Source organism: Amycolatopsis sp. NPDC028719, assembly GCF_055565395.1.
The window spans coordinates 298904-354204 of record NZ_JBVHUL010000004.1 but is presented as its reverse complement, the minus strand read 5'-3'; the positions used below and the strand labels follow the sequence as shown (position 1 = coordinate 354204).

Annotated in this window: 55 protein-coding genes (1 of these 55 cut by a window edge); 27 read left to right on the top strand and 28 right to left on the bottom strand. The window is 72.0% G+C overall.

Annotation, left to right across the window (positions count from 1 at the left end; genetic code table 11):
• Positions 1–112: 112 nt before the first annotated feature.
• From ACZ4TR_RS20165 to ACZ4TR_RS20155, 3 genes are all read right to left on the bottom strand, one after another.
• Entirely contained in the window at positions 113–463 is a 351-nt protein-coding gene (locus ACZ4TR_RS20165) for a helix-turn-helix domain-containing protein (RefSeq protein WP_465288465.1), read from the bottom strand.
• A gap of 394 nt (positions 464–857) precedes the next feature.
• The gene (locus tag ACZ4TR_RS20160; RefSeq protein WP_465288464.1) at positions 858–1922 is read right to left on the bottom strand and encodes an aldo/keto reductase; all 1065 of its coding nucleotides are present in this window, start codon (positions 1920–1922) and stop codon (positions 858–860) included.
• A gap of 140 nt (positions 1923–2062) precedes the next feature.
• A complete protein-coding gene (locus ACZ4TR_RS20155; RefSeq protein ID WP_465288463.1) occupies positions 2063–3577 on the bottom strand; it encodes a tannase/feruloyl esterase family alpha/beta hydrolase in 1515 nt (504 codons plus the stop codon).
• Between the two features lie 149 nt (positions 3578–3726).
• On the opposite strand from ACZ4TR_RS20155, the gene ACZ4TR_RS20150 reads away from it, so the two are divergent.
• A complete protein-coding gene (locus tag ACZ4TR_RS20150; RefSeq protein WP_465288462.1) occupies positions 3727–6528 on the top strand; it encodes an AAA family ATPase in 2802 nt (933 codons plus the stop codon).
• 92 nt (positions 6529–6620) lie between these two features.
• Positions 6621–7658 (top strand): alpha/beta fold hydrolase, encoded by a 1038-nt coding sequence (locus ACZ4TR_RS20145; protein ID WP_465288461.1) that lies wholly within the window; start codon positions 6621–6623, stop codon positions 7656–7658.
• 70 nt (positions 7659–7728) lie between these two features.
• Here the strand turns inward: ACZ4TR_RS20145 and ACZ4TR_RS20140 are convergent, their stop codons facing one another.
• The 5 genes from ACZ4TR_RS20140 to ACZ4TR_RS20120 form a co-directional block, all read right to left on the bottom strand.
• Positions 7729–9321: an ABC-F family ATP-binding cassette domain-containing protein gene (locus tag ACZ4TR_RS20140; RefSeq protein ID WP_465288460.1), complete on the bottom strand. Its 1593-nt coding sequence runs from the start codon at positions 9319–9321 to the stop codon at positions 7729–7731.
• A gap of 184 nt (positions 9322–9505) precedes the next feature.
• Positions 9506–9889, bottom strand: a complete 384-nt coding sequence (locus ACZ4TR_RS20135; RefSeq protein WP_465288459.1) for a VOC family protein — start codon at positions 9887–9889, stop codon at positions 9506–9508.
• Positions 9889–10359 carry a DUF4383 domain-containing protein gene (locus ACZ4TR_RS20130; RefSeq protein WP_465288458.1) on the bottom strand — a complete coding sequence of 157 codons (471 nt, stop codon included), beginning with the start codon at positions 10357–10359 and terminating at the stop codon, positions 9889–9891. The genes ACZ4TR_RS20135 and ACZ4TR_RS20130 overlap by 1 nt, the downstream gene beginning before the upstream one ends.
• A 93-nt stretch (positions 10360–10452) precedes the next feature.
• Positions 10453–10722 carry a hypothetical protein gene (locus tag ACZ4TR_RS20125; protein ID WP_364527184.1) on the bottom strand — a complete coding sequence of 90 codons (270 nt, stop codon included), beginning with the start codon at positions 10720–10722 and terminating at the stop codon, positions 10453–10455.
• 297 nt (positions 10723–11019) lie between these two features.
• The gene (locus ACZ4TR_RS20120; protein ID WP_465288457.1) at positions 11020–11979 is read right to left on the bottom strand and encodes an ArsR/SmtB family transcription factor; all 960 of its coding nucleotides are present in this window, start codon (positions 11977–11979) and stop codon (positions 11020–11022) included.
• A 485-nt stretch (positions 11980–12464) separates the two neighbouring features.
• Between ACZ4TR_RS20120 and ACZ4TR_RS20115 the strand changes: the two genes are divergently transcribed.
• From ACZ4TR_RS20115 to ACZ4TR_RS20095, 5 genes are read left to right on the top strand one after another with little or no spacing between them, the layout of a single operon-like run.
• Positions 12465–14690, top strand: coding sequence for a HAMP domain-containing sensor histidine kinase (locus tag ACZ4TR_RS20115; RefSeq protein ID WP_465288456.1), 2226 nt, complete (start codon positions 12465–12467; stop codon positions 14688–14690).
• Positions 14687–15139 carry a roadblock/LC7 domain-containing protein gene (locus ACZ4TR_RS20110; RefSeq protein ID WP_364527175.1) on the top strand — a complete coding sequence of 151 codons (453 nt, stop codon included), beginning with the start codon at positions 14687–14689 and terminating at the stop codon, positions 15137–15139. The genes ACZ4TR_RS20115 and ACZ4TR_RS20110 overlap by 4 nt, the downstream gene beginning before the upstream one ends.
• Positions 15136–15513 (top strand): DUF742 domain-containing protein, encoded by a 378-nt coding sequence (locus ACZ4TR_RS20105; protein WP_364527172.1) that lies wholly within the window; start codon positions 15136–15138, stop codon positions 15511–15513. The genes ACZ4TR_RS20110 and ACZ4TR_RS20105 overlap by 4 nt, the downstream gene beginning before the upstream one ends.
• Positions 15494–16081 carry a GTP-binding protein gene (locus ACZ4TR_RS20100; RefSeq protein ID WP_364527169.1) on the top strand — a complete coding sequence of 196 codons (588 nt, stop codon included), beginning with the start codon at positions 15494–15496 and terminating at the stop codon, positions 16079–16081. Before ACZ4TR_RS20105 ends, ACZ4TR_RS20100 begins: the two co-directional genes overlap by 20 nt.
• A gap of 19 nt (positions 16082–16100) precedes the next feature.
• Positions 16101–16859 carry an MHYT domain-containing protein gene (locus ACZ4TR_RS20095; protein ID WP_465288455.1) on the top strand — a complete coding sequence of 253 codons (759 nt, stop codon included), beginning with the start codon at positions 16101–16103 and terminating at the stop codon, positions 16857–16859.
• A 71-nt stretch (positions 16860–16930) separates the two neighbouring features.
• Here ACZ4TR_RS20095 and ACZ4TR_RS20090 read toward each other — a convergent pair whose 3' ends face one another.
• Positions 16931–17548 (bottom strand): PaaI family thioesterase, encoded by a 618-nt coding sequence (locus tag ACZ4TR_RS20090; RefSeq protein WP_465288454.1) that lies wholly within the window; start codon positions 17546–17548, stop codon positions 16931–16933.
• Between the two features lie 30 nt (positions 17549–17578).
• Positions 17579–18340 carry an SDR family NAD(P)-dependent oxidoreductase gene (locus ACZ4TR_RS20085; protein WP_465288453.1) on the bottom strand — a complete coding sequence of 254 codons (762 nt, stop codon included), beginning with the start codon at positions 18338–18340 and terminating at the stop codon, positions 17579–17581.
• A 66-nt stretch (positions 18341–18406) separates the two neighbouring features.
• Here ACZ4TR_RS20085 and ACZ4TR_RS20080 point away from each other — a divergent pair, with 66 nt between their 5' ends.
• Both ACZ4TR_RS20080 and ACZ4TR_RS20075 read left to right on the top strand, forming a co-directional pair.
• The gene (locus ACZ4TR_RS20080) at positions 18407–18925 is read left to right on the top strand and encodes a hypothetical protein (protein ID WP_465288452.1); all 519 of its coding nucleotides are present in this window, start codon (positions 18407–18409) and stop codon (positions 18923–18925) included.
• Between the two features lie 46 nt (positions 18926–18971).
• Positions 18972–19514: a ferritin gene (locus ACZ4TR_RS20075; RefSeq protein ID WP_465288451.1), complete on the top strand. Its 543-nt coding sequence runs from the start codon at positions 18972–18974 to the stop codon at positions 19512–19514.
• Positions 19515–19611: 97 nt separating this feature from the next.
• Here ACZ4TR_RS20075 and ACZ4TR_RS20070 read toward each other — a convergent pair whose 3' ends face one another.
• A complete protein-coding gene (locus ACZ4TR_RS20070) occupies positions 19612–19794 on the bottom strand; it encodes a hypothetical protein (RefSeq protein WP_465288450.1) in 183 nt (60 codons plus the stop codon).
• 92 nt (positions 19795–19886) lie between these two features.
• Between ACZ4TR_RS20070 and ACZ4TR_RS20065 the strand changes: the two genes are divergently transcribed.
• A complete protein-coding gene (locus ACZ4TR_RS20065; protein ID WP_465288449.1) occupies positions 19887–20351 on the top strand; it encodes a nitroreductase family deazaflavin-dependent oxidoreductase in 465 nt (154 codons plus the stop codon).
• Between the two features lie 52 nt (positions 20352–20403).
• Here the strand turns inward: ACZ4TR_RS20065 and ACZ4TR_RS20060 are convergent, their stop codons facing one another.
• The 5 genes from ACZ4TR_RS20060 to ACZ4TR_RS20040 are packed head-to-tail and all read right to left on the bottom strand — an operon-like array spanning position 20404 to position 25903.
• The gene (locus ACZ4TR_RS20060; protein WP_465288448.1) at positions 20404–22521 is read right to left on the bottom strand and encodes an alpha/beta hydrolase family protein; all 2118 of its coding nucleotides are present in this window, start codon (positions 22519–22521) and stop codon (positions 20404–20406) included.
• Complete coding sequence (locus ACZ4TR_RS20055; RefSeq protein ID WP_465288447.1) at positions 22518–23630, bottom strand: alpha/beta hydrolase family protein; 1113 nt, start codon at positions 23628–23630, stop codon at positions 22518–22520. The genes ACZ4TR_RS20060 and ACZ4TR_RS20055 overlap by 4 nt, the downstream gene beginning before the upstream one ends.
• 19 nt (positions 23631–23649) lie before the next feature.
• The gene (locus ACZ4TR_RS20050) at positions 23650–24633 is read right to left on the bottom strand and encodes an ABC-2 transporter permease (protein ID WP_465288446.1); all 984 of its coding nucleotides are present in this window, start codon (positions 24631–24633) and stop codon (positions 23650–23652) included.
• Positions 24630–25511: an ABC transporter ATP-binding protein gene (locus ACZ4TR_RS20045; RefSeq protein ID WP_465288445.1), complete on the bottom strand. Its 882-nt coding sequence runs from the start codon at positions 25509–25511 to the stop codon at positions 24630–24632. Before ACZ4TR_RS20045 ends, ACZ4TR_RS20050 begins: the two co-directional genes overlap by 4 nt.
• Positions 25508–25903, bottom strand: coding sequence for a GntR family transcriptional regulator (locus ACZ4TR_RS20040; RefSeq protein ID WP_364527133.1), 396 nt, complete (start codon positions 25901–25903; stop codon positions 25508–25510). Before ACZ4TR_RS20040 ends, ACZ4TR_RS20045 begins: the two co-directional genes overlap by 4 nt.
• A gap of 201 nt (positions 25904–26104) precedes the next feature.
• On the opposite strand from ACZ4TR_RS20040, the gene ACZ4TR_RS20035 reads away from it, so the two are divergent.
• The gene (locus ACZ4TR_RS20035; RefSeq protein WP_465288444.1) at positions 26105–27610 is read left to right on the top strand and encodes an alpha/beta fold hydrolase; all 1506 of its coding nucleotides are present in this window, start codon (positions 26105–26107) and stop codon (positions 27608–27610) included.
• Positions 27611–27653: 43 nt separating this feature from the next.
• Here ACZ4TR_RS20035 and ACZ4TR_RS20030 read toward each other — a convergent pair whose 3' ends face one another.
• The gene (locus tag ACZ4TR_RS20030) at positions 27654–28859 is read right to left on the bottom strand and encodes a glycosyltransferase (RefSeq protein WP_465288443.1); all 1206 of its coding nucleotides are present in this window, start codon (positions 28857–28859) and stop codon (positions 27654–27656) included.
• A gap of 88 nt (positions 28860–28947) precedes the next feature.
• Entirely contained in the window at positions 28948–30171 is a 1224-nt protein-coding gene (locus ACZ4TR_RS20025) for an NAD(P)/FAD-dependent oxidoreductase (protein ID WP_465288953.1), read from the bottom strand.
• 338 nt (positions 30172–30509) lie between these two features.
• Here ACZ4TR_RS20025 and ACZ4TR_RS20020 point away from each other — a divergent pair, with 338 nt between their 5' ends.
• The 4 genes from ACZ4TR_RS20020 (at position 30510) to ACZ4TR_RS20005 (ending at position 38534) form a co-directional block, all read left to right on the top strand.
• Positions 30510–31211 carry a hypothetical protein gene (locus ACZ4TR_RS20020; protein WP_465288442.1) on the top strand — a complete coding sequence of 234 codons (702 nt, stop codon included), beginning with the start codon at positions 30510–30512 and terminating at the stop codon, positions 31209–31211.
• 249 nt (positions 31212–31460) lie between these two features.
• Positions 31461–33032 carry a DNA polymerase Y family protein gene (locus ACZ4TR_RS20015; protein WP_465288441.1) on the top strand — a complete coding sequence of 524 codons (1572 nt, stop codon included), beginning with the start codon at positions 31461–31463 and terminating at the stop codon, positions 33030–33032.
• 135 nt (positions 33033–33167) lie between these two features.
• Positions 33168–36476 carry an error-prone DNA polymerase gene (locus ACZ4TR_RS20010; protein WP_465288440.1) on the top strand — a complete coding sequence of 1103 codons (3309 nt, stop codon included), beginning with the start codon at positions 33168–33170 and terminating at the stop codon, positions 36474–36476.
• 81 nt (positions 36477–36557) lie between these two features.
• Positions 36558–38534, top strand: a complete 1977-nt coding sequence (locus ACZ4TR_RS20005) for a cellulose binding domain-containing protein (protein WP_465288439.1) — start codon at positions 36558–36560, stop codon at positions 38532–38534.
• Between the two features lie 69 nt (positions 38535–38603).
• Here ACZ4TR_RS20005 and ACZ4TR_RS20000 read toward each other — a convergent pair whose 3' ends face one another.
• Entirely contained in the window at positions 38604–39020 is a 417-nt protein-coding gene (locus ACZ4TR_RS20000) for a MarR family winged helix-turn-helix transcriptional regulator (RefSeq protein WP_364521710.1), read from the bottom strand.
• A gap of 53 nt (positions 39021–39073) precedes the next feature.
• On the opposite strand from ACZ4TR_RS20000, the gene ACZ4TR_RS19995 reads away from it, so the two are divergent.
• Both ACZ4TR_RS19995 and ACZ4TR_RS19990 read left to right on the top strand, forming a co-directional pair.
• Positions 39074–39478, top strand: a complete 405-nt coding sequence (locus ACZ4TR_RS19995) for an SRPBCC family protein (protein WP_465288438.1) — start codon at positions 39074–39076, stop codon at positions 39476–39478.
• A complete protein-coding gene (locus tag ACZ4TR_RS19990) occupies positions 39475–40161 on the top strand; it encodes a class I SAM-dependent methyltransferase (protein ID WP_465288437.1) in 687 nt (228 codons plus the stop codon). The genes ACZ4TR_RS19995 and ACZ4TR_RS19990 overlap by 4 nt, the downstream gene beginning before the upstream one ends.
• 125 nt (positions 40162–40286) lie before the next feature.
• On the opposite strand, the gene ACZ4TR_RS19985 is transcribed toward ACZ4TR_RS19990, so the two are convergent.
• Together ACZ4TR_RS19985 and ACZ4TR_RS19980 are read right to left on the bottom strand one after the other, a co-directional pair.
• The gene (locus ACZ4TR_RS19985) at positions 40287–41144 is read right to left on the bottom strand and encodes an LLM class flavin-dependent oxidoreductase (RefSeq protein ID WP_465288436.1); all 858 of its coding nucleotides are present in this window, start codon (positions 41142–41144) and stop codon (positions 40287–40289) included.
• Positions 41144–42163 (bottom strand): aldo/keto reductase, encoded by a 1020-nt coding sequence (locus ACZ4TR_RS19980; RefSeq protein WP_465288435.1) that lies wholly within the window; start codon positions 42161–42163, stop codon positions 41144–41146. Before ACZ4TR_RS19980 ends, ACZ4TR_RS19985 begins: the two co-directional genes overlap by 1 nt.
• Before the next feature lie 93 nt (positions 42164–42256).
• Between ACZ4TR_RS19980 and ACZ4TR_RS19975 the strand changes: the two genes are divergently transcribed.
• The 7 genes from ACZ4TR_RS19975 (at position 42257) to ACZ4TR_RS19945 (ending at position 47765) form a co-directional block, all read left to right on the top strand.
• On the top strand, positions 42257–42811 hold the full coding sequence (locus ACZ4TR_RS19975; protein ID WP_465288434.1) for a TetR/AcrR family transcriptional regulator: 555 nt from the start codon (positions 42257–42259) through the stop codon (positions 42809–42811).
• Positions 42808–43914 (top strand): cytochrome P450, encoded by a 1107-nt coding sequence (locus ACZ4TR_RS19970; protein ID WP_465288433.1) that lies wholly within the window; start codon positions 42808–42810, stop codon positions 43912–43914. The genes ACZ4TR_RS19975 and ACZ4TR_RS19970 overlap by 4 nt, the downstream gene beginning before the upstream one ends.
• A 4-nt stretch (positions 43915–43918) precedes the next feature.
• Positions 43919–44350, top strand: a complete 432-nt coding sequence (locus tag ACZ4TR_RS19965) for a pyridoxamine 5'-phosphate oxidase family protein (RefSeq protein WP_465288432.1) — start codon at positions 43919–43921, stop codon at positions 44348–44350.
• Positions 44351–44526: 176 nt separating this feature from the next.
• Complete coding sequence (locus ACZ4TR_RS19960) at positions 44527–45726, top strand: cytochrome P450 (RefSeq protein WP_465288431.1); 1200 nt, start codon at positions 44527–44529, stop codon at positions 45724–45726.
• Positions 45727–45730: 4 nt separating this feature from the next.
• The gene (locus ACZ4TR_RS19955) at positions 45731–46396 is read left to right on the top strand and encodes a TetR/AcrR family transcriptional regulator (RefSeq protein ID WP_465288430.1); all 666 of its coding nucleotides are present in this window, start codon (positions 45731–45733) and stop codon (positions 46394–46396) included.
• Positions 46393–46593, top strand: coding sequence for a ferredoxin (locus tag ACZ4TR_RS19950; protein ID WP_465288429.1), 201 nt, complete (start codon positions 46393–46395; stop codon positions 46591–46593). The genes ACZ4TR_RS19955 and ACZ4TR_RS19950 overlap by 4 nt, the downstream gene beginning before the upstream one ends.
• Complete coding sequence (locus ACZ4TR_RS19945; protein WP_465288428.1) at positions 46590–47765, top strand: NAD(P)/FAD-dependent oxidoreductase; 1176 nt, start codon at positions 46590–46592, stop codon at positions 47763–47765. Before ACZ4TR_RS19950 ends, ACZ4TR_RS19945 begins: the two co-directional genes overlap by 4 nt.
• On the opposite strand, the gene glmS is transcribed toward ACZ4TR_RS19945, so the two are convergent.
• Together glmS and ACZ4TR_RS19935 are read right to left on the bottom strand one after the other, a co-directional pair.
• Positions 47714–49537 (bottom strand): glutamine--fructose-6-phosphate transaminase (isomerizing), encoded by a 1824-nt coding sequence (glmS, locus tag ACZ4TR_RS19940; RefSeq protein ID WP_465288427.1) that lies wholly within the window; start codon positions 49535–49537, stop codon positions 47714–47716. The two genes, ACZ4TR_RS19945 and glmS, sit on opposite strands and share 52 nt — an antisense overlap.
• 38 nt (positions 49538–49575) lie before the next feature.
• Positions 49576–49848, bottom strand: a complete 273-nt coding sequence (locus ACZ4TR_RS19935) for a hypothetical protein (protein ID WP_465288426.1) — start codon at positions 49846–49848, stop codon at positions 49576–49578.
• 93 nt (positions 49849–49941) lie between these two features.
• On the opposite strand from ACZ4TR_RS19935, the gene ACZ4TR_RS19930 reads away from it, so the two are divergent.
• The gene (locus tag ACZ4TR_RS19930; RefSeq protein WP_465288425.1) at positions 49942–50667 is read left to right on the top strand and encodes a class I SAM-dependent DNA methyltransferase; all 726 of its coding nucleotides are present in this window, start codon (positions 49942–49944) and stop codon (positions 50665–50667) included.
• Here the strand turns inward: ACZ4TR_RS19930 and dapA are convergent.
• On the bottom strand, positions 50638–51540 hold the full coding sequence (gene dapA, locus ACZ4TR_RS19925; protein ID WP_465288424.1) for a 4-hydroxy-tetrahydrodipicolinate synthase: 903 nt from the start codon (positions 51538–51540) through the stop codon (positions 50638–50640). The genes ACZ4TR_RS19930 and dapA overlap by 30 nt on opposite strands.
• A gap of 72 nt (positions 51541–51612) precedes the next feature.
• On the opposite strand from dapA, the gene ACZ4TR_RS19920 reads away from it, so the two are divergent.
• Positions 51613–52497 (top strand): LysR family transcriptional regulator, encoded by an 885-nt coding sequence (locus tag ACZ4TR_RS19920; RefSeq protein WP_465288423.1) that lies wholly within the window; start codon positions 51613–51615, stop codon positions 52495–52497.
• A 77-nt stretch (positions 52498–52574) separates the two neighbouring features.
• Entirely contained in the window at positions 52575–52937 is a 363-nt protein-coding gene (locus tag ACZ4TR_RS19915; RefSeq protein WP_465288422.1) for a VOC family protein, read from the top strand.
• Positions 52938–52989: 52 nt separating this feature from the next.
• On the opposite strand, the gene infA is transcribed toward ACZ4TR_RS19915, so the two are convergent.
• The 4 genes in view from infA to ACZ4TR_RS19895 are tightly spaced (at most 49 nt apart) and all read right to left on the bottom strand, a layout consistent with a single transcriptional unit that may run on beyond the window.
• Positions 52990–53211 carry a translation initiation factor IF-1 gene (gene infA / locus ACZ4TR_RS19910; protein WP_364521693.1) on the bottom strand — a complete coding sequence of 74 codons (222 nt, stop codon included), beginning with the start codon at positions 53209–53211 and terminating at the stop codon, positions 52990–52992.
• A complete protein-coding gene (locus ACZ4TR_RS19905) occupies positions 53201–53986 on the bottom strand; it encodes a GNAT family N-acetyltransferase (RefSeq protein ID WP_465288421.1) in 786 nt (261 codons plus the stop codon). Before ACZ4TR_RS19905 ends, infA begins: the two co-directional genes overlap by 11 nt.
• A gap of 49 nt (positions 53987–54035) precedes the next feature.
• Positions 54036–54449, bottom strand: a complete 414-nt coding sequence (locus tag ACZ4TR_RS19900) for a TMEM175 family protein (RefSeq protein WP_465288420.1) — start codon at positions 54447–54449, stop codon at positions 54036–54038.
• A gap of 23 nt (positions 54450–54472) precedes the next feature.
• On the bottom strand, positions 54473–55301 hold the 3' portion of the coding sequence (locus ACZ4TR_RS19895) for a phosphodiester glycosidase family protein (RefSeq protein ID WP_465288419.1). The gene runs 671 nt beyond the window's last position; only the last 829 of its 1500 coding nucleotides appear in the window; its start codon lies beyond the right edge, outside the window; its stop codon occupies positions 54473–54475.

The window sequence follows — 55301 nt, the reverse complement described above, 5'->3', positions numbered from 1 at the left end:
TACCTGTTCGCCGGATGCCGTGGGCGGTAATGTGAAAATCTGCACACCACGGTGTGATTAATCCATTGTGGACTATCACTGTGCGTCGACCGGAATGGTCGGATTTGTTTACTCAGTGCGTTTGCCTTCCCCCACGTGGGCGCATGGGAACGCGATTTTGTTGCAGCAAGCGATAGATCTTCCCGTACGACACTTCGTGAGCATCGGCGATTTCGCGCACGGTTGCGCCGTCGAGGTAGGCAGCCACGACCTCCTCGCTGTCGAGGTCACGTTTGATGCCGCGTCCGACAGTGGGAAGGTCGGCGCCGTTCTGCCGGAGCAATGACCCGGTCCAGTTGAGTGACAGGCCGTACTGTTGCGCGATCTGGGTGATGCTGGCGCCGTTCCGCCAGTCCTCCACCATGCGGCGGTTACGGTCGGTGCGCCGCGCGGCTTCCGGATCAGGTTGTTCCGGCATGTCCATGCGCGTGCTCCCGAGGCGGTCGCTGGCGTCGTGCTCGGACGTTGATTATCTCATCGCGCCCGGCGAACCAGAGAGCGCCGGGCAGGTGAAATCGAAAGTCGTGAGCTTCGTGTGCACCTGCACGATCCGATTGCATGCATCTCAGCGTTGTTGTTCGTGCCGTTGGACGGAAGTCCCTTGATCGAGGTGAGTTGGGGGCCTTCGCTCGGCCATCGTGGGCGGACATGATCCGTATGGTCGGTGCGGAAAACGAGGCCGTGGCGGCGGCTTGTCGCCAACCCGTTTTCGGGAATCTCACAGTGCGGTTCTTGTGGTTCGGTGGACAGCCGGGACCTTCGAAACCCCAACGGGTGAACGGGTTCGCGGCGATTTCCGCTCCGCGAACCCGTTCCGCTCACCAGTTGCGGACCGCGGGGGCATAGCCTTCCGGTTTGTCGCCGATCTTCAGGCCCGGGCTCACGATCCAGTTCTGGTACTGGGCCGTGAACATCCGGTACACCGACGCCGGCGGGACCGCGCTCGCCTCGTCCAGTACCGCCCGCAGCTCGGCCGGGATCTCGAAGTCCAAGGCCGCCATGCTCTTGCCCAGCTGATCCGCGCTGCTCGCGCCGACGATCGCCGACGCGATGCCCGGCTGGGTTGCCACCCAGTTGATCGCCACCTGGGCCATCGTGACGCCCAGCTTGCTCGCGACCTCTTCGAGGGGCTTCAGCAGCTGCCAGTCGCGCTCGGTCCAGGTCTGGCCGTCGCCGAGGCGGCCCGTGCCGCCGTCGCGGTACTTGCCCGTCAGGAAGCCGCCCGCCAGGGGGCTCCACGCCGTGACGCCGAGGCCGAGGTTCTGTCCCATCGGGACGTGCTCGGTCTCGATTTCCCGCTGCACCAGCGAATACGGCAGCTGCAGGTTGACCATCGGCGCCAGCGAGTGCGCTTCGGCGTACGTTTGCGCCTTCGCCGCGTACCACGCCGGTACGTCGGACAGGCCGGGGTAGCGGATCTTGCCCGCGCGGACGAGGTCGTCGAGCGTGCGGACGACCTCCTCGACCGGGGTGAGCCGGTCCCACGTGTGCAGCAGGAAGAGGTCGACGTAGTCCGTGCCCAGCCGGCGCAGCGACGCCTCGAGCGCGCGGATCATGTGCTTGCGGCCGTTGCCGCCCGCGTTGGGGTCGCCGGGGTCGACGCTGTTGGTGAACTTCGTGGTGAGTACGACGCGCTCGCGCACGTTCGCTTCGGCGATGAGCTTGCCGAGGATGGTTTCGCTTTCGCCCGCGGTGTAGAAGTCCGCTGTGTCCACGAAGTTGCCGCCCTCGTCGAGGTACTTGCGGAAGATCGGGCGGACCTCGTCCTCGGTCTTCCCGTAGGCGGCGTGGAAACCGCCGGTGCCGAAGTTCATCGTCCCGAGCGCGAGCCGGCTGACGCGCAGGCCCGAGCGGCCGAGGAGGTAGTACTGATCGAGTGCCATGACTTCAGCGTGCCGACCGGATTTTGGACCCGCAAGTCCAGTCCGCGAGCGCCCCAATGTGGCCTTCGGTGCGTCAGACGCACCGAAGGCCGCCTTGGGTGCGTCAGACGCAACCAAGGCCACATTGGGGCGCTGGGGACTCAGCGACAGTGGTAGCTCGACGCTGTCGCCGGGTCGCCACCCGTGTAGCGCGAGACCGACGGGAGGGGGCACAGGTTCCGGGTCTTGCCGTCCGCGGACGCCGCCGTGAGCGTGGCCGGGGCCTTGCCGCGCTCCACCCAGTCGACCAGCTGCCCGAGCGCGTTCGTCGGCTCGGGACCGCCGCCACCGAAGCAGTGCTCGACGCCCGGCGCCGGGAACAACCGGTAGAAGTCGTTCACCCGCTGCGCGCCTCCCATCGTCCGCTCGACCTGCCGGCGGTAGGACAGCGTGCCGCCCGGCGGGATCAGCTGGTCGTTCGCGCCCACGAACGTGATCAGCTTGCCGCCGGCGCGGCGGAACGCCGACAGGTCCGGGTCGGACGTGCCGATGACGGCGTCGTACTCCCGCACCGACTGGCGGAACAGGTCGGCGAACTGGCCGTACGTCAGCTTCGACGTGTCGAAGCCGGCCTGCTTCTCCAGGAACGACTGCACCCACTTGACGGCCACCGGGAAGCCCGGCGCGACCAGCGTCCCGTCGGGGCCGGGCGTCGTGCCGGCCAGCCAGGTGAAGTCCGCGCCCTTGGGAAGCCCGGCCCACAGCCGGCGGCCGTGCTCGTCGGTCGGCCCGGCCCAGATCTTGCGCATGACCTCGGCGTCCGCCGCCGTCACGGTGAACTCCTGGCCCTCGCAGACCACCTTCGTGCCGACCAGGCTGCGCGGGTCGTAGCTGCACTCGTCCGGCCGGTCGACGATGCCGTTGGTGACGCCGTCACGCGCGTCGCACGCCTGGACCGCGGCCGTCCGGAACGCCGAAAGCACGCAGGTGCTGGGGAAGTCGTGGCTCTGGTTCATGACGATCTGCGGCCACAGCGTCGCGACGGCGAACTGCGTCCAGTCGACGGCCGGGGCGTTGGCCAGGACGCCGTCGAAGTCGTCCGGGTAGTTCTGGGCCTCGGAGTAGCCCTGGCGGCCGCCGGTCGAGCAGCCCGTCCAGTACGAGTACGCCACCGGGCGGTGGTAGTACCGCTGCGTGACGGCCTTGCCGATCAGGGCTTCTTCGTGCACCGAACGGGTGGCGAAGTTGGTCAGGAGCGTCTGGTCGACGTCACCGTCGGCGGTCAGCGCCCACGACGTGTCGAGCCCGTCGAGGGACACGCCCGCGTCGGTCGTCACGCCGGTGTAGCCATCCTTGACGGCTTGGGCGAGCCCGTCGAAGTTGCCGGCGGCGTAGGCGCTGCCGCCGAGGGCCTGGAGCCGCCCGGTCCAGCCGGTGTCGGGCAGGGCCACGGCGACCTTGACGTGGTCCTGGCCGGAGTGCGTCAGCGTCACGGTGAGCTGGCAGTACGTGGTTTTGTGTTCGGCCGTGACCGACTCGATCTTCGCGCCGGCCGGGGCGGGCACCGAGACGGCGGCGCACGCCGGTGTCGCGGCCGAGGCGCTCGGTGCGAGCGGCACCAGGCCGGTCAGCAGGAGCGGCACGGCGGCCGCCAAGAATCGGGGAATGCGTCTCATCGGTTCCTCTGGTCGCTTTCGTCCGATGTGGACAGGACGCTGCCGAGCATGGCGGCCGGCGGGCGGCGGCCGCGCCCGTCGGATGACGCTGTCGATGTACGTCACTCGGCTGTGAGCTGCGGAAACCTGCGTTGGGTAAGGTCGGTTCCATGGCGTTGCACGGGCGGGAAGCCGAGCTGAAGGAGCTGGGCGAGCTCGTCGACGGTCCCGAAGACCGCAGCGGCGTCGTCCTGCGCGGCGAAGCCGGCATCGGGAAGTCGGCGCTGGTGGCCGAGACCGCGGCCGCGGCGTCGGTCGCCGGGCTGCGCGTGCTGCGGACGGCCGGGGCCGAGGCCGAGCGGAACCTCTCGTACGCCGGGCTGCACCGGCTGCTCCACCCCGTCCGGGCGGGGGTGGCGGAGCTGCCGGCGCCGCAGCGGGACGCGCTGCGCACGGCGTTGGGGCTGGCGGACGTCGGCGAGCCCAGCGCATACCTGGTGGGGCTGGCGGCGTTGACGTTGCTGGCCGAGGAGGCGGCCGCGAAGCCGCTGCTGCTGGTGGCGGAGGACGTGCACTGGCTCGACCGCGAGAGCGCGGACGTCCTGGCGTTCGTGGCGCGGCGGATCGAAACCGAGCCGATCGTCCTGGTGGCGACGCTCCGCGAGGGAACTCCTTCGCCGCTGCTGGACGCGGGACTGGCGCCGATGGTGCTCGACCGGCTGGGGGCGGACGAGGCCGCGGATCTGCTGGACGCGGTCGCGCCGCACCTCGCCCCGGCGGTCCGGAGCCGGCTGCTGACCGAGGCGGCGGGGCACCCGCTGGCGTTGACGGAGCTGCCGCTGGGGCTGGCGGACTTCGACGGGCTCGACCCGGTGCTGCCGCTGACGGAAAGGCTGGAGCGCACCTTCACGGCCCGAGTGACGGGGTTGCCGGCGGCGACGCGGATGGCACTGCTGGTGGCGGCGTTGAACGAAACGACATCGCTGGCCGAGACATTGACGGCGACGGGCGCGCTCCTGGCAACGGCCGCGGCCGGGGTGCCGGCTTCGGGCGGCGAAGCCTTGCAGGCTGAACGAGCGTCCGCCGCCGAGGCCACCCTCGCCGATCGCGCCACCGGCCCCTGCCTCCGTGTCGAGCCGGAAATCTTCACCCCCGCCGTCGAAGCGCGGCTGGTCGAACTCTCCGCCGGTGCCGTCACCTTCCGGCACCCCCTCATGCGCTCCGCCATCCCCGCCGCCGCCACGCCGGCCGAGCGGCGGCGGGCCCACCTCGCCCTCGTCGAGGCCCTTCGCGACCAGCCCGATCGGCGCGCCTGGCACCAGGCCGCCGCGACTGCCAGCCCCGATGAGACCGTCGCCGGGGAACTCGATCGCGCCGCCGAACGGGCCCGGTACCGGGGTGGGGCCGGGGCCGCCATCGCCGCTCTCGAACAGGCCGCGCGGCTCAGCGAACAGCCCGGCCACCGGACTGAGCGACTTCTGAAGGCCGCCGAGCTGGCCGTCGAGTCCGGGCGACGGGAGACCGCCGAACGCCTGGTGCGCGCCGCCAACCCCGTCGGCAAGCACCACCGGGCCACCGCGAGCCGGCTGCTCAGCGAGTTCGAAGACGGTGTCCGGGAAGATCCCGCCCGGGTGGCCGAACTCGCCGTCACCGCCGAGGCCGTCGCCGCCGAGGGGGAAACCGCCGCCGCCCTGCGAATCCTCTGGAGTGCCGCCATGCGGTGCTTCTGGACCGAGCCCGGCGGTGCCGCCCGGAAAGCCCTGCTCGACGTCGCCGACCGGCTGCCCGTCCCCGACGACGATCCGCGCGTCGTGGCCGTCACCGCCTATGTCGCGCCGTTCGAACGCGGCGATGTCGTCATACGCCGGCTCAAGAAGCTCGCCGGCGAGACCGGCGCCGACCCCGAAGTCGACCGGTACCTGGGCAGCGCCGCCCTGCAGGTCGGCGCCTTCGACCTCGCCGCGCGGTTCTCCGCGGCCGCCGCGCCGGGGCTGCGGGCCCAGGGCCGGCTCGGGCTGCTGCCGCGGGCGCTGGCCGTTCAGGCGTGGAGCCGCGTCCGGCTCGGCGACCTCGCCGCGGCCGTGCCGGTCGCCGCCGAAGCCGCCCGGCTCGCCCGGGAGACCGGCCAGCCGTTCATGTACGGCCTGGCCACCGCCGTCCAGGCCGAGATCGCCGCCCTGCGCGGCGACCACAAGCAGGCGAAGACCCTCGCCGCCGAGGCCGAACGCGCCGGGCTCGCCGCGGGCGCCCGGCCGGTGCTCGCCACCGTCCAGCTCACCCGCGGGCTCACCAACCTGAGCGAAGGCCGCTTCGACGACGCCTTCGCCGACCTGCGCCGCCTGCTCGACCCGGCCGACCCCGCCTACCAGCTGGCCCTGCGCGCCTACTGCGTCGCCGAGCTCACCGAGGCCGCGGTGCGCTGCGGGCAGACCGACGCGCTGCGCGACATCCTCGCCGAGCTGGAGCCACTGGCGAAGCGCACGCCGTCGCCCGCCCTGCACCTCGGGCTGCGGTACGCGCGAGCCGTGCTCGACCCGTGTGACGAGCGGTTCGCCGAAGCGCTGCGGGCCGACCTGACCGGCTGGCCCGCCGAACGCGGCCGCGTCCACCTGGCCTTCGGCGAGTGGCTGCGGCGGCAGCGGCGCGTCGTCGAATCGCGGACGCACCTGCGCACCGCCCGCGAAACCTTCGACGCCCTGGGCATGACGGCCTGGGCCGAGCGGGCGCGGGCCGAGCTGCGCGGCGCCGGCGAGTCGAGCCCGAACCGCGGTCCGGACGCGCGGGAGAAGCTGACCCCGCACGAGCTGAGCATCGCCCAGCTGGCCGCCGACGGGCTGACGAACCGCGAGATCGGGCAGCGGCTGTACCTTTCGCACCGGACCGTCGGCACGCACCTGCACCGGATCTTCCCCAAGCTGGGCGTGAGCTCCCGCGCCGACCTCGCCGGGACGCTGAAGACCCTCGAAGGGTGACGTACACCGGCTGCGTCACCTGACGGGCGCGAAGGTCACCGAACCGGCTCTAACGTCGTGAAAGTCCCACGGTCTTTCGCACAGGAGTCACGATGATCAGCAGGAGAAGGTTCGGGCAGGCGTTCGCGGCCGGACTGGCGGCGACCTCCTTGGCGGCCTGCTCGTCGAACGCCGCCCCCGCCGCGGCCCCCTCGGCGTCCCCGGCCCCCGACCTGCGGGCCGGCTCCGGCGAGCACACCTCGCTCGGTGAGGTCAAGCACGCCGACGCCGGGGTGCTGAACATGGCGTACTACGAATCCGGGCCGGCGACCGGGCAGCCGGTCGTGCTGCTGCACGGCTGGCCGTACGACCCGTACAGCTGCGTCGACGTCGCGCCGATCCTGGCCGCGGCCGGCCACCGGGTGATCATCCCGTTCCTGCGCGGCTACGGCCCGACGACGTTCAAGTCGGCGCAGACCGTCCGCAACGGGCAGCAGGCGGCGGTCGCGCTCGACGTCGTCGCGCTGATGGACGCACTCAAGATCGACAAGGCCGTTCTCGGCGGCTACGACTGGGGCGCGCGGACGGTCGACATCATCGCGGCGCTCTTCCCGGAACGCTGCGCGGCCGTCGTCGCGGTGAGCGGGTACATCATCACGAACCTCGCAGCGAACCAGAAACCCCTGTCCCCGCAGGCGGAACTCGGCTGGTGGTACCAGTACTACTTCGCGACCGAGCGCGGCCGCGCCGGCTACGCGGCCAACCGCCACGACTTCAACAAGCTGATCTGGAAGACGGCCTCCCCGGCGTGGCACTTCGACGACGCGACCTACGACCGCAGCGCGGCGGCGTTCGACAACCCCGACCACGTCGACATCGTCGTCCACAACTACCGCTGGCGCCTGAGCCTCGCGCCGGGCGAGCCGCAGTACGAGGCGTACGAACGGAAACTCGCGACGGGCCCGGCGATCACGGTCCCGGCGATCACGATCGCCAGCGACTTCGACGGCGCGGCCAAGGACGGCCAGGCCTACCGCGCGAAGTACACCGGCAAGTACGAACACCGGATCCTCGACGGCATCGGGCACAACGTCCCGCAGGAAGCCCCGCGCCCGTTCGCCCAGGCGATCCTCGACGTCGCCCGCGGGTAAGCCGTGAATGTCGCATTGAGGGACTCTGAGTCTCTCAATGCGACATTCACGGCTTTGGGATCAGGCGACGTCACTCATGTACGTCACCGTTCCCCAGCCGCAGCCACCGGCCGACACCGATGCGATCGAGGAACCGTTCGTCGTGGCTCACGACGACGAACGCGCCGCGGAACGCCGTCAGTGCGCTCTCCAGCTGGCCGGTGCTGACGAGGTCGAGGTTGTTCGTCGGCTCGTCGAGCAGCAGCAGCTGCGGTGCCGGTTCGGCGAACAGGACGCAGGCCAGCGTGGCGCGCAGCCGTTCCCCGCCCGAGAGGACACCGACCGGCAGGTGCACCCGTGAGCCGCGGAACAGGAAGCGGGCCAGCAGGTTCATCCGCTGCGCCGGCGGCACCGCGGGGGCGGCCGCGGCCAGGTTCTCGGCCACCGTGCGGTCGTCGTCGAGGAGGTCGAGCCGCTGGGAGAGGAACGCGATCCGGCCGTCGGCCCGCGACACGGCACCGCCGTCGGGCTCGAGGTCGCCGTTGATCAGCCGCAGCAGCGTGGACTTCCCGGCGCCGTTGGGGCCGGTGAGCGCGATCCGCTCCGGCCCGCGGATCGCCAGGTCGACGCCGCCGGGGAACAGCCCGCGCGCCCGCAGGCCCTCGCCGAGGAACAGCGTGCGGCCCGCCGGGACCGCCGTCTGCGGTAGCTCCAGGTTGATCTTCTGCTCGTCGCGCCGCGCGCGTTCGGCCTGGTCGAGCTTGGCCTTGGCCGCGCCGACGCGGGCCGCGTGGGTGCCGTCCACTTTGGCCGCTGACTCCTGGGCGTTGCGTTTCATGGTGCCGGCGAAGATCTTGGGCAGTCCGGCGTTGCCGAGGTTGCGTGACGCGGTGCTCGCGCGGCGGGCGGCGCGTTCGCGGGCTTGCTGCATCTCCCGCTTTTCGCGCTTGACCTCCTGTTCGGCGTTGCGGATGTTCTTCTCGGCGACGTCGCGCGCGGCTTGGACGGCCTCTTCGTAGGAGGTGAAGTTGCCGCCGTGGAACCGGATGTCGCCGCGGTCGAGCTCGGCGATCCGGTCCATCCGGTCGAGCAGTGCGCGGTCGTGGCTGACCACGACGAGGCAGCCGGGCCAGTCGTCGAGCACGGTGTACAGCCGGTGGCGGGCGTCGAGGTCGAGGTTGTTGGTCGGTTCGTCGAGCAGCAGGACGTCCGGTCGTGTGAGCAGCTGCGCGGCGAGTCCGAGCGAGACGATCTGGCCGCCGGACAGCGTGCTCAGCGAGCGGTCGAGTGTGACGTCGAGGCCGAGCCGGTCGAGCTGGGCGCGCGTGCGTTCCTCGATGTCCCAGTCGGTGCCGATGGTGGTGAAGTGCGTTTCGGCGGCGTCACCGGATTCGATGGCGGCGATGGCGTCCAGGATCGGTGCGACACCGAGGACTTCGGCGACGGACGGCTCCCCACTCAACGGCAGGTCCTGGGGCAGGTAGCCGAGGACGCCGTCGGCAGTGACGCTGCCGGACGACGGCCGCAGGACGCCCGCGACAAGCTTCAGCAGGGTGGTCTTGCCGGAGCCGTTGGGTGCGACGAGGCCGGTGCGGCCGGCGGGGAAGGTGGCGGAGAGGTGGTCAAAGACGGGGGTGTCGTCGGGCCAGGAGAAGGACAGGCCGGACAGCACGATTTCGGACATGGTGAAGACCTCGAAGTGGTGCGAAGCGAAAAGGGGACGTCGAAAGCGGCCCGCGCCGGCACTGCCGGGGGCCTGCACACTCCGGAGCTATCCGGAGATGTCGACGTCACCTGCCACGATGGTCTCCTCCACAAGGATCTTCACTTCGACGATAGCACCCGGGGCGATCCACCCGCGAGCAGTCCTATGTGGATGGTGCCTTGCTCAGGTCCACCACGCAGAAGCGGTTGCCGTCCGGGTCGGCGAGGACGACGAAGTCCGGCTGGGCGGGGTAGTGGTCCCAGTCGACTTCGGTGGCGCCCAGGCCGACGAGCCGGGCGACCTCGGCCTCCTGCTCCGCCGTCGTGTCGACGAGCAGGTCGAGGTGCACGCGGGGATACGGCTCGACCGGCGACTCGCTGTACATGAGCCCGAGCGCGTGCCCGGAGCCGTCGGCGTGCTCCAGTGTGCGCCACCGCTCACTGGCCCACTCCTCGCTGACGACGAGGTGCAGCGCCGCCGACCAGAAGGCGGCGGCGCGCGCGACGTCGGCGACGCCGACCACCGGAAACCCGAGGCGGAGCACCATCAGTGCCCCTGGATCTCCGGCTCGGGGTACCGGCCCCGGGCACGGTCGATCGCCGTCGTCGCGATGGCCGCCGCGATCATCGCGACGCCGAGGGCCAGGTGCAGCCAGTCGTCGGCGTTGTCGACCGGGATGAAGTTGGCCGGGCTGTCGTGGTCCATCGCCAGGCCGAACACCCACAGCAGCACGTAAACGCCGCCGCCGATCATCAGGAACGCCCGCGAACCGCCGTTCCCACGCGAAGCGATGAGACCGAGCACCCCGAACACCAGGTGGACCAGGTTGTGCAGCACCGACACCGTGAACACGCCGAACAGGCGCGCCCCCGATTCGTGGCCGGCGAAGTGCAGGTCCGCGTACCCCGCCGTGATCCCGGGCACGAACCCCAGCACCCCCACCACCAGGAACGCCACCCCGAACACCAGGGCCGCGGTCCGCGCCGCGCTTCGCCGTGAACGGACTTCCGTCGTCATGACCACCTCCGCATGTCCCGAGCCGGTCGGCTACCCGGCCCGGGCGCGGACAAACCGGTCAGGATCCGGGCGGAGACCACGGCCGGGACACGCTCAGGCGAGTTCGGCCGAAACGACCGACGGCAGCTCGCGCAGCGCGTCGAGCAGGGGTTCGGTGTCCTCGGCGGCCAGCAGGACGGCGCAGACCATGCTGCTCTCGCGGACGCCGTCCTTGATGTCGACGGACAGCTCGTGGACGAGGTGGCCGCCCAGCGCGCGGACCAGGGCCGGGATCTCGTCGGCGCCGCCGACGAAGTACGTGGCGATGCGGCGGCGCAGCAGCATCGCCGAGCGGGCCGCGGGAAGGGCGAAAGACGTGGACATGGCTGATCTCCCGATGAGAAGAAGGAACGAGATCGGGGCCAGGTCCCGAGAAGACGCGATCGACGACGCTGCGCGCCGGCGACCTGGGTTCAGCCGGCGCGCCGGGTTACGAGTCGCGAGGACGTCATGAGGCGCTGCACGGCGACAGGCTAACACGCGCGCCGCTCACGAGGACCGCCACCCGATCGGGGAGGCCGCTGACCGGGTCGCGGGTAGCGCAGCCGGTCCGGAACGCAGTGAATGACTCATTCCTGGCGTCCGACGCAGTGAATGGGTCATTCACTGCACCGCGCCCGGTCAGCTGGCCCGGATGACGCCCAGCCCCAGCGGGGTGATCTCGTGGATCTGCGACTTCCCCGACCGCGCGCTGGTGATCAGCCCGCTGGCCCGCAGCACCGACGCGTGCTGGCTGGCCGTCGCCAGGGAGACGCCCGTCAGCCCGGCCAGCTCGCTCGTGTTGCAGCTCGTGATCGCGACCGTCACCAGCACCCGCGCCCGGGTCTGGCCGAGCAGCGCCGCCAGCGACGGGCCGGGCTCCGCGTCGCTGTCGAAGCGCGTGTGGCCGATCGAGTAGACCAGCGCCGGCGGGCGGCCCGGGTCCTTGTACGTCGTCGGCATGCCGTGCGCGAAGAACGCCGGGATCAGGCGGAGGCCGCGGCCGGCCAGGTGCAGCTCCTGCTCGATCGGGAAGCGCACCCGCAGCACCGGTGGTGCCCACGTGACGTCCGGGTGGACCGTCGAGAGCAGCAGCTGCGGCCCGCCGCGGTCCAGGCTCGCCTGCAGCCGGCGGCGGTCGCGGGCGACCGCGCGGCGGACCGCCGTCCAGTCCGGGGCCACGCACCGGCGGTAGTAGTCGTGCAGGGCGGTGCCGAGCCGGTGCAGCTCACGGGTCTCGCCGCCGGCCAGCCGGTGCAGCCACGGCGCGACGCGGGTGCCCTGCGCCGCCAGCTCGCCGATGTCGGCGGCCAGGGCCGCCGGGGGTGTCTCGAGCACCGCCGAGATGCCGTCACCGATCGTGGCGTGCCCGGCCGGGGTGAGGAAGTCCGGGCAGTACCCGTACGGCGGCACGGCGGACATCACCAGCCGCCCGGACTCGGGCACCGCGGAGCGTGACCCCTTGCGCCACCGGCCGAAGAACGGCTCCCCCTCCGGACGCCGGATCCGGTAGCTGCTCATGAGCAGCTCCCACATCGGGTCGGCGTCCTCGGCGATGGTCACCTTCGCCAGGTCCGCGTCCGTGAAGTGAATCTTGAGCATCGACGTACCGCCCTTTCCCCGGGGAGGATAGCCGCAGGTGACGCGCGGTTTCGCGGTTGTGTGACCGAGGACGTTTCGACCAGGTGTGAAACCACCTCGGGCCGGTTGACGCCGCTCGGGCGCGACTGGCACCTTCAGGCCCGCACGGCCGCCGACGATGTCGCGTGCCGGGTGCGGACCGGCTGGGGGTCGGTCCGGCCACCGACCCCCTGACCGTCCGAAGTAGACGATGCCGGGCGGCGTGGACGGAAATTCACGGACTCCACGGGGAATCCCGGTGGCTCGCTCACCTTCCGCTCACCCTCCGCGAAGGCGGAATGCCGGTCCGTCGAAGCTCACCCTGTGTAGCTGGTGCGTACGGGGGAAACGTCCGGCGTTCCTTGACAGCACTGCTGCCTCCCGGGTTATGTCTCCGGTCTGAATTCCGTGGAAAACATCGCGGAAATCGTTCTCGGGCCACCGGTACGAATCGAGCCACGCCACCGATGAAAGAAGACGAACCGCTTCGCCGTCGTTCCAGCACGTCGTGGAATCCCGGCAGCTGGCGGCTGCGCACCAAGATCTCCGTCGTGTTGTTGCTGCCCGTCCTGGTCGCGCTGCTGCTGGCCGGCGGGCGCGTGCAGGCCGAGCTCGACCAAGCGGGCGCGCTCAGCGGGGTGCGCGACCAAATGCCGGTCGTGCAAGGGATCGCCGAGCTCACCGGGCTCGTCGACGACGAAATGATCCACGACGGCGGGGCCGCGCAGACCGCCGCGGTCGACGCGAAAGCCGCCGTCATCCGCCACGACGCCGAATTCGCGCAGCTGGAACCGCAGCTTTCCCGGACGCTGGAAGATCAATTGGGGAAATTGGCCGGCCTGCGCCAGCAGGACGGTTCCGCCGGCGCCAAGACCCCCGCTTACCACGACTTCGTCGTCTCGCTGAGTGAAGTGATCCCCCGGATCGTCGCCCAAGCCGGAAATGCCGATCTCGACGCCTCGGCCGATATCACGAAAGCATTGCCGCAGCTGAGGGCGACGCTCGCCGGGCAGGAGGTCCCGGACGGGCGGCCGGCGGACGCGCTCGCCGCCACCGTCGCCGAGGAGTCGGTGCTGACCGGGCAGATCCGCCGCGCCCTGCCCACCGGTGCGGTGGCCGCGCGGTTCGCCGCCGCCACCATCCCCGGCGCCGGCGGGCCCGCGGCCAAGCGCGCGGCGCTGGGCATCATCCTGGCCGACCAGGTGAAAACGCTTTCGGACGCGGTCGGGGCGCGGACCAACGTCACCCGGTCCGACGCGCTGCGCGACGCCGCGCTGGTGCTCGCGTCGCTGCTCGGCGCTCTCGCCATCGCCCTCGCCGTGGCCCGCTCGGTGGTCGCCCCGATCCGGCGGCTGCACGCGGCCGCGGTCGACACCGCGCGCCGCCGGCTGCCCGCCACCATCGAGCGGATCCGGGAGGGCGACGACGTCGACTGGCAGGCGACCGAGCGGCTCCCCGTCGACTCCGAGGAGGAGATCGGCCAGCTGGCCCGCGCCTTCGACGACATGCACCGGCAGGCGGTGCGGCTGGCCGTCGGCGAGCAGGCCGAAATGCGCATCCAGGTCAGCGAGATGTTCATGACGCTGTCGCGGCGCAGCCAGTCGCTGGTGGAGCTGCAGCTGTCGGTGATCGAGGACCTCGAAGCCGACGAGCAGGACCCGCAGCGGCTGGCCGAGCTCTTCCAGATCGACCACATCGCCACCCGGCTGCGGCGCAACGGCGAAAACCTGCAGGTCCTCGCGGGCGGGCGGCCGGTGCGCCGCGACATCGGGCCGGTCGCGACGGTCGAGCTGCTGCGGGCCGCGACGTCGGAGGTCAAGGACTACCAGCGCGTCACGCTCGGCAACGCGCCCCGCGGGTCGGTGCAGTCCGAGGCCGCCGCCGACGTCGTGCACATCCTCGCCGAGCTGCTGGAGAACGCGATCCGGTCGTCCCCGCCGGACCAGCAGGTCGTGCTCACCGCCGACCGCGGCTTCGACGGCGGGGTGCTGATCGAGGTCGTGGACGCCGGCCTCGGCATGACCCGCGAGGACCTCGAAGCGGCGAACGCCCGGCTCGCCGCCGGCGCCTCGGTGAGCCCGGAGACCACCCGCCGGATGGGCCTGTTCGTGGTGAGCAGGCTTGCCGCCTCGCACGGGATCACCGTCCGGCTGCGGTCCACGAGCACACGGACCGCGAGCGCCGGCATCACCGCCAGCGTGCACGTCCCCGGCGTGCTGATCACGGTGGACCTGCCCGTACGGCCCGGGGTGCCGGGGCTGCCCGAGCAGGCCGGCAACGGCGTCGCCCGGCCCGAGCCGGAACCCCGGTGGCCCGTCGAAGAGCCCGCCGCCGTCGTGGCGCCCCCGCCGATGCCGACGCCGATCTTCGACCAGATGCTGTCGCACTGGTTCGCCGACGACCGCGCGAAACCGGCCCGGCCCGGCGAGTGGACGACCCCCGCCGACGACGTCCGGCAGGCCGCCGAAGCGGCGGTCGGCACGCTGGACGACCCCGAGTTCACCGAATCGGGCCTGCCGACCCGCCAGCCCGGCGCGCAGCTCGCCCCGGGCTCGGTCGCCCCGCGCCAGCCGCAGCCGCCCGACTCGTCGTTCCGGGACCCGGCGGCGGTGCGCAACAACCTTTCCCGGCACTACAGCGGCATGCGCGCGGCCCGGCACCGGGTCGCGATCGACCCGAAGGGCCCGTCATGAGCACGAGCACGCGGCAGGAAGGAGCAGATGTGGTCGACCAGTCCCGGAACTGGCTGGTGTCGGCGTTCACGCAGGAGGTCCCCGGAGTCGCGCACGCCGCGCTCGTCTCGGCGGACGGCCTGCTCGTGGCGGCCAACGACTCGATGCCGCGCGACCGGGCGGACCAGCTCTCGGCGATCGCGTCCGGCCTCGCGAGCCTCGCGCTCGGCACGGCCGACCTGTTCACCGCGGGCCGGGTGGTGCAGTCGGTCATCGAGATGGAGCAGGGCTTCCTGCTGCTGATGAACGTCGGTGACGGCTCGAACCTGGTGGTGCTGGCCAATCCCGGCTGCGACATCGGCCTGGTCGGCTACGAGATGACGCTGCTCGTCGACCGGGTCGGGAAGAGGGTCGAGACGCCGGTGCGGCCCGGCCTCGAAGCACCGGCCGCACCGGGGGCGAGCAGGTGACGGAAGGCCGGCGACGCGAGGGCGGGCGGCACGCGGCTTCGCTGGCCCGCCCGTACGCGTGGACCGCCGGTCGCACCCGGCCGAGGGTCGACCTGGCGGTGGAAGCCCTGGTCGAAACGACGGCGGACGGGCGGACGGCTCGCTTCAGCCCGACCGACCCGCTGGCCGCGGTGACCCAGCTGTGCCTGCACCAGCGCTCGGTGGCGGAGGTCGCGGTGCACCTGGGCGTGCCGCTGGGCGTGGCCCGGGTGCTCATCGGCGACCTGCTGGTCGCCGGCCGGGTGTCGATCCGCGACACGCTCACCGCGGACGCCTCCTTCGACGAACGCAACGACCTGCTCGAAAGGGTCCTCAGTGGACTACGTGCACTCTGACAAGCGGATCACCTCGGCCAAGATCGTGGTCGCCGGGGGGTTCGGGGCCGGCAAGACGACCTTCGTCGGCGCCGTCTCGGAGATCGACCCGCTGCGCACCGAAGCGGTGATGACGGCCGCGGCCGCCGACGTCGACCGGACCGAAGCGGTGCCGGGCAAGGTCGCCACGACGGTGGCGATGGACTTCGGCCGGCTCACCCTGGCCGACGACCTGATCCTCTACGTGTTCGGGACGCCGGGCCAGCACCGGTTCTGGTTCATGTGGGACGACCTCGTCTGCGGCGCGGTGGCGGCGATCGTCCTGGTCGACACGCGCCGGCTGGCGGACTGCTTCGCGTCGATCGACTTCTTCGAGTCGCGCGGGCTGCCGTTCCTGGTGGCCGTCAACCAGTTCCAGGACACCCGCCAGCACCCGCCGGAGCAGGTGCGCGAAGCCCTCAAGATCCCGGCGGAGGTCCAGGTGGTCACCTGCGACGCGCGTTCGCCGGAGTCGACGAAAGAGATCCTCATCGCCGCGGCGGAGTACGCGCTGGCCGCGTTGCACGCCCCGCGCCGGCAGCAAGCCTGACAGGAGCACGGAAATGCACATGGACCACGACGACTTCGCGATGGGCCACTGGCTCGTCGTGCTCGCGTACCTGACTTCGGTGGTGGGGTGCGCGCTCGGGCTCGCCTGCACGCTGCAGGCGCGGACCACGGACAACGCGCGGACCCGGCTGACCTGGCTCGCGCTCGCGGCGGTGTCGATCGGCGGGGTCGGCATCTGGGTCATGCACTTCATCGCGATGCTCGGCTTCTCGACGCCCGGGCTGCCGGTGCGGTACGACATCGTGCGCACGGCGCTTTCGGCGCTGCTGTCGGTGTCGGCGGTGTTCTGCGGCCTGCTGGTGTTCGGCGTCCGCAACCGGTTCGCCTGGAAGCGGCTGCTGCTCGGCGGGCTGCTGACCGGGCTCGCCGTGAACGTCATGCACTACACCGGGATGTGGGCGGTCCGGATCAAGGGGACGATCAGCTACGACCCGACGCTGGTCGCACTGTCGGTGGTGATCGCCGTCGTCGCGGCGACGGCGGCGCTGTGGTTCACCGTCGGGCTGGACAAGCTCCTGCCCCGCCTGGTGGCGGGCCTGGTGATGGCGGCGGCGGTGACCGGGATGCACTACACGGGCATGGCGGCGGTCCGCCTCCACCTCGACCCGGCGGCGCCGGACCCGGTCGGCACGGAGGTGTTCTCGTTCCTGTTCCCGGTGTTCGTGCTGGCGGCGCTGGCGATGGCGGTGCCGATCTGCGCGGTCCTGATGGCTTCGTCGAGCTCGGACGCGGCCCGCCACACGACGCTCGTCCCGTGAGGTGATGCAGTGAATGACTCATTCCTGGCGCCGGACGCAAGGAATGAGTCATTCACTGCACCGGCGATCGGTCAGTCCGATGTGGATACCGGGAACCGGTCCGCGCTGAAGTGCACCAGAATCGCCTTCGCGCTGGCGCAAATCTCGTCACCTGCGCGAAGCGTGCCGGTTGCGTGCAGCTTCCGGCCGTCACGACGCTCGAGCCGGCCCTCCGCGACGAGCGGCACCGCGTACGGCGTGCCGCGGTGGTAGTCGATCGTCAGGGACGCCGTCATGCCGGGGTAGCCGGCCGCCGCGGTCGCGCGGCCCAGGACGTGGTCCAGGACCGCCGCCACCCAGCCGCCGTGGACGCGTCCCGGCGGTCCTTCGTGCGCCGCGCCGAGGAGGACTTCGGCCCGGACCTCCGCGGGCCCGATGTGCGTCCACGACAACGGTGGTGCCAACGGGTTCCCGGGTCCTTCGAGGGGGTTGTTGACGCTGAGGTGGCCGCCGCCCTCGAGGGCGGCGAGCAGCAGCGGTGGCGAGCCGCCGGTCGCGCGCAGGGCGGCGGTGACCGCCTCGACCCGGCTCGCGGCGGCGGCGAGGTCGGCGTCGTCGCCCGCGCACACGGAAGCGTCGATCAGCTCGCGGATCCGGGATCCGAGCAGGGCGCGCCCGGGCGGCACGCCGTCGACGATCGGGAAGGTCATCGCGCCCCCAAAACTAGAACGTGTTCCACGCTACCAGGTCGGGCGGGCCGTCACCCCGCCGTCGACGACGAGGTCGTGCCCGGTGATCCAGGAGGCCAGCGGGGACGCCAGGAAGACGCACGCGTTGCCGACGTCGGCCGGGGTGCCCAGCCGGCCCAGCGGGGCGGCGCGGTGCCACCGCTCGACGCCTTCGGGCCAGTCCCGGTCCAGACCCGGACGTGAGATCAGGCCGGGGGACACCGTGTTGACGCGGATCCCGAGCGGCCCGTACTCCAGTGCGGCGCCGCGCGCGTGCATGACCAGGGCCGCCTTGGCCGCGCTGTAGTGGACGTGCCCGGACGCGGGCTGCCGGGCTTCGATCGATGCGATGTGGGTGACGCTGCCGCCCTCGCCCAGCAGCCGTGCGGCCGCCTGCGTGCAGGAGAACGCGCTGGTCAGGGTGCTGTCGAGCATCGCCTGCCAGCGCTGCGCCGTCAGGTCCGCGAGAGGCTCGGCCGGTTGGACGCCGGCGTTGTTCACGAGCGCGTCGAGCCGGCCGCCCCAGTCCGCGACGGCGGCCAGCAGCGCGTGGCAGGCGTCGTCGTCGGTCAGTTCGGCGGAGAACGCGCGGGCCCGCCCGCCCGCGGCCTCGATCGCCGCGACGACGTCGTCGCCCGCGCCGGGACGCCGGTGGTGCACGGCCACCGCGCTGCCCGCTTCGGCGAACCGCAGCGCGATGCCGCGGCCGAGGGTGCCGCTCGCGCCGGTGACGCAGGTGACGGTGCCGGAGAGGTCGGGGAGGTGGCTCGGCACGCGCCGATCGTAGCCCGGGTGCGCCCGGCGGGCGTTTTTCCCGGATTTCGCGGGTATCGTGCCCGCATGATCTCGCCGGTGCGGACCGCACTCACCCTCGTCGCACCGGCGCCCTGGTGGGGCCTTCCGGTGATCGCCGGGGCCTTCCTGCTCGCGGGCGCGCTGCTCGCGTTCCTCGCGATCGCGGTGAGCGACCGCCGGAAGCTGAACCGGGAAGACCGCCGCCGGTGGGACCGGGAGATCCGCGACACCTACCTCGAGATCACCCGGCAGCTCGCCCGGATCACCGCCTTCCGGTACCAGGCGCTCACCGACGAGGACGACCGCCGCCTGCGGTACCAGGCCGGCGCCGACGCGCTCGCGGGCATGCGGGAACAGGTCGCGATGCTGGAGGTGATCGGGACGCCGGCGCTGATCTCCCGGGCGCACGAGCTGGAGGACCGCAGCGGCGCGGTCGTTTCGCTGTGGCACGAGCTGATCAACCCCGGAAAACCCGAGTACCGGGCCCTGAACACGGCTCGCAACGAGTTCCTGGACGCGGTGAAGGACAGTATCCGGGTGGAGCAGTACCAGCCCCGGCCGTGACGCCGGCCCGGTGCGCGGGGCGGCCCGGCGCCGTACCTTGTGGGGCATGGCCGACACCGAGCGTTCGAAGTTCGCCGAGCTCCTGCAGGAGCAGATCCGGCACGAGTTCACCGCCGCGCAGCAGTACGTCGCCCTCGCCGTCTGGTTCGACGGGCGCGATCTGCCGAGGCTGGCGAAACGCTTCTACCGGCAGTCGATCGAGGAGCGCAACCACGCGCTGGCGATGGTGCGGTACCTGCTCGACCGCGGCCAGCCGGTGGCGATCCCGGGCAGCGGCGACGTCCGGAACGACTTCTCGAGCGCGCACGAGGCGATCGAGCTGGCGCTGGAGCAGGAACGGGCCGTGACCGCGGACATCGAGGCGATGGCGAAGGCCGCGCGGCTGGCGGAGGACTACCTCGGCGAGCAGTTCGTGGCTTGGTTCCTCAAGGAGCAGGTGGAGGAGGTGGCCCGGATGTCCACGCTGCTCACGGTCGTCGAGCGCGCCGCCGACAACCTCTTCGAGGTCGAGAACCACCTGTTCCGCGAGGCGGCCGCGGAGACCGGGGACGCGCCGGACATGCCGCCGGTCGCCGGCGGGAAGCTCTGAGGAGCTACGGTGCCGATCCGACCACAGGTCACGGCCGAACGACTTCCGTAGCTACGGTTGCGTGCCGCTCGGAGGCGGCCTGCTTTGGTCGGATCAGCTACATCGCGGCGGTCAGCCACATCGCGAGCCGGAGCGTCTGGCTCAGCACCACCGCCAGCAGGCCGAGCCGGGCGATGCGCTTGCGCCGCTTGACCAGGCCCGCGACGAGCACGAAGAGCCCGAGCAGGAGCGCGGTCAGGGCGGCGAACACCGCGGTGCCCGCGCCCGCGGCGACGACCACCGAGGCGGCGCGGGCGACCTTCCGGCCGGCGGGAGGTTCGGCGACGGTGGTGGGCGGCGGGGCAGGACGCCCATCCCGAAGGAGGTCCGGTCATGGCGGCGGTACGGCCCGGGCGGGTCATGCGAGCGGTCTTCCGCGCGCCGGTGCGCGTGTACGACCGCGGCTTCGGGTGGGTGTTCGGCCGGCGGTTCCTCTGCCTGACGCACGTCGGCCGCCGGTCGGGGCGGACGTACCGCACGGTCCTGGAGGTGGTCGGCGCCGAGGACGGCGAGTACTTCGTGGCGGCCGGGCTGGGCGCGGGCGCGGACTGGTACCGCAACGTCCGCGCGCGGCCGCCGGTCGAGGTGGGCCGGCGCCGGTTCGTGCCCGGGCACCGGGTGCTGGACGAGAACGAGGCGGTCGCGGTGCTCGCCGCGGACGAGCACCGCAACCGCTGGGTGGCGCCGATCCTGCGGCGGGTGCTGAGCAAGCTGCTGGGCCGGCGGTACGACGGAAGCGAAGCCGCCCGGCGGCGGATGGCCGGGCAGCTGCCGATCGTGGGATTGCGCGAAGGCTGATCGAAGCCGGCGGAAGCAGCACACCCCCACGAGGTGCCGCTTCCGCCGATTTTCAGTGGCAGAACGAGACTTCCGGATACGCCGGCGAGTCGAGCACCGGCCGTGCCTCGCCCCGCAGGTGCCGATCGAAGAACGCGTTCACGTACGTCCGCGTGATCTCGTGGGTGCGCAGGGCCGTGGTCGTCGTGCCGACGTCGACGCCCAGCTGGTCACCGAACAGGCCGATGTCGGTGAACGACGCGTGTTTCGTCCCCGCCACCTCGATCCAGCGCCGCCACCCCGCCAGCTGCGCCCAGTCCCGCTCCCACGGCACGTTCGGCGCGCAGGCGGTCGCCGCGAGCTGGTGGCTCAGGAACATGAACGGCCGCGAAAGCGGGGCGGTGAGCGGGACCTGGGTGGTGCCGTCGATGTCGATGCCGGCCGTGACGCGCGGGTCCGCGACCATCGTGGGCAGCGTGCTCGCCCCGCCGGCCGAGTGCCCGGCCATGCCGATCCGGGACGCGTCGATCAGCGACGCCCACTTCGAGTGCGTCAGCGAGTCCAGCACGAACGACACATCGGCGGCCCGGCCCAGCTCCAGCTTCGTCCAGAACGCGGGATCGTGCGGTACTTCGCACGACGCGCACCCCGCGAACCGCCCGTCGGGGAAGCTCGTGCCGGTGTTCTCGTACGTGTGGCCGACGAGCGCGACGGCGTACCCGTGGCTCGCCAGGTCCTCGGCCAGCGCGCTGAGCGTGGCGCGAGGTTTCGTGTAGCCGGGCGAAAGCACCACCAGGGGCAGGTGGGATCCGGCCGGCCGGGCGTCGGCCACCGAGTTGGTCACCAGCCTGGTGAGCAGGTCCGGCGGCACGTCCAGGCCACTGCCGGACAGCAGCGCCGCCGACTCGGCCGCGGTCAGGTACCGCGTCTTCGGCCCGTGCGAAGAAACCGCCGGGTAGAACAGCGACACCATCAGCTCCCGGTAGGGCACCGACGGCACCCACGGGTCCGGCCGCGAGGTGTCCTTCAGGTACACCTGCGTGCTGCCGACCGGCCGGTTCCCGGTCGGCGCGGGCAGGTAGGGCGTCGACGTCATGGCGAAACTGACCTCCGGGTAGCGCGGCGACGGCTGGTCGAGCAGCGGCTGGGCCGGGCCCGCCAGGTGCTGGTCGAAGAACGCCCGGACGTAGGCCGCCGTGATGGCCTGCCCGCGCGCCGCCGGCGTCGTCGCGCCGAAGTCGAGGCCGAGCTGCTCACCGACCAAACCTATGTCGGTGAACGACGGGTGCGCCATGCCCGCGACGACCAGCCAGCGCTTCCACCCCTTCAATTGCGCCCAGTCCCGTTGCCAGGTCCCGGATTCCTCGCCGGTACCGGGCGTGTACGTGTTCGCCCGGCCCAGGAACAGGAACGGCCGGTCGAGCCCCGGCGCGAGCAGCGGGTCGTCCGTCGTGCCGTCGATGTCGATCCCCGCCTTGATCCGCGGGTCCGCGACCATCGTGGGCAGCGTGCTCGCCCCGCCGACCGAGTGCCCGGCCATGCCGATCCGGGACGCGTCGATCAGCGACGCCCACTTCGAGTGCGTCAGCGAGTCCAGCACGAACGACACGTCCGCCGCGCGGCCGCGTTCCAGCTTCCGCCAGAACGCTTCGTCGTAGTTGCCGCACGCCGCACAGCCGGTGACGCGCCCGTCCGGGAACGTCGTGGCGACGTTTTCGTAGGTGTGGTCGACCACGACGACCGCGGTGCCGTGGCTCGCCAGGTCTTCGGCCAGCGACGTCAGCTCGGCGCGCGGCCGCTTGAACCCGGGCGACAGCACGACCAGTGGCAGGCGGTGCCCGGCCGGCCGCGCGTCGACCACGGCGTCGGTGTGCACGGTCGTCATGACCGAGGCGGGAATGCCGGTGATGCCGGCTTCGTCGAAGACCGCCTGCGCTTCCGCCTCGGACATGAACTGTTTCCGCGGCCCCTGCGGGGAAACCACCGGGTAGAACAGCGACACCATCAGCTCGCGGTAGGGCACCGTCGCGACCCACGGGTCCGGCCGCGAGGGGTCCTTCAGGTACAGCGAGGTGGTGCCCACCGGCTGCGCGCCGGTCGGCCGGGCCAGCGACAGCGCCGGAGACGCCGAGGCAGGCGCGGCCGAGCCGAGCGCGAGCACGGCGACGGTCAGCAGGATCGTCTTCTTCATCCGATGAACGTCACTTCCGGGTAGGCGGGCGATGGCGTGGCCAGCAGCGGTTGCGGACGGCAGCGCAGGTTCTCGTCGAAGAAAGCGCTTACGTAGTTCCGCGTGATGGTCAGCGCCCGGTACGCGTCGATCGACGCGCCGATGTCGACCCCCAGCTGGGCGGCGAGCACACCGAGGTCGGTGAACGAGCTGTGCGCCGTGCCGGACACCATGAGCCAGCGCTTCCACCCGGTGAGGTGCGTCCAGTCGGTCTCCCAGTCGTCGTACGGGCCCGGCTCGCCCGGCGTGTACTCGTCCATGCTGCCCAGGAACAGGAACGGCCTCGACAGCCCGGACGCCGGGAGCGGGACGTGGATGCTCCCGTCGATGTCGGCACCGGCGCGGATGCGGGGGTCGGCCAGCATCGCCTGCGTCGTGCTCGCGCCGCCCGCGGAGTGCCCGGTCATGCCGATGCGCCGCGGGTCGATCAGAGTGCCCCACTTCTTCGAGCGCAGCAGCTCGTCGAGCACGAACGACGTGTCCTTCGTCCGCACCTGCGCGACCTTCTCCCAGAACCCGGGCTGGTCGTCGACTTCGCAGGCGGCGCAGCCGGTGACGTGGCCGTCGGGGAACGTGGTGGCGCGGTTCTCGTAGGTGTGGTCGATGGCCGCGACGGCGTAGCCGCGGCTGGCGAGGTCCTCGGCCAGCGCGGTGAGCGTGGCCCGCGGTTGCGTCCAGCCCGGCGACAGCACGACCAGCGGCAGGCCGTGCCACCGCCCGGCCGGTTTCGCGTCGGTGACGGCGTTCGTCCGGACGGTGCTCAGGACGTTCAGGGGCAGCCCCGGGATGTTCTGCCGTTCGAGGTTGCGCTCGGACTCGAGCGGGGTCATGTACTGCTTCTTGGGCCCGTTCGCCGAGGTCGCCGGGTAGAAGACGGAGACCATCAGCTCCCGGTAGGGCACGGCAGGCACCCACGGGTCGGAGCGCGAAGTGTCCTTGAAGGACAGGGCGGTGACGCCGACCGGGTCGTGCCCGGTCGGCTGGGGCAGGTAAGGCGTCGTGGCCGCCGAAGCGGCCGGCGACGCGGCCAGCGTGAGTGTCAAAGCGGTGGCCAGCGCGAGAGTGCGCATGATTCCCCCAGGAATCGGCTCAGGAAAGGTGGCGGACGCGGCGGAAGCAGAACCAGGTGAGCAGGGCGGTCATCGCGAGGAACAGCGCGAGTTCGAGCCACTGCAGCGGCCAGAACCGTGAGCCGGGCTGGTAGGTCAGGCGCTGCTGGTAGCCGTGCGTGCCGAGCTGCGCCATGCACTGCTCGAGGCTGCCGCGTTCCGGCGGGCCGGCGCCCGGCCTCGGCAGGCAGTTCTGCACGAAGTCCGGCAGCGGTTCGGCGACGTTCCCGTTCGGATCGATGGTTTCGTTCGCCAGCACCCACGCGCCGGCCGGGTTCCGCACGCCGATCTCCTGCACCGCGCCGGTCTCGTCGCCGCTGATGTTCGTGATGTCCTCGCCGACGATCGCGACCGTCATCGTCTGCGGCGGCAGCAGGTACGGCCGCACGAAGTTCGGCACCAGGAGCAACACGGCGGCGATGACGACGAGCGTGACGGCCATGGCGGCCACGGTCCGCTTCAGCACCATCCCGACCGCGACGCCGAGCGCGAGCGCGAAGGCCGCGTAGCCGATCGGGACGATGCCGCGCGCGCCGAACACCACCGGCATGATGCGCGAGAGCATCCCGCGATCGGTCTGCTGCGCCGCGAGGGCGTCGATCGGGCTCGCCCACCACGACACCGCCCAGCCGAGCAGGCCGGCCGCGGCCATCGCGGCCAGGAGGCCGACCCCCAGCTTGGTGGTGAGCCACCGCTTGCGCGTGACGGTCTGGTTCCACACCAGGCTGTGCGTGCCGCTCTCCAGCTCACGCGTGATCATCGGGACGCCCCAGAAGACGCCGATCACCGCGGGCAGCAGGTACAGCACGAGGATCGTGCCGGCGAAGAGGACGTCCTGGTCGGAGAAGCTGGTGCGCCCGACCAGCTCCGGCCCGGTGATCGCGAGCACCACGCCGATCACGACCAGCGCGGCGAACACGGACAGCGCCGACACGCGGAACTGGCGCCAGGTCAACCAGGTCATCGGAGGACCTCCAGGGCGGGACGGGCGGCGGCGGGGTTGCTCATGTACTCGAGGACGAGGTCCTCGAGGCCGATCTGCGCGACCGTCCACGCGGGATCGAGGATCGGCGCCTCGGTGCGGACGAGCACGGTGGTCTGGCGATCGGTGTGCTTCGCGGAGATGACGTGCTGGTCCGACGGCAGCGTCTCGACGTCGCGGCGCGGCCCGGAGAGCCGGTGGTGGGAGGCCAGCAGCTCGTCGACGTCGCCGATCACCCGGACCTCGGACGCCACCAGCACGACGAGGTGGTCGCAGACGCGTTCGAGGTCGTTGACCAGGTGCGAGGACATCACGACGGACAGCCCGTGCTCGGCGACCGACTCCATCAGGTCCTGCAGGAACTCCCGGCGCGCCAACGGGTCCAGCGCGGCGACCGGTTCGTCGAGCAGCAGCAGCTCGGGGCGCTTGGCGATGCCGAGGGTGAGCGCGAGCTGCGCGCGCTGGCCACCGGACAGCTTGCCGGCGGGCTGCTTCGGGTCCAGCCCGAGCCGTTCGACGCGCTTGGCGGCGAGCGAGTCGTCCCAGCGCGGGTTGAGGTGCGCGCCGAGCCGCAGGTGCTCTTCGATGGTCAGCCCGGTGTAGACGGGCGTGCTCTGGGCGACGTAGCCGACCTTCGCCAGCTGCTCCGGGCCGCTGCCGGGGGTGCCGCCGCAGACCTCGATCGTGCCGGTGGTCGGCTCCAGCATGCCGGAGGCGATGTTGAGCAGGGTGGACTTGCCGGCGCCGTTGGGGCCGACGAGCCCGGTCACGTGGCCGGCCTCGATCTCGAGCGTGCAGCCGGTCAGCGCCCACTTGCGCTTGTACTTCTTGCCCAGTCCCTGGGCACGCAGGACGGTCACGCTATGTCCTCTCTGGCGGAGTCGCGAAACGTGGACATCAGCAGGGCCTCGATGCTCTCTTCGTCGAGGCCGGCCTGGCGGGCCTTCCCCAGCCAGCGGCGCAGGTCCTGCCGCAGCGGCCCGAGGACGGCGAAGGAAGCCCCGCCGTTCAGCGTCGCGGTCACGAAGGTGCCGACGCCGGGCCGCGCCGAGACGAGGCCGTCGTGCTCCAGTTCGCGGTAGGCCTTGAGCACGGTGTTCGGGTTGATCGCGAGGTCGGCGACCACGTCCTTGACCTTCGGGAGCTGGTCCCCCTTGTCGAGCATGCCCAGCCGCAGCGCGTGCCGCACCTGCTGGACCAGCTGCTGGTAGGGCGACAGGCCCGAACGGGCGTCGAGGTGGAATTCGATCATCGGCAACTCCATTTAACTAGGTGACTAGCACTATAGCTTAGCTAAGGAGTAGAAGTCGGCGCCAGGGGTTCTTCCGGGAACCTTCTCCGGCCGTACCGCGAATGACTCGTGGAACCTCGACGGCCGCCCGGCGTCTGTGGAGGTGATCGTTTCTCTTCGACGAAAGGGTTCTTCGTGCGTCGTTTTCCTGGGGGAGGCATCGTGCGCGGCGTGGTCGTCGCGCTCGGCGTCTCGATGGCCGTCGTGGCGGGACCGGCCGTGGCTTCGGCCTCCGTCGACAGCGTTCCGGCACCGAAACTGAACTGGACCGGCTGCGAGGACGGCTTCCAATGCTCCACCGCCGAGGTGCCGCTGGACTACGACCGGCCGTCCGGCGCGAAGATCGACCTCGCGCTGATCAAGCTGCCGGCCACCGATCCCACGCACAAGATCGGCACGCTCTTCGTGAACTTCGGCGGCCCGGGCGCGTCCGGCCTGCAACGGCTGCGGGAGCGCGGGAAGTGGCCGTGGCTGTTCTCCGACCAGCTGCGCGCGCGGTTCGACGTCGTGTCGTGGGATCCGCGCGGGATCGCGAACAGCACCGCCGTCCGGTGCTTCGGCTCGCTGGCCGAGCAGGAGTCGTTCTTCGGCTCCTTCCCGGAAATGCCCGGTGACCCGAGCGGCAACGCGGCCTTCTACGCCAAGTCGAAGGAACTCGCCGATCGCTGCGCGGCGAACGCCGGCCCGATCCTCGACCACGTTTCGACGGCCGACACCGCGCGGGACCTCGAGCTGCTGCGCCGCGCGGTCGGCGACGCGAAGCTGACCTACCACGGCATTTCCTACGGGACTCAGCTCGGGGCCACGTACGCGAACCTGTTCCCGAACCGCATCCGCGCCATGGTTTTCGACGGCACCATGGACTTCGTGGGCAACGCGACCGGCCACGACGGCAGCGGCAAGAGCGTCCCGCTGGACACCCGGCAGGACGTCGCCACCGGCATCTCGCAGACGTTCGACCAGTTCCTGCGCCTGTGCACGGAAGCCGGTCCGAAGTGCGCGTTCTCCTCGGGCGACCCGAAGGCGAAGTGGGCCGCGATCACCGCGCGGGCCAAGCGGGCGCCGATCACCACCGACGGCGAAACGTGGACCTACTCCGGGATCATCAACGCGGCGGCGGACCTGTCCGACTCGCGGGGCTGGCCGGACATCGCGTCGCTGCTGCAACGCTTGTACGACGCGCCCAGCACGGTTTCCGCGTTCAAGGCGGGGGAGCCGTACACGTCCAACCGCACCGAAGCCTTCAACGCGATCCAGTGCGGCGACAGCGATGTGCCGACGGACCCGGCGATCTACAGCCGGTACGCGGAGTCCGAAGACCAGCGGGTCCCGTACTTCGGCCGGATCGCGGTGCTGGACATGATGAGCTGCGCGTTCTGGAAGGGGCAGGCGGCGGACCGGTACACCGGCCCGTGGAACCGCCCGACGTCGGCGGAGATCCTGGTGCTGAACAACCGCTACGACCCGTCGACGCCGCTGGCCGGGGCCCGCGACGGCGCCGCGGAACTGGCGCGCGCCCGGGTGTTCGTGACCGAGGGGTACGGGCACTCGTCGATGTACGTGCCCAGCACGTGCACCGAGCAGGTGAAGCGGGACTACCTGGTCTCCGGGGCGTTCCCGGCCGCGGGCAAGACCTGTTCGATCGACGCGAGCCCGTTCGCGGGCTGAACCGGGGCGGGCCTCGCCGGGAGATCCGGCGAGGCCCGCACGCTCAGCCGGCCAGCTCGACGAGCTGTTTCGCGGCCACCATCGCGCCGTCGGGCCGGATTTCGCCGGCCACGGCCTTGGCTCGCTCTTCCGAAGCGAGCGCCGTGGCCAGCGCGGCGGACAGGGATTCGACGGTCGGCGACGGGTCGAGGTGGGCCGCGCCGATGCCCAGCTCGGCCACCCGCGCGGCCCAGTGCGGCTGGTCCGCGATCCGGGGGACCACCACCTGGGGCGCGCCGGCCCGGGCCGCCGTCGTCGTGGTGCCCGCACCGCCGTGGTGCACGACGGCCGCCACCCGGCGGAACAGCGCCTGCTGGTTGACCTCGCCGACGGCGAAGCAGTCGGCGGCGTCGTCGATCGGGGACAGGCCGGCCCAGCCGCGGGCGAGGACGACCCGGCGGCCCCGCGCGCGGATCGCTTCGGTCGCGACCCGGGCGATGCCTTCCGGTGCGTACGCGGCCATGCTGCCGAAGCCCACGTACACCGGCGGCTCACCCGCGTCCAGGAACTTCTCCAGCTCGTCCGGGAGCGGCCGGTCGTCGGGCAGGATCCACGCCCCCGTCTGCAGGACGTCGAGGTCCGTCAGGCCCTCCGACGGGCAGAGCAGCGGGTCCGCGGCCAGCCACGGCCGGTCGGTGAAGACCTGGTCGCGGACGTTGTCCACCGGAGGCAGGCCGATCGCCGCCCGGTGGCTGTTGACCGCCGGGCCGTACAGCGCCTGCACGCGCTCGGTGTCCTGCTCCCACAGCACCCGGTTGTCGGTCTCGCCCTCCGGGGACGGCGTGCCCGGGCGCCTCCCCGGCGGGAAGTGCCGCGAGGGCAGACCGAGCAGGTGGAAGCACGCCAGCACGTAGGGCAGCCCCAGCTTCTCGGCCACGTCCGGCGCACCGGCCGGCATCAGGCCGGTCGCCAGCAGCGCGTCACACCCCTCGGCCGCCGCGGTGAGCGTTTCGAACCGCGCGGCGACCAGCCTCGGCGCGAGCTTGAACGCGTCTTCCGCCGTCGGCGGCTTCGGGTTGGCGACCACCGAGTGCACCGACGGCCCCAGCGGCACCAGCGGGACCCCCGTGCGCTCCAGCAGCGTCACGAAATCCTCGTCCGGTGGCGCGCACACCACCGAGTCCACGCCGAGCTCCCGCAGCGCCACCGCCAGCCCCGCCAGCGGTTCGACGTCCCCGCGCGATCCCCACGTCGTCAACAGAACACGCATTCAGCGTTCCCCCCGTTTTCCCTGGTTAAAGCCTTCGGCGGGCCATTGTGGGGGATCACCCCGGCCTTGCCGCAAGCCCCGGGTTCGGCTATACCTTGAAGGGGGCGGGGAGTTCTTCGTTCCACTCCGGACGGTCTCCGCCGCTGACGAACGCGTCGCGCGGGTGCTGCACCGAAGCCAGCGACAGGATGTCCCGCCCGAACAGCGCGGCGGTCAGCCACACCGCGAGCACGCGGATCTTGCGTTCCCAGCTCGGCACGGCCAGCACGTGGTAGCCGCGGTGCATGAGCCACGCGGGCAGCCCCGTGACCACCAGGCGCCGGTACTGGAAGATGCCGCGCCCGAGTCCCAGCGTCGCGATGGCACCGAGGCTGTGGTGGACGTACGGCTTCGGCTTCCGGCCGCGCAGGGTCGCGATGATGTTGCGGGCCAGCAGCTTCCCCTGCCGGTAGGCGTGCTGCGCGTTGGGCACCGTGCGCGCGCCGGGGACCGGCGAGGCGAGGTCGGGCACCGCGGCGTCGTCACCGGCCGCCCAGGCATCGGCCACGCCCTCGACCCGCAGGTCCGGCCGCACGACGACCAGCCCGCGCTCGTCGACCGGGAGGTCGGTGTGCTTGCCGAGGACGGGGTTGGCGCCGTTGCCGGCCGTCCACACGATCAGCTCCGAGTCGAACTCCTCGCCCGTCGAGAGCGTCACGTGCCCGCCGGTCGCCGACGTCACGAGCGTGTCCAGGTGGACGCGCGCGCCGCGCCGTTCCAGCTCGCGCACGACCCAGCGTCCCGGCCGGTCGGTGACCTCGGGCAGGATGCGGCCCGAGGCCTCGACGAGGTGGAACCGCAGCTCGTCGCGGTGCAGTTCGGGGTAGCGCTTGAGCAGCGCCGTCGCCAGCGACAGCAGCTCGCCGAAGCCCTCGACGCCCGAGAAGCCACCGCCGACGAAGGTGACGGTGAGCAGCTTGCGGCGCAGCGGGCCGGCCGGCAGCACCGCGGCGCGGTCGAACGAGGTCAGCAGCCGGTCCCGGATCGCGACGGCCTCTTCGACGTGCTTGAGGCCGATCGCCTCTTCCGCGACACCCGGCACGGGCAGTTTCCGGGTGACGGCCCCGGCGGTGACGACGACGAGGTCGTAGCCGAGTTCGAAGGCGTCGCCGTCGGTGGGCCGCACGGTGACGACGCGGTGCGCGTGGTCGATGGCGGTGACGGTGCCCGCGATGACGCGGGTGCGGCGCAGGTGCCGCCGCAGCGACACGGCGGCGTGCCGTGCTTCGACCGCCCCGGCGACGACTTCGGGCAGGAAGGGCTGGTAGGTCAGGTAGGGCCGCGGGTCGACGAGGGTGACCTCGGCCTCGTGTTCCGGAGTTTCTTTTCCAGCTTCCAGGCGGCGTAGAACCCGGCGTAACCACCGCCGACGATCAGGATCCGGCGCATCTCGTCCTCTTTTCTCGCTTCACCCCTTGGACGAGGTGGTGACGGACGACGTGACAGGGATCCGCGTCACAGCGGCCCTGCCCCGGCGGGGTGACCCTCGGCTTGACAGCGGGGGCGCTCGTCTCGCACTATGCGAACAAGTGTTCGACAACTTCTCCTGGGTTCGCCCGCGGCTTCGCGGGTGTCTCCGGTGCGAGTACGTGGTGCTGGAGGTGAGCGGTGGTGGCGGTGCCGGAGGCGCTGGCCGGGCTCACGGCGATCCCGGGTGTCCGCACGGCGGCGCAGCTGAGTCCGGGGCCGGTTTCGGGTTCGGTTTCGGGGTCGCCCGAGTCGTTGTCGGTGCTGCCGCCGCTGGCGCGGTTGCTGCCGGGCGGCGGGTTGAGGCGCGGCAGCACGGTCGCGGTGGGCGGCGCGGTGTCCCTGGTGCTCGCGCTGCTGGCGGCGGCGACCCGCGACGGTTCCTGGGCGGCGGTGACGGCGCTCCCCGAGCTGGGCCTGGCCGCGGCGGCGGAGCTCGGCGTCGACCTCGAGCGGCTCGCGCTGGTGCCGCACCCCGGCGCGGAGCTGACGGGCGTGCTGTCGGCCCTGGTGGACGGGTTCGACCTGGTGGTGCTCGGGCCGGTCGACGTCCAGCCGCAGCTCGCCCGCCGGCTGGCGGGCCGGGTGCGCAACCGCGGCACGGTGCTGCTGACGGTGGGCCCGTGGCCGGGCGCGGACCTGGAGCTGCGCGTCTCGGGACGTCGCTGGCACGGCCTGACCCCGGACGGCTACGGCCACTTGCGGACCCGCGACGTGGTGGCGACAAGCCGCGGCCGCGGAGCGGCGGCGAGGCCGTTGTCGGTGCGGTTGCAGCTGCCGGGCCCGGGCGGCGCGGTGGCGGAGGGGGAGTCCCCGGAGCGGCGTTTGGCCGGGGTGGCCGGGTGAGCCGGGGTGCGTGGGCTTGCCCGGGCCACGCGATGACCGGCGGATCGCGGTTGTGCCACTCGTTCGCGACGGCCGGAAGTATCGCCGCGGCCGGGCGATGAGCCGGAAGCCGGCCGCGGCTGGACCTTCGTGCGGCTGGTTGTTCTGCCGTGGCCGCGCGGTGATCGACTTGAATCTCGCCGCGCCACGTCGGCGTGCGATGGTGGGCGGGAAGCGAGCCGCCGGCGGATTTTCGCGACCGGCCGCGGGATGAACGGTCCGCCACGCCTGCTCGTGCTGTGGTGCCCGGACTGGCCGGTCGTCGCCGCCGGGGCCGCCGCGGGTACCTCGCCGCTCACTCCCGCCGCCGTTTTCTCCGGCAACCGCGTTGTCGCCTGCTCCGCCGAAGCGCGTCGCGGCGGGGTCGGGCGGGGGATGCGCCGGCGGGATGCCCAGTCGCGGTGCCCGGAACTCGTGGTGCACCAGCACGATCCGGACCGCGATGCCCGGCTCTTCGAACCCGTCGCCGCCGCCGTCGAAGCGCAGGCCGTCGGGGTCGAGGTCGTGCGGCCCGGCATCGTCGCCGTTCCCGTCGCCGGCGCCGCCGGGTACTTCGGCGGCGAAGAAGCCCTCGCCGAACTCCTCATGGACGAGGTCGAAGCCAACGCCGGCGTCGAGTGCCAGGTCGGGATCGCCGACGGCCTCTTCGCCGCGACCCTCGCCGCCCGCCGCTCGGCCCTCGTTCCACCCGGCCGGGCGCCCGAATTCCTGGCGCCCCTGGCGATCACCGAGCTGAACCAGCCCGGCGACGACCGCGGCGAGCTCGTCGACACGCTGCGCCGCCTCGGCCTGCGCACCCTCGGCGCGTTCGCCGCGCTCGCCGAACGCGACGTCGCCGGCCGCTTCGCCAAGGACGCCGTCACCGCCCACCGCCTCGCCCGCGGCCTCGCCGAACGCCCGCCGCTGCGGCGCGCCCTCCCACCGGACCTGACCGTCACCGAAACCTTCGACGACCCCCTCCGCAGGATCGACGAAGCCGCCTTCGTCGCGAAGACCCTCGGCGAACGCTTCTTCGCCGGACTCGCGAACCACGGCCTCGCGTGCACCCGCCTGGCGATCGTCGCCGTCACCGAAGCCGGCGAAGAACGCGTACGCGTCTGGCGCTGCGCCGAGCCCCTGACCGCCCGCGCGACGGCCGACCGCGTGCGCTGGCAGTGCGAAGGCTGGCTGACCACCCGGGACCGGCCGAGCGCCGGGATCGTCCGGCTGCGCCTCGACCCCGAAGAGGTCGTCGGCGGCCAGGCGCTGCAGCTGCAGCTCGGGTCGATGGGCCGCGACGCCGACGCCGCCGAGCGCGCCGGCCGCGCCCTGGTGCGCATCCAGGGCCTGCTCGGACCCGACGCGGTCTTCACCCCGCTGCTCGACGGCGGCCGCGGCCCGGCCGAGCGCGTCCGCCTGGTCCCGTGGGGCGAGCCGCGGCGCCCGGTGACCGAGGACCGGCCGTGGCCGGGCCGCCTGCCCGCGCCGTCGCCGGCCCGGGTGCCGCCCCGGCCGCCGGCGGCCCGGGTGCTCGACGCGGTGGGCGACGCGGTCCGCTGCACCGGCCGCGGCGAGCTCAGCTACCCCCCGGCCACGGTCACCATCGGCGACGGCCCGTCCCGCCGGGTCCTCGGTTCGGCGGGGCCGTGGGTGGTGCACCCGACATTGCCGGCCAAGCGCGGCGCGCGGCCGACGGCCCGGCTGCAGGTGGTCCTGGAAGGCGAGGACGACGACCTCGCACTGCTGCTCGAAGTGGCGGTCGGCAATGATCCACAGTGGACAGTCGAAGGAATTTACGACTAGTCCTTTGTGACCGATGCGACTCCCGAGTTGACACCAGGCGCTCCCCGGCTCAGGATCGATCCACAGTAGTCGTACGTGTGTTCGAACAGTAGTCGCTGGCTTCCCCACAGCGAACTCCTTGTGGGGAGCGGAATCTTGGCGTTCAACAATCCGCGGGTGCCGTGGTCCGAAGTGGAGCGGATCGCCTCCGGGCGGCCGCCCGTGCCGGGTGACGGCAACGACGCCCCGGCGTGGTCGCGCAAACGCGAAGGGTACGCCGGGGCGCCGGAAGACCTCCGGGTCCGCCGACGCCGGGACGACGCCGGCGACCGGATCCGCGCCCCCTACGCCGAGCTGCACGTCCACTCCAACTTCAGCTTCCTCGACGGCGCCAGCCACCCCGAGACGCTCGTCGAGGAGGCCGCGCGGCTCGAGCTCGACGCCCTCGTCCTCACCGACCACGACGGCGTGTACGGCGCCGTCCGGTTCAACGACGCCGCCCGGGAGCTCGGCGTGCGGGTCGGGTTCGGGGCCGAACTGTCGCTCGACCTGCCCGCGCCGCAGGCCGGTGAACCGGACCCGAAAGGGTCGCACCTGCTCGTGCTCGCCCGGCAGCAGGAGGGCTACCACCGGCTGTGCAAGGTCATCTCCCACGCCCAGATCGCGGGCGGGGAGAAGGGCCGGCCCGTCTATGACCTCGAGGAGCTGGTCGACGAGCTGGCCGGGCACGTCGTCGTGCTCACCGGGTGCCGCAAGGGGCCCGTCCGCCGGGCGCTCGCCGCGCACGGGCCGGCCGCCGCGCGGGCCGAGCTGGGCCGGCTCGTGGACTGGTTCGGGTCCCGGCACGTCGCCGTCGAGCTGATCGACCACCGGCTGCCCCTCGACGACGCCGCCAACGACCACCTCGCCGAGCTGGCGAGGGAGCTGCGGCTGCCGACCGTCGTCTCGAACAACGCGCACTACGCCCGGCCGGAGGACGCCGTCGTGGCCGACATGGTCGCCGCCGTCCGGGCGCGGCGGTCGGCCGAGGAGCTCGAAGGCTGGCGGCCGCCGTCGGGGCAGGCGTTCCTGCGGTCCGGGATGGAGCAGCGCCGCCGCTTCGAGCGCCGCTACCCGGGCGCCGTCGGACGCGCCGCCGTCCTCGGCGTCGAGGTCGCGTTCGACCTGAAGCTCGTCGCCCCCGACCTCCCGCCGTTCCCGGTGCCGGCCGGCCACGACGAGATGTCGTTCCTGACCGAGCTGACGTGGCGCGGCGCGGCGAAGCGCTACGGATCGCGGGAGGAGAACCCGAAGGCCTACGCCCAGCTCGATCACGAGCTCGCGGTCATCGGCGACCTCGGTTTCCCCGGCTACTTCCTGGTGGTGTGGGACATCGTCCGCTTCTGCAAAGAAGCCGACATCCTCTGCCAGGGCCGCGGTTCGGCGGCGAACTCCGCCGTCTGCTACGCCCTGGAGATCTGCCACGCGGACCCGGTGAAGTGGAACCTGCTGTTCGAGCGGTTCCTCGCCCCGGAACGCGACGGCCCGCCGGACATCGACATCGACATCGAGTCCGGCCGCCGCGAGGAAGCCATCCAGTACGTCTACGAGAAACACGGCCGGTTCCACGCCGCGCAGGTCGCCAACGTCATCACCTACCGGGCGCCGTCGGCGATCCGCGACGCCGCGAAAGCCCTCGGCCACAGCCCCGGGCAGCAGGACGCCTACAGCAAGCTCGTCGATCGCTGGGGTGGCACCAGGCAGCAGACGGCCGGCGAGATCCCCGCCGACGTCCTCGACCTGGCCGCCCGGATCGAGGACTTCCCGCGCCACCTCGGCATCCACTCCGGCGGCATGGTGATCTCGAAGCAGCCGGTGTCCGAAGTGGTCCCGGTCGAGTGGGCCACCATGGCCAACCGGTCGATCCTGCAGTGGGACAAGGACGACTGCGCCACCGTCGGCCTGGTCAAGTTCGACCTGCTCGGTCTCGGCATGCTGTCCGCGCTGCACTACACGATCGACCTCGTCGCCGAACACCACGGGTCCACTGTGGACCTGGGAAAGCTCGACCTCGCCGACCCGAACGTCTACGACATGCTCTGCGAAGCCGACGCCGTCGGAGTGTTCCAAGTGGAGTCGCGCGCACAGCTGGCGACGCTGCCGCGGTTGCGCCCACGGGAGTTCTACGACCTCGTCGTCGAGGTCGCGCTGATCCGGCCCGGCCCGATCCAGGGCGGCTCGGTGCACCCGTACATCCGGCGCCGCCGCGGGGACGAGAAGTGGCAGCACGCGCACCCGCTGCTGGCGGCCAGCCTGGACCGGACGCTCGGGGTGCCGCTGTTCCAGGAGCAGGTGATGCAGATGGCCGTCGACGTCGCGAGCTTCACCCCGGCCGAGGCCGACCAGCTCCGCCGGGCCATGGGCGCCAAGCGGTCCAGCGCGAAGATGAAGGCGCTGATGGCGCGGTTCTTCGCCGGCTGCGAAGCCAACGGCCTCGACCGCGAGCTCGCGACGCGCATCTTCGAGCAGATCCACGCCTTTTCCGGCTACGGGTTCCCCGAAGCGCACTCGATGTCCTTCGCGCTGCTCGTCTACGCGTCGGCGTGGCTCAAGCGCTACTACCCGGCCGCGTTCTGCGCCGGGCTGCTGCGCGCGCAGCCGATGGGCTTCTACAGCCCGCAGTCCCTGGTCGCCGACGCCCGCCGCCACGGCGTCCGCGTCCGCGAACCCGACCTCAACGCCAGCCTCGCGCACGCCACCCTCGAACCCGACGACGGCAGCACCGGCGGCGTCGCGCTGCGCCTGGGCCTCGCCGGGGTCCGGCACCTCGGTGACGACACGGCCGCGATGATCGTCGCCGAGCGCGACGCGAACGGCCCGTACACGGGGGCCGGTGACCTCACCCGCCGGGTCCGGCTGAAGAAGAACGCCGTCGAAGCCCTGGCCACCGCGGGCGCGTTCGGCGGTGACCGGCGCCAGGACCTCTGGGCCGCCGGTGCCGCGGCGGCCACCCGGCCCGGGCACCTGCCGGGCCTGGCCCCGGGCCTCGACGCACCCGCGCTGCCGGGCATGACGCGGCTGGAGGTCACCGCCGCGGACCTGTGGGCCACCGGCGTCTCCCCGGACAGTCACCCCGTCGAGTACCTGCGCGAGCTGCTCACCGCGCGTGGCGCGCTCAGCGTCGCCGAGCTCATGCGGGCCGAGGACGGGACGCGCGTGTGGGTCGGCGGCGCGGTGACGCACCGGCAGCGCCCGGCCACCGCCGGCGGGATCACGTTCCTCAACCTCGAGGACGAGACGGGCATGGCCAACGTCCTCGTCTCGCCCGGCCTGTGGCAGCGGCAGCGCCTGGTCGCCCGCACCAGTGCCGCGCTGCTGGTGCGCGGGCGGGCGCAGGTCGGCGAGGGCGTCGTCACGCTCGTCGCCGACCGCCTCGAAAGACTCGAACTGCGGGTGAAACCGGGGCCGTCGCGGGACTTTCGTTGACTTCCGGGCCGCGCACTGGTTCTCTGCTCTGAGAGCGCTCTCAGCCATCCGTTCGTGCCCGACGAGAGGATGGACTCTTCGATGACAGCTCGACGTCTGCGCTGGGCAGCGTGGCCGGTGGCCGCCGTGCTCGCGGCGGCCGTGCCGGCGGCGGCCGCGGCGACCCCGCCCGAAGCGACCGTGACGGTCAACGCAAGAGCGGGGCTGGCCACCGTGCCGGACACCGCGGTCGGTGTCAACCACGCGGTGTGGGACAGCCAGCTCGGCACCGATGCCGTGGCCGACCTGTACGGCGCCGCCGGAGTCCGCACGATGCGGTACCCGGGCGGCTCCTACGGCGACATCTACCACTGGAAGGACAACACCGCGCCGGGCGGCTACGTGGCGCCGGGCACCGACTTCGACACGTTCATGGGCGGCGTCCGGCGCGCGGGCGCGCAGCCGATCGTCATCGCCAACTACGGCACCGGGACGCCGCAGGAGGCCGCCGACTGGGTGCGGTACGCGAACGTCACGAAGGGTTACGGCGTCAAGTACTGGGAGATCGGCAACGAGCTGTACGGCAACGGCCACTACGGCGCGAACTGGGAGGCCGACAACCACGAGGACAAGAGCCCGGCCGCCTACGCCGCGGGTGTCGTGGCCTACGCCGACGCGATGAAGGCCGTCGACCCGTCGGTGAAGATCGGCGCGGTGCTCACGACGCCCGCGAACTGGCCGGACGGCATCGTCGCCGAGGGCGACACCGGCACGTGGAACCAGACGGTGCTGTCGATCGCGGGCCCGCACATCGACTTCGCCATCCTGCACTGGTATCCGGGCGGGTCGACGGCCGCGGAAGCGCTGGCCAAGACCGAGCAGGTGAGCGACATGATCTACCTGGCGCGGGACCAGATCACGCGGTACGCGGGCCGGCCGCTCGGCATCGCCCTGACCGAAACGAACACGCCGGTCGGCATGAACACCCAGCCGGGCGCGCTGTTCGCGGCGGAGGCGTACGCGTCCCTGCTGGAGAACGGCGTGTTCACGGTCGACTGGTGGGACACGCACAACGGCGCGACCGCACTGTCCACAGTGGCCGGCTACCCGGACTACGGCGACTTCGGCCTGCTGTCCAGCGCGACTTGTCTCGACGGCGGGTGCGAGCCCGCGCTCAACACGCCGTTCGCGCCGTACTACGGGCTGAAGATGCTGAGCGCGTTCGCGCGTCCCGGCGACCAGTTCGTCCGGGCCGGCGCGGACGACCCGCTGCTCGACGTGCACGCGGTCCGCCGTCCGGACGGGGATCTCGCGGTGCTGCTGGTGAACAAGGATCCTGCGCAGGCCCGGTCGGTGAACCTGAACTACGCGTCGTCTTCTGTAACTGACGTGTTCACCTTCACGAACGGCGCTTCGTCGATCGCGCGCGCGTCTTCGTGGGACGGGACGGTACCGCCGTACTCGCTGACGACGTTGGTGCTGCACTCCGCTGCAGCTCCGGCCCGGGTGAGCGCACCAGGCCGGCCGGCCGCGACGACGACCGACACGACGGCGACGATCAGCTGGCCACCGTCGGCACCCGGCGTGAAGTACGAGGTGTACCGGCAGGCGGGCGTGGTCAGCGAGCAGTGGGGCGAGACGACCGGGACGTCTTTGACAGTCGGGAACTTGGTCCCGGGAACGCGCTACACGGTGAACGTGCTGGCGCGGGACGCGGCGGGGAACGTGTCGTGGTCTTCACCGCCGTTGACGGTGGTGACGGGGGCGCCTGCCTCGAGTAGCTGCACGGTCAGGATGACGGACGTCAACGACTGGGCGAGCGGTTTCGTGGGCGGGATCCACGTGGTTTCCAGCGATCCGACGCCGGACTGGACGCTGACGTTCGACTGGCCGACCGCGCGGCAGCGGATCACGAGCGGCTGGAACGGGACGTGGACCCAGTCCGGGGCGGCGGTGAAGGTGACGTCTTCGGGATCGTTGGCGGGCGGCGTCGATGTCGGGTTCGTCGCGGACTACGGCGGTCCGAACATCCTGCCGACGGCGTTCAGGCTGAACGGAACCCTCTGTTCGGTGAGCTGAAGGGCACCTCGGTCTCGTCTCATGCGCTGAAGGGGCCTTTCCTTGCATCAGATGCAGGGAAGGGCCCCTTCAGTCCGAGTTCGCCAAGTGCGTCAAGGCCGACCGCAGCACCCGCCGCTCCTCCGGGCTCAGCCCAGCCAGCTTCCGCTCCTCCACCGCCCGGATCGCGTCCCGCACGGCCGCGTGCCGCCGGATTCCCGACGGGGTCAGGCGGACGATCCTCGCCCGGCGGTCCGACGGGTCGGGCGAGCGGGTGACCAACCCCTCCGCGACCAGGCCGTCCAGCAGCGCGATCAACCGGGTCTTGTCGTAGTGGATCTGCTGGGCCAGGGCCAGCTGGCTGGACGCCGAGCCGTGGGCGAGGGTCGCCAGCACCACGTACTGCCACATGGAAAGCCCGTGCTCCGCCAGTACCGGCCCCTCCGCCTCGGCCAGCGCGCGGCCCGCCCCGGCGCAGAGGGCCGCCAGGTCGTCGTCCTCCGTCACGCGGGGGATCTTACGCGTGGACAAATCATACGCAGGTGCGTATCGTTTCCGGCATGCCAGCAATCGAGACAGGGCGCGCCGAAACCCGCACGATCACCCTCACCGCGACGCCCGAAAGCGTCGTCGCCTACCTCGCCGACGCCCGCCACCTCCCCGACTGGGCACCGGGCTTCGCCGAGACGATCGAGCACGACCACGACGACGTCTGGCGGATCCCCGGCGAGGGCGGGCCGCGGCGAGTCCGCGTCAAGGTGGCGAAGGACCACGGCGTCGTCGACTTCGTCAGCGCCGACGCCCCGAACCTCGGCCTCTTCGCGCGCGTGGTGCCCAACCTGGCCGGCGCCGAGCTGATCTTCAGCCTCTTCTTCCCCGAGACAACCGAACCGGCGGCGGTCGACGCGCAGATGGCGGTCGTGGACCAGGAACTGAAGACGGTACGAGAGCGCGTCGAAGCGTGAGCCGAGACGTCCGGTCGGTCGAAGACCTCCTGCGGATGCTGGACGGCCTCTTCGAGGAGGACATCGAGTGGGACGGCTTCTACGCGGACCGTGACCGGCCCGTCCCGTTCTTCGCCGACCGGCCCGACGAAAACCTCGACGCCTGGCTTCGCGAAGGGCGGCTGCGAGGTGGTCGCGCGCTGGAGCTGGGCTGCGGGCCGGGGCGCAACGCCTTCCGGCTCAGGACAGCGGGGTACGAGGTGGACGCGGTCGACCGGTCGCCCGCCGCGATCGCCTGGGCCATCGAACGCGGCACCGGCGTCCGCTTCCACCAGGCCGACATCTTCGCGATGGACCTGCCGCACGAGACCTACGACCTGATCTACGACTCGGGCTGCCTGCACCACCTCGCGCCGCATCGGCGGATCAGCTACCTGGCCCTGCTCGACCGCCATCTGAAGCCGGGTGGCCACTTCGGACTCGCGTGCTTCGCCGCCGGCACCGGCGATCCCGGTTCCGGCAGCGAAGTCCCGGACGCGCAGCTCTACCGCGACCGCAGGCTCCACGGCGGCCTCGCGTACACACCGGACGAGCTGCGCCGGCTGTTCGGTGGCTACACCGAAGTCGAACTGCGTCCGATGCGGACGGACACCGGCCTGTTCGGGGTGCCCTTCCTGAACGTCGGGCTGTTCCGGAAGGACTGAGAACCCCCGGCGGCAGCCGCAGTTCCGTCACCTCACCGGAGGCGTCGATCATGACGTCCACGGCAGACCCGGCGGCAAACTCGGTGTTCCTCTCGGGAACGAACTGCCGCACTACATCGTGTAGCTCAGCGGATCAGCTCGTCGGCGACCCACCGCACGACGCCGTCCGGATACGGGTTCGCCAGGCCGAGGACGATGTGCCCGAAGCCGGCGTCGGCGGCTTCCTCGATCTTCTCGCGCGTGGCGGCGGGTTTGTCGTAGTCGACCGGCAGGAAGATCGAGCGCGTGATCTCCGCCGGGTCCCGGCCGATCTCGGCGCAGAAGCGGTCGAGCAGCCTGCTGCGGCCGGCGAGGTCGTCGATGTCGCCCCCGCCGGGGATGTTCCAGAGGTCGGCGTGCTCGGCGACCACGCGCAGCGTCGCGCTCGCCCGCCCGCCGATCATGATCGGCGGGTGCGGCCGCTGCACCGGCTTGGGGTTGCCGAAAGCGCCCTTCAGCTTGACGTGCTCGCCGTCGAAGTCGAACGGTTCGTCCTCTGTCCACAAGCGACGGATGACGGTGCAGGCCTCGGCGAGCGCGGCGACGGCGTCGTCCTGGCTGTGGTAGGGCAGGCCGTGCCCGTCGTACTCCCGGCGGGCCAGGGGATGGCTCGGGCGCGAGCCGGCGCCGATGCCGAAGTCGAGGCGCCCGCCGGACACGATGTCCACTGTGGTCGCGATCTTCGCCAGCACCGCGGGCGGCCGGAAGCGGTTGCTGGTGACGAGCAGGCCGACGCGCATCCGCTCGGTCTGCGCGGCCAGTGCCGAAAGCAGGGTCCAGCCTTCGAAGATCGGGCCGTCCGGGTCGCCGCCGATCGGCATGAGGTGGTCGAACAGCCAGGCGTGCTCGATCTCCGGGATTTCGTCGGCCTCGCGCCAGACGCGGAGGATTTCGTCGTAGCCGACGTTCATGGGGGCGGTCAGGATGCCGAAACGGGGAGTCATCAACGCCTCCGGAGGGACGGGTCGAGCAGGGCGGGCGGGGTGTCGAACTTCTCGTGCGCGGCCAGGTCGACGCCGGGTGCGACGATCGCGTCGATTTCGTCGAGCACGTCGGCGGGCAGCACGGTGTCGGCCGCTTCGAGCTGGGACTTCAGGTGGTCGAGCGTCCGCGGGCCGATGAGCGCGCTGGTCACGCCCGGGTGCGCGGTGACGAAGCCGAGCGACAGCTGAATCAGGGAAAGCGACGCCTGCTCGGCGACCTTGACGAGCTTTTCGACGGCGCCGAGCCGGGCCTGGTTGGCCGGGTCGGTGAGGTCGAAGCGCTGGGGCAGCGCCTTCGACCGGCTGGTCGTGATCTCCTGCCCGGCGCGGACCGCGCCCGACAGCCAGCCCGACGCGAGCGGGCTCCAGGCCAGGACGCCGAGGCCGTACTCCTGCGTCACCGGGAGCACGTGGGCCTCGATGCCGCGTTGCAGGATCGAGTAGCTGGGCTGCTCGGTGACGTACCGGCTCAGGTGGTTTTCCCGGGCGGCCCACTGGGCCTGCACGATCCGGTGGGCCGGGAACGTCGACGAGCCGAAGTAGCGGATCTTGCCCGCGCGCTGGAGGTCGGTCAGCGCGGAAAGCGCTTCCTCGTCGCTCGTGGCCGGGTCCCAGCGGTGCATCTGGTACAGGTCGACGTGGTCGACGTCGAGCCGGCGCAGGCTGTCGTCCAGGGCCTTGAAGATCCAGCGGCGCGAGGTGCCGCGGTGGTTGCGCTCCTCGCCCATCGGCATGGCGGCCTTGGTCGCGAGCACGAGGTCGTCGCGGCGGTTCTTGATCGCCTGGCCGACCATCACCTCCGACTCTCCCTGGCCGTACATGTCGGCGGTGTCGATCAGGTTGATGCCGGCTTCGAGGGCGGCGTCGACTAGGGCGGTGGCCTCGTCCTGGGTGGTGCGCCCGATGGCGCCGAAGTTCATCGCGCCGAGCGCGAGGGTGCTGACCTGGACGCCGGTGCGCCCCAGGGTGCGGTACTGCATTTCGATGGCCTCCGTGACAAGATGGCAAACGGAACGTTGCTCCGCTAACGATACGGAGCAGTGTTCCGTTTCGCAACCCGGGAGGTGTGAATGGTGGGCAAACCCAAGCGCGCCGACGCGCAGCGCAACGAAAAGACGCTGCTCGACGCGGCGGCGGCGGTCTTCGTCGCGTCCGGCGTCGACGCGCCGGTCCGCGACATCGCGGCCAAGGCGGGCGTCGGCATGGGCACGATCTACCGCCACTTCCCGACGCGGGCGGACCTGATCATCGCCGTCTACCGGCACCAGGTGGACGCGTGTGCTTCGGCCGGGCCGGCGTTGCTCGCGGCTTCGGCTTCGCCGTATGCGGCGCTGGCCCAGTGGATCGACCTGTTCGTCGACTTCCTGGTGACGAAGCACGGCCTGGCGGCGGTGATGCAGGCGGACAACGCGGGCTTCTTCGCGCTGCACGAGTACTTCCTCGAGCGGCTGCTGCCGGTGTGTTCGACGCTGCTGGAGGCGGCGGTGGCGGCCGGCGAGATCCGTGGCGACGTGCCTGCCTACGAGCTGATGCGCGGGGTGGGCAACCTGTGCATCGGCGCCGAAAGCGATGCGGACTACGACGCTCGCCGCCTGGTCGGCCTCCTGCTCGCGGGGCTGCGGGCGTGACGATCGAGCAGCTCACGACCGACCCGTACCCGCTGCTGGCCCGGCTCCGCGCGACCGAGCCGGTGGCCTGGCTGCCCGAGTTGACCGGCTGGCTCGTCACGCGGCACGATCTCGCGCTGCGGGTCATGCGCGACGCGGCCACCTTCACCGTGGACGACCCCCGGTTCTCGACGGCCCGGGTCGTCGGCCCGTCGATGCTCTCGCTGGACGCGGCCGAGCACACCCGGCACCGGACGCCGTTCTCCCGGCACTTCCGGCCCCGGGAGATCGAGGACCGGTTCGCCGGGTTCGTCCGCGCCGAATGCGCCCGGCTGGTGGACGGGTTCGCCGCGGCCGGGCAGGCGGAGCTGCGGCGTTCGCTGGCCGGCCCGCTGTCGGTCGCGGTGGTCGCTTACGCGCTCGGCCTGGATGACACCGACACGGCGCGGGTGCTGGCCTGGTACGACGCGATCGTGTCCACAGTGGACGACATCTCGGCGGGCCGGCCGGCGGGTACTCGTGGTGCGGAGGCGTTCGGCGAGCTGCGTGCGCACATCGAGGGTGCGGTCGGCCGGCCCTCGCTGCTCACGGAGGCCGCCTCGGCGTTGGCGTTGCCGGAGGTGGTGTCGAACGCGGCCGTGCTGATGTTCGGCGGCATCGAAACCACCGAGGGCATGATCGCCACCCTGCTGCTGCACCTGCTGCGCGAGCCGGCCCGGCTGGACCGCGCGCTCATCCCGGCGGCCATCGAGGAGTCGCTGCGGCTCGAACCCGCGGCGGCGGTGGTCGACCGGTACGCGACCCGCGACGTCTCGCTCGCGGGCGCGTCGATCGCCCGGGGCGACCTGGTGACGGTCTCGCTGACGGCCGCCAACCGCGACCCCGCGGTGTTCCCCGATCCGGACGTCTTCGACGTGCACCGCCCGAACCTGCGCAAACAGCTGGCGTTCGCGCACGGCCCGCACTTCTGCCTCGGCGCCGACCTCGCCCGGCTGGAGGCGCGGATCGCCGTGGAGACCGTGTTCGACCGGTTGCCGGCCATCACGTTGGCGGAGCCGGCCGCGGCGACGGGGCTGGTGTTCCGCAAACCCGCGGCGGTGCACGCCCGATGGCTGCCATCATGAGCGCATGACGACGTGGCGTGAGTTCGAGGCGGCGGAACCGGAGTTCGCCCGGCGCGTGCGGGAGTTGTTCGACGCGCACAAGCACAAGACGATGGCGACCCTGCGGGCCGACGGGTCCCCGCGGATCTCCGGCATCGAGACGAGGTTCGCCGACGGCGAGCTGACGTTCGGCTCGATGCCCCGGTCGCGCAAGGGCGCGGACCTCAAGAGGGACCCGCGGCTGGCGCTGCACAGCGCGACGGTGGACCCCGTCGACGGCGCCGAGGCGGACTGGCCGGGGGAGGCGAAGATCGCCGGCCGGGCGGTCGAGGCGGGTGAGGGTTTCCGGGTGGACGTGACCGAGGTGGTGCACACCCACCTGAACCCGGAGGCGACGCTGATGGTCGTGGAGTGGTGGACCCCGGAGGGCGGCTTCCGCAAGGTCGAGCGCGAGTAAAGCGCCCCAATGTGGCCTTGGTTGCGTCCGACGCACCCAAGGCGGCCTTCGGTGCGTCTGACGCACCGAAGGCCACATTGGGGCGCTGGAGCCGAGACTTAAGTCAAGCGCTTGACGTAATCGTGGTCCTTGGCCATGCTCGGTGCCAGGGGACATTCACCAACGAGGAGTCCGTCATGACGCCAAGCCACACCGAGCTGCCGCGCTTCCCGTTCGACGCCGACACCGCGCTCGAACCGCCGGCCGAGTGGGCCGAGCTGCGGGCGAAGTGCCCGGTCGCGCACGTGCGGCTGGCCAGCGGGGACGAGGCCGCCCTCGTCACCCGCTACGCCGACGTCAAGAGCGTGCTCTCCGATCCGCGGTGGACGCGGCCCACGCCGGCCGACAACGCCGCGCGGGTCGCCGACACCGAGTCCGGTGGGGTCTTCAACAGCGAGATGGCCACCGTCCTCCCGCAGCACGGCGAAGCCCACCTCACCTGGCGCCGCACCATCGGCAAGTGGTTCACCGCCAAGCGGATGAACGCCCTGCGGCCCGGCATGGCCGCGATGGCCGAGCAGCTCGTCGACGACCTCGTCGCCAAGGGCGCACCCGGGGACCTCAAGGCCGGGCTCGCCTTCCCGCTGCCCGTCTGGGTCATCTGCGACATGCTCGGCGTGCCGGACTCCGACCGCGACCGGTTCGCGCACTGGTCGGACGTCATGCTCAGCATGACCCGCTACACGCAGGCCGAGTTCGACGCCGCGCAGCAGGAGTTCGGCGGGTACATGGGCGGGCTCATCGCCGCCAAGCGCGCCGAACCCGGCGAGGACATCCTCAGCGCGCTGCTGCCCGAGGGCTGGTCCGACGCCATGCTGACCGCCACCGGCATCGGCCTGCTGATTGCCGGCCACGAGACCACCGCCAACATGATCGCCAAGATGGTCGCGATGCTGCTCGCCGACCGGAGCCGGTGGGAGCGGCTGCTGGCCGACCCGGCGCTGGTGCGCACCGCCGTCGAGGAGTCGCTGCGCCTGGACGCCAACGCGGGCGTCGGGATGCTGCGCTACCTCTCCGACGACTTCGAGGTCGCCGGCACCGTCCTGCCCGGCGGGACCACCGCGATGTGCAGCATGGCCGCGGCCAACCGCGACGAGAGCGCGTTCGAGAACGCCGCCGAGATGGACCTGGGCCGCAGCCCGAACCCGCACCTGTCCTTCGGTGCCGGCGCGCACGCGTGCCTCGGGCAGCCGCTGGCCCGCACCGAACTGCAGGTCGTCCTGGAGGTCCTGCTGCGCAAGCTGCCCTCGCTCGAGCTCGCCGTCCCGGCGGACGAGCTGCGCCGGGTCGAGGGGCTCGCCGTCGGCGGACTGCGGGAACTGCCCGTCCGGTGGTGACGGCGTGCCGACGCACGAGGCCGCCGGCCGGGCGCACGCGACGCGGGAGGCGATCCTCACCGCGGCGGAGCGGCTCTACGCCGAGCACGGCGTGCTCGCCGTGTCGAACCGGCAGATCAGCGAAGCCGCCGGGCAGGGCAACAACACCGCCGTCGGCTACCACTTCGGCACCCGCGCCGACCTGGTCCGCGCCATCACCCGCCGGCACTCCGCGGCGGTCGAGGAGCTGCGTGCGCGCATGCTGGCCGGGCTCGGCGCCGGCGCGGACCTGCGCGACTGGGTCCGGTGCCTGGTCCACCCGTCCACCGAGTACCTCACGACGGCGGGCCCGCCCACCTGGTTCGCCCGGTTCACGGCGCAGGTGATGACCGAGCCGTCGCTGCGGGCGGCCGTCGCCGCGGAGACGCTGTCGTCGCCGTCGCTGGCGCGGACCGTCGAGGGACTGAGCCGGTGCCTGCCGGCGCTGCCCGCCGACGTCCGCGCCGAACGCAACGCCATGACCCGCCAGCTGCTGATCCACACGATGGCCGAGCGTGAACGCGCGCTCGCCGAAGGCGGCGACACCCCGCGAGCCGGCTGGCGCGAAGCCGCCACCGGCCTGACCGACGCACTGGTCGGGCTGTGGCTCGCACCCGTGACCCACCCCCGCGAAGGAGAGGAACGACCATGAAGGTCACCGTGGACGAAGGAAAGTGCTGCGGCGCCGGCACCTGCGTGATGCTCGCGCCGGACGTGTTCGACCAGCGCGACGACGACGGCATCGTCGTCCTGCTCGACGAAACCCCCGGCGACCACCTGCACGCGACCGTCCGGGAGGCGGCGAGCGTCTGCCCGGGCGTCGCGATCTCGGTGAGCGAGGACGCGTGACGGTCCTCGTCGTCGGAGCCTCGGCCGCCGGGCTTGCCACGGTGGAGGCGTTGCGGCGCAAGGGTTATCAAGAGCGCGTGACCGTGCTGGGCGCCGAAGCTCACCTGCCGTACGACCGGCCGCCCCTGTCCAAACAGGTCCTCGCCGGGTCCTGGACGCCCGGGCAGGCCGGCCTGCGCACCCCCGACGCACTGTCCGCATTGGACGCCGAGTTCGTGCTCGGCGACCCGGCGACGCGGCTGGACGCCCGCGCGCGGACCGTCCACACGGAGAGCGGGCGCACCCTGGCCGCCGACGCCGTCGTGCTCGCCACCGGGCTGCGGCCGCGCACGCTGCCGGGCCAGGACGGTCTCGCGGGCGTCCACGTCCTGCGCACGCTCGACGACGCTTTGGCCCTGCGCGCGGAGCTGGCGCCGGACAAGCGCGTGGTGGTCGTCGGCGACGGTGTCCTCGGCGCGGAGATCGCGGCGACCGTGTGCGGGCTGGGCGTCCCCGTGACGCTGGCCGGTCCGCAACCCGCGCCGCTCGCGTACCAGTTCGGGCCGCTCGCCGCGGGCCTGCTCGCCGAACTGCACGCCGCCCGCGGTGTCCATTTGAGACTCGGTGCCGCGGTCACCGGACTGTCCGCTAGGGACGGGCGCGTGGCCGGAGTCTGCCTGGAGACCGGCGAAGTGCTGCCCGCCGACGTCGTCGTGGTGGCGTTCGGCGCCGCCCCGGCGACGGACTGGCTGGCGGGCAGCGGGGTGCTGTGCGACAACGGCGTCGTGTGCGACTCCCGGTGCCGGGCGGCGGAGGGGATCTACGCGGCGGGCGACGTCGCCCGCTGGCACCACGAAGGCCTCGACGTGCTGCTGCGGCTGGAGAACCGGACCAACGCGACCGAGCAGGCGGTCGTCGTCGCGGGGAACATCCTCGGCGAGGACCGCCCCTACGCGCCGGTGCCGTACTTCTGGACGAACCAGTTCGACGCGCGGATCCACGTGTACGGCACGCTCTCCGCGGATGCCGAGATGTCCATTGTGGAGGGGTCACCGGCCGCCGGCCGGTTCGTGGCCGAGTACCGCGAGGAGGGGCGCGTGACCGGGGTGCTCGGGTGGAACATGCCCAAGCAGGCCCGGGTTCACTCCACCGTGACCGACTTGGCGAGGTTGCGCGGCTTGTCGATGTCGTAGCCCAGGGTGAGCGCGGCGTGGTAGGCGAGCAGCTGCAACGGGATCGTCAGCAGGATCGGGTCGAGCTCCGGCTCGGTGCGGGGCACGACCATCCGCGGGACGTCGAGCTCGCCGAAGTCGACGGCGTCGTGCGTCACGGCCAGGACCGCCCCGCCGCGGGCCCGGATCTGCTGGATGGCGGCCAGGTTGCGGTCGGCCAGTTCGTCGGCGGGCACGATCGCGACCGTCGGGAGCGACTCGTCGATCAGCGCGAGCGGGCCGTGCTTCAGCTCGGACGTCTGGTACGCCTCGGCGTGGCGGTAGGAGATCTCCTTGAACTTCTGCGCGCCTTCCCGCGCCACCGGGAACCCGCGGACGCGGCCGATGAAGAACAGGCTGTTCGCGGCCGCCGCGGTCTTGGCGTGCTCGGCGATCTCCGCTTCCGCGGCCAGGACCGTCCGGATCTGGTCCGGCAGCGCGCGGATCGCGGCGATGATCCGCTGTCCGTCCGCATTGGACAGATCGCGCACGCGGCCGAGGGACAGCGCGATCAGCGCGAACCCGACGGCCATGTTGGTCAGCGCCTTGGTCGAGGCGACCGCGATCTCCGGGCCGGCGTGCAGGTAGACGCCGCCGTCGCAAGCCCGGGCGATGGTCGAGCCGACGACGTTGACCAGGCCCACGACCCGGCCGCCCTTGCGCTTGATCTCCTCGACGGCGAAGGCGGTGTCGATCGTCTCACCGGACTGGCTGACCGCGATGTAGAGCGTGTCGGCTTCGATGATCGGGTTGCGGTAGCGGAACTCGGACGCGGCTTCGGCGTCGGCCGGGATCCGGGCCAGTTCCTCGATCATCGTCGCGCCGACCTGCCCGGCGTAGTACGCGGAGCCGCAGCCGAGGATCTTCACGCGGCTGAACCCGCGCAGCTCGCGGGGTGTCAGGTTGAGGCCGTCGAGGCGGGCGACGCCGAACCGGTGGTCGAGGCGGCCGCGGATCATCCGCTCCACGGACTCGGGCTGCTCCTGGATCTCCTTGGCCATGTAGTGCGGGAAGCCGCCGAGGTCGAGGTCTTCGGCGGCGATGTCGATCTCGGTGGCCGGCTTGGTGGTGTCGCTCTCGTCGACGGTGAAGGTCCGGTAGCCGGTCGCGAAGACCGTCGCGAACTCGCCGTCGTCGAGGTGCGCGACCTGCGAGGTGTGCCGGACCAGGGCGGCGAGGTCGCTGGCGACGAACATCTCGCGCTCGCCGACGCCGATGATCAGCGGCGACCCGTTGCGCGCGATGACGAGGCGGTCCGGGTGCGCGGAGTCGGTGACGGCGATCGCGTACGTGCCGGTGATCCGCGAGACCGCCTCGACGACGGCGTCTTCGAGGGTGTCGGCGCTCGCGCGCGCGATCAGGTGGGCGAGGACCTCGGTGTCGGTCTCGGAGGTGAGCTTGACGCCGGCGTCGGCGAGCTGGGCGCGCAGCGTGTCGGCGTTGTCGATGATGCCGTTGTGGACGACGCAGATCCGGCCGTCTTCCGAGCTGTGCGGGTGGGCGTTCTCCTCCGACGCGGGCCCGTGCGTGGCCCACCGCGTGTGGCCGATGCCGACCTTCCCGGCGAGGCGCTTGGGCAGCGCGGCGGCGAGGTTGCGGACCCGGCCGACGACGCGGTGGACCTGCGCGGTGTCCTTGGGGCCGAGGACGGCGATGCCCGCGGAGTCGTAACCGCGGTACTCGAGCCGGGTCAGGCCCTCGAGGAGGATGGGGGCGGCGTTCTGGCCGCCGATGTAGCCGACGATCCCGCACATGGCGAACCTCTTCTTTCAGGGGGCTGAGTCGGGCTGTTTCAGCCGTAGACGATGCGACGCAGCTGGCGCTCGGACAGGTCGGGCGCGGCGACGAGCCGGCCCCGGAGCTCGGCGGCGATCAGCGGGAAGATCTGGGGGTTCTTCCGGCCCTCGGCCTGCAGCTCGGCGTGCCTGCGGCGGACGTACTGCTCGGTGGGTGTCCGGTAGAAGGCGAGGACGTCGTCGACGACGCGGGCGGCGACGCCCGGCGGCAGGCCGGTGGACGCGGCCACGCGCTCGACGATGTCGGTGTCTTCCACGCCGGTCATCATGCACTGCGCCGGAGCGAAACCCAAATTCTTGCCCGAAATCGGGCAAGTTCAAATCGTTGGACAGTTTCAGGGGTTGCGTCGAAGGTGGTCGGCGTGCGCCAGGAAGACATTTGGGACGTCGAAACCGCCGAACGTTACGACACCCCGGGCCGCGGCGTGTTCGCGCCCGAGGTCGTGGAGCCGGTCGTGGACCGCCTCGCCGCGCTGGCCGGCGGCGGGCGCGTGCTGGAGTTCGCCATCGGGACCGGCCGCATCGCCGTCCCGCTGGCCGCGCGCGGAGTGTCCGTCACCGGCATCGAGCTGTCGGAGCCGATGCTGGGGCAGCTGCGGAAGAAGGCCGACCTGCCGGTGGTCGTCGGCGACATGGCGACGGCCACGGCCCCGGGGCGCTTTTCGCTGGTCTACCTGGTCTTCAACACGATCGGGAACCTGCTCACCCAGGACGAGCAGATCGAGTGCTTCCGCAACGCGGCCCGTCACCTGGATCCCGGCGGCCGGTTCGTGATCGAGCTGGGCGTCCCGGAACTGCGGCGGCTCCCGCCGGGGCAGGACGCGCTGGTCTTCACCGCCGAGCAGGGGTACGTCGGGGTCGATACGTACGACACGGTGCGCCAGCACCTGGTGTCCCACCACTTCAGGTTCGGCTCGGGCCGCGAGGCGCGGCTGGGCCGGTGCCCGCAGCGCTACATCTGGCCGGCCGAGCTGGACCTGATGGGCCGGCTGGCCGGGTTCGAGCTGGAGTCCCGGCACGCGGACTGGACCGGCGGGGAGTTCACGACGGAGTCCTCGTCACACGTGTCGGTCTACCGCCGGTCGTGAGTGTCCAGAGCGGTTCTGACCGTCCTGGACACTCACGACGGCCGGGGCGGACTCCACCAGCGGGAGGCGGACCGTCGCGTGCGGGATGACCCCGAGTTCGACCAGCGCTGCCTTCGCCGCCGTCGTCCCGGGGCCGGTCCGCATGATGGCCTCCACCAGCGGAATGACCGACTGGTTGATCGTCCGCGCCGCCTCGAGGTCGCCGCGGCGGACGGCGGCGATGAGGGCGGCCGTGCGATCCGCCGCCACGTTGGCCACGACGCTCACCACGCCCGCCGCGCCGCACGCGAGGTAGGGCAGGTTCAGCTCGTCGATGCCGCAGTAGTACGCCAGTGACGTGCGGGTCATCACCGTCATCGCCTCGAACAGGTCGCCCTTGGCGTCCTTGACCGCCCGGATCCGGGGGTGGGCGGCGAGCTCGGCCAGGGTCTCCGGCGTCATCGCGATGCCGGCCCGCGCGGGCACGTCGTAGAGCATCACCGGCAGCCCGGCCGCGTCGGCCACCGCCAGGCAGTGGGCCACCACCCCGGCCTGCGTCGGCCGGGAGTAGTAGGGGCAGACGAGCAGCAGCCCGTCCGCGCCGGCGGCTTCGGCTTCGCGAGCCCGGCGGACGCTCGCGGCCGTGTCGTAGGTGCCGATGCCCGCGATCACCCGGGCCCCGCCCCCGGTCCGCGCGACCACGCTCCGGACGAGCCCGGCGGCTTCGGACTCGGTCAAGGTCGGCGACTCGCCGGTGGTCCCGCCGACGACGAGGCCGTCGCAGCCGGTGGCCAGCAGGTGGTCGACGAGGTTCGCGAGGCCGGGTTCGCTGAGCGTCCCGCCGGGCTGCATGGGGGTCACCATCGCGACGAGGTTGGTGCCGAAGTCGGTCATGGCTCGACCTTGCCCGGCGCGACTGGTGCGGTCCAGCGATGCTTTCTTGCCGGTATTGCGTAATCTTGCTTGATGATCGAGCTGGGCGCGCTCCGGGCGCTGCGGTCGGTGGCGGCGCTCGGGACGCTGGCGCGGGCGGCCGACGAGCTGGGGTTCACGGCGTCCGCGGTGTCGCAGCAGCTCAAACGGCTGGAGCGCCAGGTCGGCGTGCCGGTGCTCGCGCCGGCGGGGCGCGGGGTCGTGCTGACGCCGGCCGGGCAGGCCATCGCCGACTCGGCGCCGGAGGTGTTCCAGGCGCTGGAGCGGTGCGCCGAAGCGGCCCAGTCGGTCTCGGAGGGCGCGCCGCGCGGGACGCTGCGCGTGGTGGCGTTCTCGACCGCGATCCGCGGCCTGCTCGCGCCGGTGCTGCGCGGACTGTCGGTGCGCTGTCCCGAATTGCGCGTCGAGATCACCGAGCAGGACCCCGGCGAAGCACTGCACAGCGTCGACGCCGGGACGGCCGACCTCGCCCTCGTCCACGACGCCGACGGGCTGCCCGCCGCCCAGCCGCCGTCGCTGACGCAGCGGCTGGTGCACACCGACATAGGTGACGTGGTGATGAGCCGGTCGCACCCGCTCGCGTCGGTCACCGGACCGCTCGGTGCCGAGGTCTTCGGCCACGCGTGGGTGACCAGCCCGCCGGGAACGGTGTGCCACCAGTGGTTCCGGCGCCTGTTCGCCGACGCGCCGGCGGAACCGGACGTCCGTCACCTGGTCGACGACTTCGCGACGCAGCTGTCGTTGGTGGCCGCCGGCGAGGTGCTGGCGCTGATCCCGCGCCTGGCCCGGCCGCCGCTGGGGGAGGACCTGGTGGCGCGTTCCTTGCGACGTCAGCCGAAGCGAGAGGTCCACGCCGCTTGGCGGCGGAGTGCCGACGCGAGCCCGGCGATCCGGGCGGTGCTGGCGGAGCTCGGCTAAGCTGGCCGGCGAGCGGGTGCAGCGTCGGAACGCCCGCCCGGCACTCCCGTTGGCGCACTGAGCCGAAGGAGTGCGCCTTGATCACGTTCGCCGGGATGAGCCTGCCCGTCACCGACTTGGGCCGTTCGGTCCCCTTCTACGAGTCCCTCGGATTCACCACCGAGGTCCGCAACGGCCGGTTCGTGTTGCTGCGGCTGGACTCCGCCACGCTCGGCCTGCTGGAACTCGGCGCCGTCGTCGAGCGGGAAGCGGATCGGCTGCGCCAGTTCGTCCAGGTCGAGCTGCTGGCCGACGACCTCGACGAGCTGTACGCGGACTTCGTCGCCCGCGGGGTGCCGGTCCCCGGCCCGCCGCGCGATCGCGGCTTCGAGCGGCAGCTGCAGCTGCGGGACCCGGACGGCTTCACGGTCGAGTTCGCGGACCGGAGCCCCCGCGGCTGAGCCGGCTCGAGCGCGGTCCGGGCACCCGCGGGTTCCCGGACCGCGCCCCGGGCTAGTTCCGGTAGCGGAACAGGATCCGGCCCCGGCTCAGGTCGTACGGGCTCAGCTCCACCAGCACCCGGTCGAACGGCAGGATCTTGATGTAGTTCTTCCGGATCTTCCCGCTGATGTGCGCGAGGACCTGGTGCCCGTTCGGCAGCTCCACCTTGAACGTGGCGTTGCGCAGGCACTCCAGCACGGTGCCCTCGACTTCGATGCCGCCCTTATCCGCCATGGCGCACCAGCTCCAGGTTGCTGCCCGCCCGCCGGGCGCCGACGCTCTCGAACAGCGCCGTCGCCGCCGGGTTGGCCTCGTTGACTTCCGCCGACGCCCGGGGGATTCCCGCGTCGTGCAGGGCGCCCAGCACCTCGGCCAGCAGCGCCCGGGCGATGCCGCGGCGCCGGTGGTCCGCGCGGACCGCGATCAGGCCGATCCGGGGCAGCCGGGTCACCTGGACCACCCGGACCAGCCCGACGTACTCGCCCGCTTCGGCCGCGGCCGCGTACGACGCCGGGTCCACCACCGTGTCCCCGGGTGGGTGCGGCAGCACCTCGGCCGGCATTTCCTGCCAGCCGACCGTCGCCTCGACTTCGGCGCGGACCACGCGGTCCAGCGCGCGCAGCGGTCCCTCGGAAGCCGAGCCGCGGGGCACGATCGTCACGCCCGGCGGCGGAAGCACCCGGCCGGCGCCGCCGGTGGGCACGACGTACTTCCACTCGCGACGCCGGGTCGTGAAGCCGGCTCGTTCCCAGCCGGCCGCCAGTTCGACGTCGGCCTCGTCGACGATCGTGTGGAGCGGGGACGGGAGCTCCGCCAGCATCGCGTCGGCGAGCTGGTCGAAGACCGAGCGGTGCCAGGCGTCGATGCTGACGAAGATCCGCCCGTCGGGCCGGGTCGAAGCCTCGCCGCGGCCGACCACCCGGTCGTCCTCCAGCGCGTGCCACTGCCGCCGCGCGACGCGCGTGATCACCACCGCGGGCTCGCCCGAGGTGAAATGCTCGAGTTGCAAAGGTTCGTACCTTTCGGGAGTGCCTGAAGCGCTCCCGGCGACCCCTACGTCAGTCGCCCGACCGTGACGACGAGGGGAGCACCCACATCGAAACAGCGTTCATGGGGCTCACCTCCCGGCGTCGAGTCACGGTCACCGGCACGATAGCGCGCCGCCGTCGTCCCGCCCACTCATTTACCGGCGCGGCCCAGCAGAAGTTGACGCGCACGAGCGCGATGCTGTAGGCGCGCACGTGCTCGAAGATGCGGTGGTGGACGGACCAGAAGCGGCCGATCACGACGAAGCTGAGCAGGAAGCTGACGATCTTCGACCAGTTGCCGGTGACGGCCTCCACCGCTGACCCGTGTTCCGCGACGAGCTCCGGCACGAGGTCCGTCAGCGGCAGGACCAGCAACGTCAGCGCGATCGCGACCACGGCGTCGGTGAAGAACACCAGCCGCTCGGATGATCTCTTCTGCTCCACGCGGTCATCCAACCACCAGGTGATCAGCGCCGCGGCAGCACCAGCAGCGCGTCGCCGACCGGGCGTTCGCCCGTCGCGTCCGAGGGCGAGCTCACGAGCTTGCCCTCGATCGCCATCGCCGTCGAGCCGCCGCCGTCGAGGTTGATCGCGGTCACCGCGCCCAGCCGTGCCATCAGCCGCGCGCCCTCGATCAGGGAAAGCCCTTCGGCGAACCCCGGCTGACGGCCGTCGGCGGTGACGATCAGCAGCCGCCCCCCGCGGTCGAGGCCGACCATCGTGCGCGGGTTGCGCTTGACGCCCCAGCCGTACACGAACGACGGGTCGCCCGGGTGCACGATGCCGTCCGCCGCCGCGTCGACCGCGATCCGCCCGCCGCGGACCAGCCACGGGCCGCCGTTGACGACGCCGGTGGGGTGGATCGGCCGGCCCGCTTCGAAGATCCGCGATCCGACCGGCAGCTTCGCGCCCGGCCGCGCGTGGTCGCCCAGCCACTTCGCCGCGGCGCCGATGCCCTGCACGGTGTGCCCGCCGGCGGGCACGTCGCCGCCCGCGGGGCGCACCGCCGTGACGACGTCGTGGGAGTCCAGCACGGCTTCGACGCCGTCGCCGGCCGGGGTGGGCGTGCCGAGCTGCGGAGTGAAGAGCACGAGTTCGTCGGGATGGGTGCAGGTCGTGTCGTGCAGCGGCCGGTCCGTCGGGACGCCGCCGGGCTCGCCGCAGTTGCGGATGAGACCGGGCTTGCGGTTGACGCCGTTGACGTCGTGCCCGCCGACGGTGAGCGCGGTCCGCGGGACGCCGATCGAGGGACGGCCGCCGAGCAGCAGCGCGGGCCGCCCGGCGGTGGCTTCGCTC

Excerpts from the sequence above, each read along its gene's own strand:
- ACZ4TR_RS20060 (WP_465288448.1), bottom strand. The coding sequence starts at position 22,521 with ATGAAGAAGACGATCCTGCTGACCGTCGCCGTGCTCGCGCTCGGCTCG.
- ACZ4TR_RS20005 (WP_465288439.1), top strand. The coding sequence starts at position 36,558 with ATGACAGCTCGACGTCTGCGCTGGGCAGCGTGGCCGGTGGCCGCCGTG.
- ACZ4TR_RS20095 (WP_465288455.1), top strand. The coding sequence starts at position 16,101 with ATGGACCACGACGACTTCGCGATGGGCCACTGGCTCGTCGTGCTCGCG.
- ACZ4TR_RS20040 (WP_364527133.1), bottom strand. The coding sequence starts at position 25,903 with ATGATCGAATTCCACCTCGACGCCCGTTCGGGCCTGTCGCCCTACCAG.
- ACZ4TR_RS20155 (WP_465288463.1), bottom strand. The coding sequence starts at position 3,577 with ATGAGACGCATTCCCCGATTCTTGGCGGCCGCCGTGCCGCTCCTGCTG.
- ACZ4TR_RS19935 (WP_465288426.1), bottom strand. The coding sequence starts at position 49,848 with ATGATGACCGGCGTGGAAGACACCGACATCGTCGAGCGCGTGGCCGCG.
- ACZ4TR_RS20115 (WP_465288456.1), top strand. The coding sequence starts at position 12,465 with ATGAAAGAAGACGAACCGCTTCGCCGTCGTTCCAGCACGTCGTGGAAT.
- ACZ4TR_RS20090 (WP_465288454.1), bottom strand. The coding sequence starts at position 17,548 with ATGACCTTCCCGATCGTCGACGGCGTGCCGCCCGGGCGCGCCCTGCTC.
- ACZ4TR_RS20165 (WP_465288465.1), bottom strand. The coding sequence starts at position 463 with ATGGACATGCCGGAACAACCTGATCCGGAAGCCGCGCGGCGCACCGAC.
- ACZ4TR_RS20135 (WP_465288459.1), bottom strand. The coding sequence starts at position 9,889 with ATGGTGCTCCGCCTCGGGTTTCCGGTGGTCGGCGTCGCCGACGTCGCG.
- ACZ4TR_RS20120 (WP_465288457.1), bottom strand. The coding sequence starts at position 11,979 with ATGCTCAAGATTCACTTCACGGACGCGGACCTGGCGAAGGTGACCATC.
- ACZ4TR_RS19980 (WP_465288435.1), bottom strand. The coding sequence starts at position 42,163 with ATGCAGTACCGCACCCTGGGGCGCACCGGCGTCCAGGTCAGCACCCTC.
- ACZ4TR_RS20110 (WP_364527175.1), top strand. The coding sequence starts at position 14,687 with ATGAGCACGAGCACGCGGCAGGAAGGAGCAGATGTGGTCGACCAGTCC.
- glmS (WP_465288427.1), bottom strand. The coding sequence starts at position 49,537 with ATGTGCGGGATCGTCGGCTACATCGGCGGCCAGAACGCCGCCCCCATC.
- infA (WP_364521693.1), bottom strand. The coding sequence starts at position 53,211 with ATGGCGGATAAGGGCGGCATCGAAGTCGAGGGCACCGTGCTGGAGTGC.
- ACZ4TR_RS20065 (WP_465288449.1), top strand. The coding sequence starts at position 19,887 with ATGGCGGCGGTACGGCCCGGGCGGGTCATGCGAGCGGTCTTCCGCGCG.
- ACZ4TR_RS20080 (WP_465288452.1), top strand. The coding sequence starts at position 18,407 with ATGATCTCGCCGGTGCGGACCGCACTCACCCTCGTCGCACCGGCGCCC.
- ACZ4TR_RS20055 (WP_465288447.1), bottom strand. The coding sequence starts at position 23,630 with ATGCGCACTCTCGCGCTGGCCACCGCTTTGACACTCACGCTGGCCGCG.
- ACZ4TR_RS20145 (WP_465288461.1), top strand. The coding sequence starts at position 6,621 with ATGATCAGCAGGAGAAGGTTCGGGCAGGCGTTCGCGGCCGGACTGGCG.
- ACZ4TR_RS20075 (WP_465288451.1), top strand. The coding sequence starts at position 18,972 with ATGGCCGACACCGAGCGTTCGAAGTTCGCCGAGCTCCTGCAGGAGCAG.
- ACZ4TR_RS20160 (WP_465288464.1), bottom strand. The coding sequence starts at position 1,922 with ATGGCACTCGATCAGTACTACCTCCTCGGCCGCTCGGGCCTGCGCGTC.
- ACZ4TR_RS20050 (WP_465288446.1), bottom strand. The coding sequence starts at position 24,633 with ATGACCTGGTTGACCTGGCGCCAGTTCCGCGTGTCGGCGCTGTCCGTG.
- ACZ4TR_RS20015 (WP_465288441.1), top strand. The coding sequence starts at position 31,461 with ATGAACGGTCCGCCACGCCTGCTCGTGCTGTGGTGCCCGGACTGGCCG.
- ACZ4TR_RS19965 (WP_465288432.1), top strand. The coding sequence starts at position 43,919 with ATGACGACGTGGCGTGAGTTCGAGGCGGCGGAACCGGAGTTCGCCCGG.
- ACZ4TR_RS20130 (WP_465288458.1), bottom strand. The coding sequence starts at position 10,359 with ATGACGACGGAAGTCCGTTCACGGCGAAGCGCGGCGCGGACCGCGGCC.
- ACZ4TR_RS19920 (WP_465288423.1), top strand. The coding sequence starts at position 51,613 with ATGATCGAGCTGGGCGCGCTCCGGGCGCTGCGGTCGGTGGCGGCGCTC.
- dapA (WP_465288424.1), bottom strand. The coding sequence starts at position 51,540 with ATGACCGACTTCGGCACCAACCTCGTCGCGATGGTGACCCCCATGCAG.
- ACZ4TR_RS20150 (WP_465288462.1), top strand. The coding sequence starts at position 3,727 with ATGGCGTTGCACGGGCGGGAAGCCGAGCTGAAGGAGCTGGGCGAGCTC.
- ACZ4TR_RS19960 (WP_465288431.1), top strand. The coding sequence starts at position 44,527 with ATGACGCCAAGCCACACCGAGCTGCCGCGCTTCCCGTTCGACGCCGAC.
- ACZ4TR_RS20125 (WP_364527184.1), bottom strand. The coding sequence starts at position 10,722 with ATGTCCACGTCTTTCGCCCTTCCCGCGGCCCGCTCGGCGATGCTGCTG.
- ACZ4TR_RS20140 (WP_465288460.1), bottom strand. The coding sequence starts at position 9,321 with ATGTCCGAAATCGTGCTGTCCGGCCTGTCCTTCTCCTGGCCCGACGAC.
- ACZ4TR_RS19995 (WP_465288438.1), top strand. The coding sequence starts at position 39,074 with ATGCCAGCAATCGAGACAGGGCGCGCCGAAACCCGCACGATCACCCTC.
- ACZ4TR_RS19950 (WP_465288429.1), top strand. The coding sequence starts at position 46,393 with ATGAAGGTCACCGTGGACGAAGGAAAGTGCTGCGGCGCCGGCACCTGC.
- ACZ4TR_RS20030 (WP_465288443.1), bottom strand. The coding sequence starts at position 28,859 with ATGCGTGTTCTGTTGACGACGTGGGGATCGCGCGGGGACGTCGAACCG.
- ACZ4TR_RS19985 (WP_465288436.1), bottom strand. The coding sequence starts at position 41,144 with ATGACTCCCCGTTTCGGCATCCTGACCGCCCCCATGAACGTCGGCTAC.